The organism is Kiloniella laminariae (genome assembly GCF_027214005.1).
In the GTDB taxonomy this organism is placed as follows: domain Bacteria; phylum Pseudomonadota; class Alphaproteobacteria; order Kiloniellales; family Kiloniellaceae; genus Kiloniella; species Kiloniella laminariae_A.
The window spans coordinates 460,364-518,034 of the sequence record NZ_JAPWGY010000001.1; the positions used below are offsets into that span (position 1 = coordinate 460,364).

The window sequence follows — 57,671 nt, forward strand, 5'->3', positions numbered from 1 at the left end:
TCACAGTGATAGGGATAAAAGCCGCCCCCAAACTGCTTGCCGCCGTGAAAATCATCCGGGCTCTGGCTTGCCTGGAAGTCCTGCCACGCAGATGCGGAGGCATAGGAAAGAGGCAGGCCACCCCCGATATTGATCCGGCGAGAGTAAGGGAAACGTGGCGACAGTTCTGAGAGCAGGGAGATGGCGGTGAAGGCCATCGCTGCGCGTTCTGCGGTGTTATAGCCGGAAAGATGAAAGGACAGGCCCTCCATCCGGATGGTTTCCTGGGGCTGGTTCAGCTGGTCTATCTGATGCCAGAGTTCAGGCAGTTCATCCGTGGAAAAACCAAAACGGCTTTTTTTCTGGTCATCCGGACGCAACCGGATCAGGCATCGCAAAGGCCTGGCAAGTTGGCGGGCAAAGCTGGCTGCTCTTTGCAGCTCATCCAGGGCATCGATTGCGAGCAAACACCCCTGCTGCAGGGCAAGGATGAGCAGGCGGTCGTTCTTGGCGGGCCCGGTAATCCCGATCAAATGCGGGGAAACCCCGCCTTTTAGCGCGGCAACAAGCTCTTCGATACTAGCGGTATCAATACCAATCCCGAGGCGGGCGCATTCCTGGACAAAGCAAGCAGCCTTGTTGGCTTTCTTGGCAAAAAAAATCTGATGTTTCAGAGAAAAACTCTCGAGAAGATTTATATAATCCTGGGCGGTTTCCCGGAATATCCGGGGAAACAACAGATGAACTGGCCCGCCAAATCCGGATTTCAGGCTCTGTAGCAAAGGGGTCTGGCCAAGGAAGTACTCAACCCGGGGATCGACTGTTGGCGGCAGGTTGGTAACCTGCCGCTTTGTCGCCAGTGTATTATCCTGCTGCACAGCTTTGGACAGGGGGGGTGTTGGCTGTGCAACAGAACCGGCCCAGTCAGGGAGGGCAGTCAGTTTTTTTGCGGCTACCATATCGACACCGTGTTGCCGAGTCCGCGGGCGATGGCGGCCTCGTAGAGTGCCCGTCCGACAGCGACATCCGTGATGATCAGGCCGCTGTTATAGGAGAAGACCCGCTGTTCCTCGCTCAGGCGGCCTTTGGCATGTCCGGCCAGAATGGCGGGCAGCTCGGCGTCAACTGCCGGAAAACTTCCATCAGGCAGGGCAAAATCCTGACCCGTGACCTGCATCTGTTCTTCACTGGTGGCTGTACGGTAATCTGCCTGATGGAAAACATCGGCATGCAGGCCGTAACCGACCAGTATCGAAAGCGCTCCCGGTTTGAGCCAGTCAGCCTGTACCTGATCCAGTGAAGCTGGCCCGGAGACGCCGATAATAACATCGGCGTCACGCACCGCTGTTTCGAAATCGGCAGCAACCTCAAGCTGGCGTCCCGGACAGCAGTGGGTAAAGAATTCCCGAGCGGTTTTCAGACCTTCCTGATAACGGCCATGAATAGAAATCTGTTCAAGCTGCGGGCAAGCCTCTGCCAGCATGGGACCAGCATACTGGGCTTGCATGCCGGAACCGACAATCAGGGCCTTGCGGGCGGACTTGCTGATCGAGGCTTTGGCGAGCAGGGCTGAAACCGCAGGCGTCCGGGCCGCGGTAATCCAGGAACAGTCTGCCAGGGCCAGAGGTTGTCCGTTAGTGTCATCAAAAATCAACAGCGTGGTATAGTAGCGCTGCATCTGGCGTTTGGGTCCGCCAAAGTATTTATAGGAAAGTTTCATGCCGACAGTTGCCGGATCAGCTAACGCGCCCATCATGGCATAGTTCATGGCCCGTTCACCCGGGGATTCCATCTCGATTTTTGCCGGGTTGAGCGCAAGCCCTGCACCGAGATCCCGCAAAGCTGTCTCGACGGTGGCAAGCAGGGTTTTGTGATCCAGGGCGACTTTGGCGATGTCTTGCCGCGAGAGAAGTGTGACCCGGTGATCCAGGTCGGATTTCTTGTGCAGGTCTTCTGGAATAAGGACAGTGGTCATGGGGGCTGCTTTCTTTATCTGGCTTTGAATTTTGCGCAGGGTCATGGCTTGAGCAGGGAAGTATGCCTGACCAGCTTTACGGTGATGGAACGGGGAATAGGGCTAGTGGTTCGGTTTCAACATTTGCATCCCTCATCAGCAAGTTCAGGTGCAAATGTTGGAATCATAGAACCACTAGCGACCTCTTTGTTTCTAGTGGAGCTTTTGAATTTGACATTTGAAAACGAACCTCGCCGCGAATGGGATTCAAATGTCAAATTCGCTCCACCAGGCAGCAACAGGCAATAGCTGGATTGCCTTGCCCGACACCTGATCGTCTCTCGTATATCTTGTGTTGCAGGAAGAGGGAGAGAGATCAGGCGTTCAGGGCGTGCAGTTTTGTACCGCTTTGCTCCGCGGGCTTAGTTGGTGATGGTGGCAGGTATCAGCTTGGTTGCTTCTGCACGAACATCAATTTCCGGGAAGGTTTCCGGATAGAGGAAATGCGCCGCTTCGCGCAGAACCATCTGGCGGGCAATAGGTCCATGGGATTCAATCCAGTGATCTTTGACAAAGTGCACGCGGCCATTCTTCACGGCATCCAGTCGAGACCAGATCGGATTGTTCTCGAAAGGACGGTCGGGACCATAGTCATAGACAAAGATAACTTCAGGATTTTGCGCCAGCATGTATTCCAGGCTCATTTCATAAGCGGTGTTATCAGGCACGTGCGGGGTTGGATTGGAACCGGAAATATTCTGCCCGCCGAGAGCTGTGACCAGTGCCGAGGTCATGTGTTCGTTGTAGTAGGCCCAGGGTGATTCTCCACCGCCCCAGATAAAGAGATACTTTGGCCCGGCTCCTTCAGGGATTTTTTCGACGTGAGCGGCGAGATCTGCATGAAACTTCTCGTTGAGGCCCGAGGCTTCTGTGCCTTTGCCCAACAGAGAGCCCATCTGGAGGATGGAGCGATCGCTGTCGCCGAATGTTTCAAGGTTAAAGGCCAGATAAGGAGCTACGGCATTGAACTGCTTGGCGCTGCCTTCGGTATAGCGGCGGATGGCGACGATCAGATCTGGCTCTGAATCTGCCAGAAGTTCCATGTTGGGGCTGGCACGTTGCCCAAGCTTTTTGGCATCAGTGAGATAGTCCAGAAGATAATCTGGATTGCGATCTTCGATCATGTAGGTACTGGCAACAGGCTGCAGTCCCAGTGCAAGAGCGGTGTCTGCGGCAAAATAGGAAATCGCGGCAATTTTTTTCGGTTCCTGTTCAACCGTAACAACGACACCCCGATCATCAATTACCGAGATCGGACCTGCTTCTGCCGGGGCCGTGAACATCAACGACAGGCCCAGGGCCATAGCGCTGAGGGGATGGAGGTTCTTCAGTTTTTGCATGAGCTTTTTTCTTTCTGCTCTGGTTGATTGATCGGAACGGCCCGCAAATTGTCAGGGCTATTGTTATCAGGGGTGATCAGGCGCTGATGGCCAGACTCAGGGGAGGGATACTTTCTGGCTGTTGCCGGATTTCTGTGTAGGTGTCTTGTCCGGCGTCTTGCAGCAGGCCGAGAGGAATGGCGCAGGAAAGGCTGTTTTCCGGAAAGAAATGTCTGGTTGTCTTGTAAGGATAAAGCAGCTTCAGGGCCGCTCTCTGCTGCAGGATTTTTTCGGAAATACTGTAGCGTGTCTTGCGGCTGACCACTGGAATGTCGCGGTAGCTGAGCAGGAGGACAGGTACCCTGGCAAGGCCCAGTTTTCTGGCAACGCACAGGCGATGATGTCCATCCATAACAAACAGGTCATTTTCTTCGACACAGATCGGGCGCGTCCAGACAGCTTCACGCAACAGCTTTTTCTGAAGTGCGGCTACCCTGCGGGGTTTTGTCCTTTCCGTAGGAATCAGCTGTTCTACTGGCAATAAAATCAGTCCCATTTTCACACCCTTATATTAGAAAAAATAAATCAAGGTTGTATTTATGGTTGCTTTATTTATTGCGAATAATTCTCAATGTCAATTGGAAATTATTATCGAATTTAAAAAATCTTGTCTATCCCTAGAAAAGTAAAAATCAAAAATATCACTATTTTACTGTAGGTTAGTGTCCCATTTCCGGGGTGAGGCAAGAAAATTCCGGCTCTGTGTCATCGCTGTGACCCGGCGATTTTGGGGCTGGAAAAGCGAAGAAAGTTGGCGGCGCTCTGATTTTGTTCGAGAGCTTTTGCTCGAATGAATAGAAAGGGAGAAACAGATAAAATATATTCCACTAAAGGTGTTATTTATTGACCTTGAGGCCACAAAACCTGAGGATAGTCGCGGGACGATTACATGATTGGGGAGGGGGAAGTGAAAAAAAACATGCGGATAACCGCGAAGCTGATCACGGGGGTGCTGTTGAGCGTATCGTTGCTGGTAACCAGTGGATGTGCGAACAAACAGCAGACAGGAACCGTTATCGGAGCAGTCGTGGGTGTTGCTGTTGGCTCTCTGGTTGGAAAGGGAGATGGTCAGGGAGTGGGCATGCTTGTTGGCGGCGCCATCGGCGCGCTGGTTGGTAATTCTGTTGGTCAGACGCTGGATGAACTGGACGAGGCAGAAAAAGCCAAGGCGGAACGGGCCTCGCTGGATGCGCTGGAACAGGATGACGGCGAGAAGATCGAGTGGAACAGCGATGATGATGAGGACATAAGTGGTTCGGCGGAACTTATTGGCGGGGGCTATGAAAAGCAGGGCGAGAGTTGTCGGCCGGTCCGCGAGCTTGTGGTTATTGACGGCGTTTCCAGCTCGAAGGTGGTGGAATATTGCCTGAAAGGGAACTCATGGGTCGCCTCGTGATCCGCTTGTGGGCAGCGTTCCTGGTTGTTCTCCTCTCGGCGCCAGCACAGGCGCTGGAATACAGGATCGGCAAGAGCAGTGATTCCACGATTGTTCTGGCCGAGGGGGATTTTGAAGAGGGGGATAGCGAACGGCTTGAACGCCTGCTGAGGAACAGCAAAGACAAGCCACACACAGTCTGGCTGGTCTCTGACGGTGGTATTGCCTTTGAGGGCATGCTGGTCGGAGAAACGATCCGGGCCAACAGGATGGCAACTCATGTGCCGGACAAAGTGGACTGTGCCAGTGCCTGTGTTCTTGCCTTTCTCGGGGGAGTCATCCGGTCAAAATCCCCCAGGGCGCGGATTGGTGTCCATATGGCTTCGGGTATGTTCAACGAAGACTATGTGGCAAAACTTAAGGAGCTTTTGCTCGACCCGGAAATCAAGCTGGATAACCGCATACAGTTGATCATCATGATTTCTGAGCAGAATGCAGCCCGAATCATGGCCGATATGGCAAACTATGTGCAGAAAATGGGCGTTTCTCTGGAATTGCTTTTTCCCAGTACAGAAACAGATCATGTGAAGATACATTGGCTGAGTAATCGTGAACTGAAAGATTATAATGTGATCAACATTGTCAACTGATCAGCCGCGCCCTGCTGAAAGCTTTATCTATTTATGACTTTATTGATGAGACAAAAACGCACCGGGCTGGAAAGGGCTCCAATGGCCCGCCTGTGGTCGCGTAACCAAGATCACTTGCGCGGTACAATTCCATAGAGAAAGCGCTGGACCACCCCTTTGACGATTTTTTCGATTTCAGCTTCGCAGGGGGGCGGAGCTGCGGTGATGAGACAGTTGAGATAGCGGGCGCCAAAGAGGGCAGAAAAAAAGCTCTGTGCCGCTTCTTCTATCGGTTCTTCTACCACGACTTCCCCGGCAGCGAGTCGTTCCCGCAGATAGTTAGCCAGCAGTTCTGATGTGATCTTTGGTCCCTGGGCCATAAAATCCTCGCCATGCCCGGGATTGGTTTCTGCCTGGGCAATGAGGACGCGAAACAGCGGAAGACTGCCATGGTAATGCAACATATGTAAAAAGGTAATGCCGAGCCGGGTCAGGCATTCTTCCAGAGGCAGACTGTGATCCGGTTTGACATCAAGATCATCCCGCTTGATCGTGCAGATGTTCTTCATGATTTCGGCAAAGAGCTCTTCTTTGGAACCGAAATGGCTGTAAACAGTCCGTTTTGACACACCTGCCTCTGCCGCAATCTTGTCCATACTTGCGACTTCAAAGCCTTGATCCATAAAAATTTTCACGGCGGCATCGCGAATGGCGTTCCGCTTTTTCTCGCTTCTTGTCAGACTATGGCAAAGCTTGCCCAGGGCACATGTATCTTTTTTCAAACCCGACTCCAATAAAACTACACCGTGTAGTTTACATGCAATAAAAAATAAGTAAACTGCACCGAGTAGTTTACTTTGGTGCATTACCTTACAGCAAATAGGGTAATAGCGCAAAGTGGCCAAATCCGGAAGTCTTTGTCGGATCTATTTAGCGGCCATCGTGCGTTTCAGAAATTTCCTCTGGCATCAGAAGCAAAAAAAATTGGAGCTGAGGTAATGAGCAGATTTCTGGACCGTTTATCGGTGTCCTACGCCAAGGGAGTAATCCGTTGGCGCTGGCTTGTTCTTCTGATGGCACTACTGGCCACACTGGCCGTGGCTTCAGGAGGACGTTTCCTTTCTTTTACCAGTGATTACCGGGTGTTTTTCGGGGAAGACAATCCCCAGCTGATGGCCTATGAAGGCCTGCAGAACATCTATACCAAGACTGATAATATTCTTTTTGTTCTCAAGCCAAAAGAAGGCACGATCTTTACGCCCGAGTGGCTTGAAGTCGTCAAGGATCTGACCGAAGAATCCTGGCAGGTCCCCTATTCCATCCGGGTCGATTCGATCACGAATTTCCAAAATACCGAAGCGGTTGAAGACGATCTGACCGTAGCGGATCTGGTGGAAGAAACAGGTGGATTAACCAAGGCCGGGCTGGAGCGGATTGAAGAAATTGCCCAGAGCGAACCGGTATTGGCCGGGCGTATTATCTCTGATGACAGCAAGACCACAGGCGTTCAGGTAACCCTGCAGCTGCCAACAGACGATGCGGTTGCCCTGAACGACGCCGTGACCTTCGCCGAGAATATGGCTGTCGAAATCGAGACAGCCAATCCGGATCTGGAAGTGGCGATTACAGGCCTTGCCCCGTTGAGTAATGCTTTCCCCCGGGCATCCATTGCAGACATGAGCACACTGACACCGCTGATGTTCCTGATCATCATTGTCTGTCTGGTGGGTTTTCTGCGTTCCTTCTGGGGGACACTGGGAACACTTCTGGTCACCATTTTCTCGGTCATGGTTGCCATGGGAGCAGCCGGTTTCGCCGGAATAAAACTGACCCCACCCTCAGCCATGGCGCCGACCATCATCCTGACCATCGCCATTGCTGACTGTGTACACATCCTGGTGACAATTTTTCACGAGATGCGACATGGCAAAGACAAACGCGAAGCGATTGTCGAAAGTATGCGCGTGAATATGCAGCCGGTTTTCCTGACCAGTCTGACCACCGTGATCGGCTTTCTCAGCCTCAATTTTTCCGAAGCTCCTCCCTTCCATGATCTGGGCAACATTGCCGCCGTTGGTGTTGTCGCTGCCTGGGTCATTTCCATAGCTTTTCTGCCAGCTTTCATTGCGATTGTCCCGGTTCGGGTCAAGGCTGTGGCTGAAGGCAAGTCCAGCTTTATGGAACGCTTTGGTGACTTTGTTGTTGCACAGCGGACCAAGTTGCTGGTGGGGATGGGCGTCATTGTCATCGGGACTTCCTCGATGATCAGTATGATCAAGCTGGATGACCGCTTTATTGAATATTTTGACACCTCCATGCCTTTCCGGGTTGATAGTGACTTTACCCGTGAAAATCTGACCGGCGTTTACCAGATCGAGTTCTCGATCAGCGGTGATGGCACAGGTGGTGTCTCGAACCCTGTGTATCTGGCGCATCTGGAAGATTTTTCCAACTGGTTGCGGGCACAGCCGGGTGTGGTGCATGTCAACTCCATGACCGACATCATGAAGCGCCTGAACAAGTCCATGCATGGCGATGACGACAGCTTTTACAAGCTGCCGCAAGAACGCGATCTGGCGGCCCAGTATCTGCTGCTCTATGAAATGTCCTTGCCTTACGGTCTGGACCTGAACAGCCAGATCAACATCGACAAGTCAGCCAGCCGCATGACGGTGACCCTGGACAATGTATCGTCCAATGACATGCGCAGTCTGGCCGAGGAAGCCCGTGGCTGGCTTCAGAAAAATGCCCCGGGTTACATGGATGCGGAAGGTACTGGTGCGGCGGTCATGTTCTCTTACATTGCCGACCGGAACATCAAGTCGATGCTGATGGGAACCGCACTTGCCTTTGTGCTGATTTCCCTCTCGATGGTCGTGGCGTTGCGCAACCTCAAACTCGGGCTGTTGAGCCTGATCCCCAATATGGTTCCTGCTGCGATGGCATTTGGAATCTGGGGACTGGTTGTCGGACAGGTCGGTCTGGCGGTTTCCGTGATTGCGGCGACATCTCTGGGCCTGATTGTTGATGCCTCGGTTCATTTCCTGAGCAAGTATGACCGGGCCCGGCGTGAGCGTAATGCGTCGCCAGAAGATGCCGTGCGCTATGGCTTCAAAACCGTCGGAACGGCTCTGTGGGTGACCACGGCGGTTCTGGTGGCTGGTTTCGCCGTCCTCGCGCTTTCCACTTTCAGCGTGAATGCCGACATGGGGCTGCTGACCGCAATCACCATCGCCATTGCGCTGGCTGTCGACTTCCTGTTGTTGCCACCTCTGCTGATGCTGTTTGACCGGGAAAAGGCAACAGCTCCGGCTGCAACGGCGGCTTCGGCAGCTGAATAATACGCGCCCCGCCACCTCTTCGGTCGTGGCGGGGCATTAAGAATATAACGATCAGCGGCTTTTAACAGCGGCGTTATGATCGGGTACAAGTGGAGAAAAATGATGAATAAAATTCTGTTGGCCAGTGTGTTTTCACTGTCTCTTGCTGCTTTCGCAGGAAGCCTGTCTTCAGGTTCTGCGCTGGCCGATAACAGTGATCCTGTTGCCAAAGGCACGGCGGTTGCCGAAGAATGGGATCGCCGTGATCAGGGCTTTGGCGACAGTGAAGCCCTGATGAAGATGGAACTGGAAAACCGCCATGGCGAAAAGTCCCTGCGCGAGATGCGCCAGCAAATCTTTGAAATCCAGGAAGATGGCCAGGGCGATAAAAGCCTGACCGTTTTTGATGAACCCCGCGATGTAAAGGGGACGGCTTTTCTCAGCTTTGCCAAGACCTTTGATCCTGATGATCAATGGCTTTACCTGCCCGCGCTCAAACGGGTGAAACGTATCTCCTCTAAAAACAAATCAGGCCCCTTTGTCGGTTCCGAATTTGCCTACGAGGATCTGACGGCCCAGGAGTTGAAAAAATATACCTACACCTGGTTGCGGGACGAGCCTTGCGGAGATCTGCAGTGCGCGGTGATCGAACAGACCCCGGTTTACGAGGATTCCGGCTATACCCGTATGGTGAGCTGGTACGATCTGTCTGAATACCGTCAGCAGAAAATCGATTACTATGATCGTAAAAACGAATTGCTGAAAACCCTGACCTTTGGGGATTATCGTCAGTATCTCGACAAGTTCTGGCGCTCGCACGACATGTACATGGTCAACCACCAGACCGGTAAAAAGACCCGACTGATTTTTGAAAAAATCGAATTCCAGACAGGTCTGCAGGAAAGTGATCTGACCAAGAACAGCCTTAAACGGGTTAACTGACGGGGATGATCATGCGATTTGCCAACAAGCTGTCGGTGAGCCGAAGTCCCCTCAGGAAAAGCGCTGTCATGATTGGCCTGGTTCCGGTGATCATGGGCGCTTTGGCCTTTCCTGTTCAGGCTCAGGACGAAGAAGCCACAGGTGAGTGGGATTTTTCCGGCTTTGCTGCAATGGATCTTCGGGTGTTCCCTGATTCAGCCCTGCACAGTGGCCAGCGGGACCAGCACCTTAACCCGTCGCTGGTTCTTCAGCCCGAAGTTTCCTATGAATGGAATGACGGGGATGACCGGATTGATTTCATTCCCTTCCTGCGGGTCGACCCACAGGACAGTGAACGGCGCCATGCGGATATACGCGAATTGAAATATCTGCATATTGATGATGGCTGGGATCTGAAAGTCGGGGTCGACAAGGTTTTCTGGGGCGTGACGGAATCCCGTCATCTGGTCGATATTATCAACCAGACCGATGCTGTCGAGGATGTGGATGGTGAAGACAAGCTGGGTCAGCCCATGGTCAATCTTGGACTGCAGAATGAATGGGGAGATGTGAATTTCTTCGTCATGCCCTATTTCCGCGAACGGACTTTCCCCGGGCGCAAGGGGCGACTGCGGGGATCCATTCCGGTTGATACGGACAAGGCTGAATATGAATCTGACATGGAGGAGTTCCATCCGGATCTGGCTTTGCGGTATGCAACAGTTCTCGGTGACTGGGATCTGGGGCTGGCACATTTTTACGGTACGTCCCGTGAACCACGTCTGCTGGCCCGACCAGATGCCAACGGCCAGATTACCCTGATCCCGCGCTATGACATCATCAACCAAAGTTCTGTTGATGTGCAGGCGACCTTTGATGAATGGCTCTGGAAGCTGGAAAGTATCTATCGCCAAGGGCAGGGGGATGACTTCTTTGCTGTTTCCGGCGGGGTGGAATACACCTTCTTTGGGGCGATTGGGGACGCCGGTGATCTGGGGCTTCTTGCGGAATATCACTATGATGGCCGCGACGAAGACGATGCACCTGCGACAGTGTTCAACGACGATATCTTTGTCGGGGCCCGTATCACTCTTAATGATACTGCAGACACGGACTTTCTTGCCGGGGTGGTTTTTGACCGGCTGGATCACGATAAGAGCTTCTCAATCGAGGCCAATCGCCGTCTCGATGATCACTGGACCATCGAGGGGGAGCTGCGTTTGTCAGATGGTATAAGCGAGAGCAGCCCGATTTATGATGCCCGACGCGATGATCATCTACAGGTCCGCCTCAATTATTATTTCTAGGCCATCTGATATTATTTTCAGACTGTTTGGCCCTGAAAACTTGCGCGCTGTGGCTTCTTCGATCCCCCGTTGAAGAAACCCAGTTGCAGCAGGAAGAAAAGGATCACCGGGATTTTTTTTAAATCCGCAGGTGGTCCTTTTCTGTTGGTCCGGCCGGATGTTTGTTGATAAATTTCTGCTCGATTATCCGGGAGACCTTGGAAACGATGGCTGTCTATCTGGCGCTGTTACGGGCTATCAATGTGGGCGGGCATAACAAACTGACCAATGTGGTCATCGAAAAGAAACTCGGGGTCACAGGCAGCGGGCGCAACTGGAACAGCGTAACCAAATTAAGAGAGATGATACAGAAAGAATAGGGCCTCTGCTCTGGGAACTTACGTCGCGAAGAGGTCTTTTTCGATATCGCGGAAGCCTTTGAACTCCAGGGCGTTACCGCTGGGGTCGGTAAAGAACATAGTGCCTTGCTCGCCGGGTTGGCCCTGAAAGCGCACGTAGGGTTCAATGATAAAATTATCGATGATGCCGCGCAGTTTCTCAGCCAGCCTTTCCCAGTCTTCGAAGTTCAGCACCACGCCGCAATGGGGTACGGGTACGCCGTGACCATCAACGGCATTTTTGATCTGGGGGATCTTGCCATCTTTCCCGATGCTCTCGTTCAGGTGGACAACAAACTGGTGCCCGTACATGTTGAAGTCGATCCAGTGATCACTGCTGCGCCCTTCGGCAAAACCCATTTTCCGACCATAGAATTCACGGGCTTCATCAATGTCACGTACGGCAACCGCAATATGAAACGGTGTCAGCATGGAAAACTCTCCTCGGGCAGGGGCTGATTTCATAGACTTGTCAGCGGGATATTCTGTTCAGATGACCTTCTTGAAAACACCTTGCATCACCTGAAGCTTGCCGTCACTCAGGTTTTGCTTGAGGTTGCTGGCGCGCAGTTTCAGGTCCTGACCAATCAGCAGGCGTGGATCAAGTCCCGGAATTTTGCTTTTCTGCGGGTTGCCATCGGCTGAATTAAGATACCAGAGCAGGGTTTCAGCCGTCACATCATTCCAGACTTCGCGCTGGAATCCCATATCGGCAAGGAGGTCGCGGGTCAGCTCGCTATAGGTCAGATGGCTGTATTTCTTTTCACTGGCCCAGGGAACCGGCAACAGGATTTGCGAGGTCTTTCCCGCGGTATCAGGATGCAGGAAAATATCGTGAAACAGCAACATGCCGCCGGGTTTGAGGACGCGGTGGATCTGGGTATAAAAGCCTTCCTTGTCGGCAATATTCATCGAGGTGTGCTGGGTCCAGACGATATCAAAGCTGTCGTCGGGATAAGGCAGGTCCAACGCGCTGCCATAGGTAATGGTGATTTGCCTGTCGAGGCCGGAAAGATGGTTGAGCAACCGGGCGGCCTCACAGAAATCCTTTGTCAGATCAATCCCGTCGACATGACAGGCAAACTGTTCGGCAATATAGCGGGCGGGGCCGCCAATGCCGCAGCCGACATCGAGAATGTGGCTCCCCGGGTTGAGCGGGAGGAATTCGGCCATTTCTCTGGTCGCGACCAGCCCGCGGGTATGCAGGTGATCAAAGGGCGGGAAGTCACTGGCGCTGAAGGGGGGAACAGCATAGTCGGTTGCGAGGATTTCCTCCAGTGAGGGAGCAGTGTCGCCAAGCAAGAGGCTGGCAAGATGCGGCGCGAGGCTATCCTGGTTGCTGTAGCCGGACTCTTTTTTTACTGTCGCGGCTGCTTTGCCTCTTGTTGCTGGTGACTTTTTTTTGTCTTTCACGTTGCCTCTCACATCTTTTGTTTGTTTATTCTTTTGATGTTTTTTCCAGTCAGGCCTTGTTGTCAGAATAGCAGACCTGTGCCCCTGTTGTCTTTGATGGATAGCATATCCGGGGGGGCTGTGGCTGAAAAAAATGAAAAAATTATAATGAATTGCGCCTGTGGAACCGCTACCCTTGATCAACAAGGGAAGGGTGGGCAACGGCTATAATGTTTGATCGAGACAAGTGCCGGGGATCCGGTGAAGAAATGGCCGGGCGGCAAGAGGTGATTCCGACAATGACGCGTGAGCAGCTTCGCAAGGGGGGCAAGCTGGCCCTGTCGCGCACCCTGTCCTTGCTGGAGCAAAATCCGCAAGCAGTGTTGCCGTTGTTGAGTGACTGTTATCATCACCCCATTGCCCAGGTTCTTGGCATCACTGGCCCCCCCGGTGTTGGCAAATCAAGTCTGCTGGCAGAGCTGATTATTCGCTATCGGGCCCAGGGCCGCAGTGTTGGTATTATTGCGGTTGATCCCTCGTCCAAACGTTCTGGCGGGGCCTTTCTGGGGGATAGGGTACGCTTTACCACAGATCCAGATGACCAGGGTGTTTTTATCCGTTCCATGGCCGCCAGAGAGCGGTTGGGCGGGCTGGCGGATCAGACCATCGCTGCGATGATTTTGATGCGGGCAGTGTTCGATATTGTTCTGATCGAGACGGTGGGCGTGGGGCAGTCGGAAACCGATGTGTCGGCGGTAAGTGATACGGTTGTCTTCTGTGTGCAGCCAGGATCAGGAGATTCACTGCAATTCATGAAAGCAGGCATTGCCGAGATACCTCATATCGCGGTGGTGACCAAAGCGGATATGGGCAGGGTGGCCGAGCGGGCACTTGCCGATTTGCGCGGGGCGTTGTCGCTGGCCTGCGAGGAGGAGAGGAATTGGCCCGTGAAGGTTTTGTCCCTTTCCGCCAGCGAAAAACAGGGGATTGATGGCTTTATTTCTGCAGTTGACGCGCATTATCAGTGGCTGTGCGACAACGACAAGCTGGCACAGCAACGACATGAACAGGCGGTACAGTGGTTACGTGAAGCCATCAGAGAGCTTTATGGCCGGGAAGGGCTGAGCTTTGTCGAGCGCAGGTTTGCAACAGATGATTCGGATGCGGGAAGCGGTTTTTTGTCGTTGCAGCATTCTCCCTTCGATGTTCTGGCAGAGCTGCGCCTGAACCTGGGGTTCAACTGGAGATAGACGATCCTGAAACGGTCAAAGTGATTCAATTTTCCGTAAAAAACGGAAACAAAAAAAGAAATAAAGTATGACAACTGGTGATGGCGATACAACGCAGAGCGGCATGAAACACCGGAATGGACCGGTTCATATCTGTCTGGTTTCTGATCAGGCTCTGGCCAATATCAACCCGGCATTGGCACACGAACCCAACAGGGCCCTTTTCCCGGCCCGGCGGGTGATTCTGATCTGTGACCAGGAACATCTGGAACAGGCCCGTTATCAGAAACAGGTGTTGCTTGATCACGATATCACCACGGATATCCATGCGGTTGTCCAGGGATTTGATCCTCTGGATATCGCGGCCCTGATTGGTCAGGTTTCAGCCGTTTTTGACACCCTGAGTCCAGCAGAGAAACTGTCCGTGGCTCTGAACGCTTCCGGCGGATCCAAAGCGCTTTCTCTTGCGGCTGTCTCGGTGTTTATGCGCAATAGTTTACCCGTGTTCCTGGTCGATGCCCGTAATGACCGGCTGGTGTGGCTGAGCGGAGAAGAAAAAGGCACCTTTGATATTCCGGACAAGGCGGATCTTGAAGACGTTTTTGCCAGCAATGGCTTTCGGATCATCGGTCCTGTACCTGTCCGTCACAGCATCAAACCGAAACTGTTGCGGCTTGGAGAGCGGATGGCAAAAAATGTGACTGCCTTTGCCAGGGTGATGGGGCCCTTTAACGGGTACGTGAGCAGGGCTAAAGACGAAGGCGGGGTATATCGGGCCGGACCAGTGTCGCACAAAATGCGGGAAAACGCAGACTTCCACCGCATGGTCGATTATTTCTGTGATACTGGCCTGCTGTCATGGCAGGGGCACCATCTGGTGTTCCGGGGTCTTGAAGCCGCGCGTTTTCTGCGTGGAGGCTGGTTTGAGTTTTATGCCTATGCGGTGATCGACCAGTTGCGCCAGGACTGGGCCAGAGACAACTATCCCGTCCAGATCGGAGACCTGGCCAGCGGGGTCAATATCGAGGCGCCGACGGGATCACGGAACGAGATCGATGTGGCCTTTCTTTGTAACAACCGCCTCTATCTGATTGAGTGCAAAACCGGATACTTTGACGAAGACGCCCATCCCACCGGGCCAGCCAGTACCATGCTTTACAAACTTGACTGGCTGGGGGATATCGGCGCCCCGGTCAGCAAGACCGCCATTTTCAGCTATCGCCCGATCCCCGAACACGACCGCAGCCGTGCCCGCCAGATGAACATTGATGTCATTGCCGGGGGGACGGAAATCCTGCAATTACGCGAATTTCTTGAGCAGTGGATTGAGGTTCCGGCAGAAGCAGGGTAAAGCTGCAGGGAGGCTTCATTTTTATCTGATTTCCAGGGGGTGTTTATGTCGGTTTACTGGATGTTGGGGATTGCCATTGTCTGTGAGGTCATTGCGACCCTGTCGCTCAAGTTAACCGATGGTTTTACCCGCCCATGGCCGACACTGGTGGTCGCGGTGGGGTATATCTGTGCGTTTTATCTTCTGTCCCTGGTGACACGCCAGCTTTCGATCGGGGTGACCTATGCGGTTTGGTCGGGCGCGGGGATCGTTTTGACTGCCGGCTTTGGCATTGTCTTTTTCGGAGAAAAGATGGATCTGGCTGGTGGAGTTGGCATTGCGATGATCATCGGCGGGGTTCTGTTGCTTAATCTGGTATCAAAAGCGTCAGGCCACTAACTGCAGTGGAGCGATCATAAAGCCAGATGATAGCTGAATTCCTCTGTGTTGCTTTTGTCCTGAAGCTGTCTTGTTACTGGCCCTTTGGTGAAGCCGTACTTTTCATACAGACGGTGCGCCTTGGTAAAGCGCGTGTCGGTCCAGAGCATCAGTTCCTGCGCAGATGAAGATTTGGCCCGGTTAATGATATGATCCAGCAGGCGTTTGCCTGCGCCCTGTCCTCGATGGTTGGGGCAGACATAGAGTTTCTTTACCTCGAGCCGCCCGTCAGCTGTGTTCTGATATCCGCCAATGCTTGCCAGCACCGTTGGCTGGTTTGAGGGGGTAAGGGCAAAGATTTCGCCACCAGCTTGATCAAAAGCTGTCGCCAACTGTTTCAGGTCACTTTCTTCTTCCAGATCAAACACCACACCCTGGTCAGTGTATTCTGCGTAACTGCGTTGAACCAGATCGATAGCCGCAGCCGAATCGTTATCAGTTGCCGGGCGCAGGTGATAGGGCAGCTTGTCAGTGGATAAAGTGGCGTTGGGCATCGTGATTGTCATATGGATGGAGGGAAGGAGGTTGATGGGCCAGCTGAATAATTGTCTGGAACATATGCGGGGAAGATCAGGAGGCTATTTCAATCCAGTCGGGAAGATGCGGTTGGAGAACGGCTTCTTCGCAAAGCAGTTCAGACTGATCAAGCACATCAACCCGCAGGGTCGCCAGTCCGATATCTCCGCATAGAGAACGTAATGTGCCAACGGATTTGCCCTGATGGATTATATCGCTGCCGGCTGTCGGAGCTGGCCCGGAAATCTTAACAGGAATAAGCCGTTTCTTGATCAGGGCACGGTACTTGGTCCTTGCGGTCAGTTCCTGGCCGATGAAGCAGCCTTTTTTCCAGTCAATAGCATCAAGTTCATTGAATCCGTTTTCGAGCAGGATCGATTTTTCAACATCAAGATCGCGGCTGCCATCCGGAATGCCCAGGCTGAAGCGCAGTCTGTCATAGTTTTCAAGTGCCCCCTGCGGCAGTTTCAGCTCAAGCAGAAAAGTTTCGAGATGCTGGCGGGGGATGATGGCACGGGCGCCCAGTCCAGCGTGGCGAGGGTCGATAAAGATCTGACCTTTTGTATCAGAAAATTCGATGATCCGGCTCTGTCCCTTGTTGCAGGATAAGCCGAGTTTTTCCGGAATTCCCTCGCCGTAAAGTGCCAGTATGACATAGTCATCGACCAGATTTTGCAGGGTGACTTTCGAGCGCATGCGGTAAAGGCTGAGACGGCGTAAAAGATCTGCGGCGCGGTCCTTCTCGCACTCCAGCAATAATCCTCCTGTTGGGGAGGCGCAGAGGAAAAATTCATGGAGGAATTTCCCCTGTGGCGTCAGGAAAGCGGACCAGACAGCGCGTTCCAGTGATACTCTGCTGACGTCCTGCGTCACCAATCCTTGAAGAAAAGGAACAAGGTCTTCTCCTTCAAGGGCAAGAATGCTGCGGTGTTCAAGAGTGATGATTTCTGGCTGGATATTGTGTTGCACCATGCTGTAGAAGTCCGTCTCGAATTTACTGTGTTGATCACGCGGGTTTCTGTCAGGCAAAGCCGACTGTTCTGCTGTGATATATAAGCTCTTAGAACTGCTGATGAAAGAGGCAGCTTGGCAATAAAGTTTCTGACCCCTATAAACGGAGGCGGAGGACCGTGGTGAGAATATTATTTATTACATCAAACCGCATTGGTGATGCCGTACTCTCGAATGGGGTTTTGCAGTCAATGCTGGAACAGTATCCGGGTGCCCGGGTCACCGTCGTGGCCGGGGGGGCTGCGACTTCTCTATATGAAGCTGTTCCGGGGCTGGAAGAGATCATTTCCCTGAAAAAACAGAAACATCACATCCACTGGCTCAAACTGTGGGGAAAGTGCTTCCGGCGGTATTGGGATGTCGTGGTCGATATGCGTCGCTCTGGTGTCAGTTATTTCCTGCTGGCAGGGCGCCGCTTGATTGTTCCGGCCAAGGACGAGAAGTTACACCGGATTGTCGAGCTGTCGCGCATGCTGGAGAACGAGACGACACCGTCTCCTGTTGTCTGGACCGATCCACTGCACGATGGACGGGCTTTTGAACTTGTTCCTACAGGGTCACCTGTTCTTGCGGTGGGACCTGCCGCCAACTGGTCAGGCAAACAATGGCCAATTGATCGTTTTATTGCGTTGGTCGAGCAACTGACGGGCGATGGCGGGATCTTGCCGGGCGCCCGGTTGGCAATCTTGGCTGCGCCACAGGAGCGTGAGCAGATTTTGTCGCTTTATTCCGTTTTGCCGCAGGAACGCGTGATTGATCTTGTCGGTCAGGACCTGGTGACCGTCGCAGCATGCCTGCGCCGCTGTGACCTGTTCATCGGGAATGATTCTGGTCTGATGCATCTGGCAGCAGCGGCGGGAACGCGTACGCTTGGTTTGTTCGGACCGAGCCCGGAATGGCGATATCATCCCTGGGGGGCTGACTGTGCCTGCGTAAGAACACCTGAAGGTTATAAAGAAATGACCAATCATCCGGAGTTCGATTACAGCCATGGTGTAACGAGCTATATGGAAAGCCTGACACTTGAAACGGTCGTTACGGCAGCCGAGGAACTCTATCGCCGGGGGATGAAATGATGGGTGGACAGGAGACTTTGGATAACAGGAAGATTGTTTTGTCGGCCCTGTTGGTGGTTCATAACGAGGAAAAGCGTATTCGGGATTGTCTGGAAAGGGTGAAGTTCTGTGACGAGATTGTCGTGGTTCTTGACCGTTGTACCGATGGTACGAAGGACATCGTGCTTGAATATACGGATCGCCTTGTAGAAGGCGGTTGGCCGATTGAAGGAGATCGCCGGAACGTCGGGAATGCAGCCTGTCTGGGTGAGTGGGTTCTTGAGATTGATGCTGATGAACATATCCCACCGGAATTGGCACAGGAAATACGGGCGACAGTTGAGCGAGCAGATGCTGATTACTATCTGATCCCGGTTGATAACTATGTTGGCAATCATCTGGTACGTTATGGCTGGGGGGCACAGTTCGGCAAATCTTCCGCATCCTGTCTTTGTCGTAAAGGGGTCAAACGCTGGGGGCTGGATCGTGTACATCCAACGCTGTACTGGAAAGAAGGCGCGCGACGAGGCGAGAAGCTCAAGAAGCGATTGCTTCACTATGTTGATAATAATATTTCCGACATGATCCGGCGTTTTGATTCCTATACGACAGCCCGGGCAAAGGATCTGATTGAAAGTGGAAAAATCGGTACAATGCCGGGAAATGTCCGTCGGATTTTCAGTCGCTTCTGGCGCTGCTATATCCGCCGCAAGGGATATCGTGAAGGCGGGTATGGCTTTTTGATTGCGACATTTGCCGCACTTTACCCGGTTGTTTCTCATATCAAGGCACGATACGAGGCAGAGCAGCTCTTGCCAGAGCACAAGAGAAAATAGTTCTTATTGGTGTGGCGGAAATTTGAAATAAATACTGATGGTTGTATTTTTTGCTCGACAAATCTCTCCTGGTAAGGTTACTCTGTGACTAGCATGTTCTTGAACATGAAGCCAAGACTTATTGCCCCCTTTGCAAAAGGCGCCCCTTGTGGGCGCCTCTTTTTTGTTCGTGTGGTAATCACGTTCGCAGATGCTTATTGCAACACTGTCTGCAGTCGCGGCTGTCTTTAGTCGTTCTGGATGAACAACGGGTATTTCTGCGGCCCAAAAAATGTTTTTCTCACCGACGATGGATCCAGATCCCCGGTTTTTGGTTTTTATCGCTAGTCCAGTTGTGCAGCCGGGAGGGCAGCCGTGACCTCTTCAAGGGTAAGATCCTGCAGGTTATCAGTCTGGATTATCTGGACGTCTGGACCGATTGGCGAGATTTTGTTGGGGTCCGAGGCTGCAGAAAAAAGAACGACAGTGGGACAGCTTGCGGCAGAGATCAGGTGCATGGGGCCGGTGTCATTGCCAATGGCAAACTGTGACTTTCGGGCAATTACAGCAATTTGTTCCAGCGACGTTGCCCCACAGAGATTACGGGCCGCGGGGCAGAGGTCCTTGATCGTGTCGCATTCTGCCTGTTCTGACGTGCCGCCGATGATGACGGGGGTAATGCCCAGATGGGTCAGGTGATGGGCCAGTTCGGCATAGTTTTCAGCAGGCCAGCGTTTTTGCGGGCGATGGGCTGCGCCTCCAGGAACCAGCATGGCATAAGCTCTGGGCAGGTGAAGTTCTTCTATTTCAGCCGTAATAAAAGAAAGATCAGGCAGGTGGATATTCTTGATCCCTGCGACTTCCAGCTGGTTTTTTTCTCTGACAGCAATATGATAGACCCCGTTCTCCGGCTTTTTGTAGTAGTGAGAACAGCCCTTTATCGTACCGACCCACTCAGGTTTTTTCAGAGGAAACAAACGGTAATAAAGATGGCTCCGGTCATTGCGCTGAAGATCATAGACCCGGCTAAAATGCCCTGAGTGTAGATTTTTACGCAATTTGAACAGAGCAGGAATGTCATAAATTCTAGGCCGCGTATCGATCCAGACAGAGTTAAAACAGCTGCTGGCCCGGGCAAGGGCGGCATAAGGGGCTGTGGTCAACAGGGTGATATCGGCTTTGGGGTGATGGGCACGTATGGCCTGGAACGAGCGGATCGAGAGCACGAAGTCACCAAAAGCCGAGAGCTTGATGACCAGAATATGCCTATGGTCATCACTGCCTGCCGGTTGTGGTCCGGGGTCAAAATCCTGGGGAACCATATCCGGGTCTTCCGGTAATTTTTCGGCAATCGGGGCGAGCCTGATTGATTTGGCAGAGGCATTCATCTTTTCCTGGCCTTTCTCTCCCCCGGAACGATCAATGGTCATTACTGCAACTTACCCCTAGTTATCAGACAAAGAGAGTATATATTCCCGCAAGGGTGCTCGGTCTTGCCCAATTTATTCCAAGATTACACTGAAAGCTCATAACGGCAAAATCGGAAAAGGAAAACCTTATTTATCAAGACCCTTGAATTGGCATCTGCCGGGTGAATTGGCATCTGTCGGGGAAATCTGGTCCGGGTTTATATGTTAGTTCCAATGAATCTATGTTGTATCGTTCGCAGATTTGGTGATCGTTATGTGATAATGCAGTTGATGCCGGGGGAGAGGGCATTTTTATCTCTGCCCGGAAGATTTACGCTTTCTCTATAAGGCCCATGTTTTCTTTCCTGAATAATTCCGTTAAACAAAGGGGCAATAAAAAGTCGGATACAGCTGTCGAGATATCTGAAGGGGAATTAAGGCTTTGTTATTCCCTTCTGCCAAGGTGGTATTACCGGGATAGAGCAAAGGAAGCAGGAGTAGAGCAGGTTGCGGATTTTACTGGTTATGGGAGCTGGTGGTGAGGGCGGTGCAGAAACATTTTTCACACAGCTTGCACTGGCGTTGCACCGGGCAGGAGTCGAGACGCAGGCTGTTATCGGTCCAAACGAGCAACGTTTTTCGACTCTTCGCAGCAATGGCATAGAAACGCTTGTACTGCCTTTTCGCCAGATTCTTGATTTCAAGACCAAACCGGGGCTTAAAGCCAGAATAAAGCAATATCATCCTGATGTGGTTTTGACCTTCATGAACCGGGCCAGCAAGCTTTGTCCAAAAGGTGACTTCCTGCACGTTGCCCGTCTCGGGGGCTATTACAAACTCAAGAATTACAAAAACTGCGATCATCTGATTGGCAATACCAAGGATATCGTCCGGTATCTTGATCAGGCCGGCTGGCCTGAGGGACGGGCTCATCATGTGCCCAACTTTGCCTCGGTTGATCGTGATGCCCTTCCTGTGTCGCGGGCTGAACTGGATACACCCGAAGATGTCCCGTTGATCGTTTCACTTGGCAGATTACACGAGAACAAGGCTTTTGACATCCTGTTGCAGGCAGCAAAGCTGGAAAACCGCCCCTATATCTGGATTGCCGGGGAAGGACCTCTCCGGGTTGAGCTGGAACAGATGGCCCGGGATCTTGATGTGGCTCACAGGGTGCGCTTTCTGGGGTGGCGCAATGATCGCGGTGCTTTACTGGCCACTGCAGATTTTTGTGTTTTCCCGTCCCGGTTCGAGCCTTTTGGCTCTGTGATGATCGAGGCCTGGGCAATGAAATGTCCGCTGATTACCACCCGGACGGCGGGTCCACTGGAAATCGCGACAGCCGACAAGGATGCCCTGATGGTTCCGGTCGATGATGCTGAAGCCATGGCGGTGGCAATGACACGGGTGATCGACGAAAAGGGCCTGGCCGAAGGGCTGGTCAAGGCGGGCTGGGACAGCTATGAAAAAGCCTATACCGAAGAAGCCTGCGTCCAGAACTATATTGATCTTTTTACCAGATTACTGGCTGAGCGAGAGCAGGTTTTCAGGTAAGCAAGCTGGTTTTCAGAAATGACTGTTGCCCGTCAGACTGACGGGCGGGATAATAGGGCAGCCTGTTAAGAAAAAGGGACTGTGGTTATGAGCGAGAGTTTTGATCTGGTGATCACGGGGGGACAGGTTGTTACTCCCAATGGCATAGAAGCAATTGATGTCGGGGTCAGAAACGGGCGCATTGCTGCGCTTGGTGATCTTTCCGGGGCGGAGGCAAAAGAACGGTATGACGCCGCGGGGCAACACGTCCTGCCCGGTGCGATTGATACCCAGGTTCATTTCCGTGAACCGGGACTGGAGCACAAGGAAGATCTGGCTTGTGGAACAGCTGCGGCGGCGCTTGGGGGGATCGTTGCAATTTTCGAAATGCCGAACACCCAGCCCAATACACTGGGTGCAGCTGAACTGGCTGACAAACTGGCGCGCTGTGAAAACCGGGCCTGGACCGATCATGCTTTCTTTATCGGGGCGGCGGAAGAAAACGTTGATGAACTGGCCGAACTGGAAAGACTTCCGGGCTGTGCCGGGATCAAGATCTTTATGGGATCCTCCACCGGAAGTTTGCTGGTAGAAAAAGAAGAGTTGCTGCTTCGGGTATTGAAAAACGGCAATCGTCGTTGCCCGATCCATGCCGAAGACGAAGACCGCCTGCGCGAACGTTTTGCGCTGGTCCGTGATGGGGCAGACCCGGTGATGCACCCGGTATGGCGCGATGCTGAAGCGGCGGTTATTGCGACAACCCGGATTTGCCGTCTGGCACGTCAGACCGGCCGCCGCATTCAGGTGTTGCATGTTACCAGTAAGGATGAACTGCCGATCCTTGCGGCGAACAAGGATCTGGTGACGGTCGAAACCACACCGCAGCATCTCACCCTTTCTGCGCCGGACTGTTATGAGCGCCTCGGCACCTTTGCCCAGATGAATCCGCCAATTCGTGATGAAGAACATCGGCTGGGACTGTGGGAAGGCATCCGCAACGGGATCGTTGACGTTCTCGGATCAGATCATGCACCGCACACGATTGAAGAAAAGCAGAAGCCTTATCCAAAATCGCCGTCAGGTATGCCCGGCGTTCAGACTTTGATCCCACTGATGCTTGATCATGTAAACAAGGGCAATCTGTCGCTGGAACGGCTGGTGGATTTGACGTCCTCTGGTCCGGCACGGGTATATAACATTGCGGGTAAGGGACGTATTGCCTGTGGTTTTGATGCTGATTTTACCATCGTTGACATGAACCGCGAAGAAACCATTACCAAGGAATGGTTGGCCTACAAGTGTGGCTGGTCGCCGTTTGATGGTGTGCAGGTCAAGGGCTGGCCGATGGCGACGATCATCCGGGGGACTGTTGTGATGAAAGACGGTGAACTGCTGGGCGATCCCCAGGGCAAGCCGGTCCGCTTTACCGATACGGAACCCTTCCGGGCTTCCTGATCAGGTTGAAAGATATCTCATGACGACGAAGGACCATCATCTTGATGCGATCCTGATGGGCAGGGCTGTCTCCTTTGGTCCAAAGGGACAGCCAAGCGCCATTGCCAAAACCGCCGTTACCGGCCCGGTCGTTGTCGGCAAACTTGGTCTGGCCGGTGATGAACAGGCTGATCCCCGGCATCACGGCGGGCTTGAAAAGGCACTCCATCACTACGCCCTCGATCACTACCCGGTCTGGCAAGCGGAAGTGCCCGATATTTCTGCGGACAGGCTGACAGTAGGCGGCTTTGGCGAGAATATATCAACAACCGGACTGGGTGAGGCAGATGTCTGTATCGGCGATATCTACCGTCTGGGGACTGCCCTGGTTCAGGTGTCACAGGGGCGGCAGCCCTGCTGGAAACTCAATGTCCGTTTTGGCTGGCCAAAGATGGCAGCTGTTGTCCAGTCCTCTGGTCGCACGGGCTGGTATTACCGGGTCCTGGAAGAGGGCAGGGTACAGGCTGGTGACAGCTTGAGCCTGATAGAACGGCCTGCCGCGGAATGGTCGCTGGCAGCTGTGCACAGGGTGCTGTATGTCGATACCCTGAACCGGGAGAGGCTCCAGGCTTTGGCCGGGTGTGAGTTTTTGACCGAGAGCTGGCGCAGCCTGGCGCAAAAACGTCTGATCCGTTGTGAGGTCGAAGACTGGACACCGCGTCTTCAGACCCCTGATTAAAAACAGATTTGTGATTCAAGGCCTGTGAGTAAACAGGTTTTTTTAATCTGGTCTGGCAGGTCAAGAGAAGTGGTGGCTCTTGCGATAGCTGCTTCTCTCTTACAGCGTTTTCTTTGCATGGGATTGTTTCTGCAAGGCCCGTTCAACAAACTCCAACCGGTCCTGACCGTAGAAATTTTCCCCCTCGACAAAATAGGTTGGCGCGCCGATGACGCCGCGAATGATGGCCTCGCGGCAGTTGCGTTCCAGTTCAGCCTGAACCGCCGGGCTGAGAGCTTCACTGATCAAGGATTTGGGGTCGACAAATCCGGCCTGCTGGCACAGATCTTCGATAACAGCCGCATCGGCAATATCCCTGTCGTCGCGCCAGAGGGCCTCGACCACTTTCAGACTGAGCAGATCAATATTGCCAACTTCGCCCCGGTTCACGGCGCGCTGTCCCGCTATGACGATGCCGGAAGGCAGTTCAACCGGGCCGTCGTGATACACGGGCTCCCGCTGCAGGGAAATACCAAGATGCTCAGCCCAGCGCAGGGCATCGTTCATGGCATAGTTGCGCAGCATGGTTGGCCGGGCATCAAAAGGCAGGCCGCCAATGGGCGGCATGATCACAGACAGCAGGATTGGCCGATGGACAATCCGCCACCCGTACTTCTGCGCCAGAGAATTCAGCCGCGCCGCGCCCAGATATGTGAAATTCGAACGCGTGGAGTAGTAGTAATCAATGGTTTTTATGGGAGAGGGCATAGGAAGACCAAGTTTTAAAGGCGGGATATTTGATGCGGGGGGGGCTGGTAATTTCCAGGGCACCCAAGGAGGCAACAACCCTATACCAGCCTGATAATAAAGGTAAGAAGAATGTTATGGGGTGGGGTAAATGTCTTGAAATCACATTGTCTGATTAGATTGTACTTACAATTTATTCCTACACACAGTGATTGTGAATATCGGGGTATGTATGTCTCTAGTTTGCATGAGTCATTGGTATTAAATGATTATTCAATTTATTTATTCGTTTAATTTGTTGGCTTGTGAGAATTAAAGAATATATTCTTGTATTAAAGAATCATACATATATCCATGTGAATTTCGGTCACCGGGGTTGATATTACTTCGCAGTGCTTTAGGCTGACTGCCAATAATAATATCAAAGCTGGTTGCCTTTTCTTGGGAGTGCAATCCTTCAATAGAACATATGGATGGGATCGAGATGACTGATAATCTGACACAGGACACGTCTGCGCTGACTTCTGCTGAAACAGTTTCCGGGGAAGAGAGCAGGGATAATGTTGTTGGACAGGCCACTGTGATTTCAATCGGGGCGCCAAGCCAGGCAGGTCAGACCATTGAGCAGCGTCTGGAAAGCGGTCAGCAGGCAGTTCTTGATTTTGATGCAGCTGCGGCGACCCCTTCGGTTGATGGCGACAACTTTGTTCTGTCTTTTGACAGCAATGGCGATGGCGCTGCCGATAGCCAGCTTGTCTTCCTTGGTCTGGTTTCCCAGGCACAGGGTGCGGATGCACCTGTGCTGGTGATCAACGGTGTTGAAATTGCCGCCAATCAGTTGATTGGTCAGGCTCTGGCGCTGGCAGATGGCGACGGAACGCTGGAAACGGCAGCTGGCGGAACCGGCGCCGGTGCGGGTCCTGCCGGCGGTGGTGGTAGTACCTACAGCGATGATCTCGGCGAAAATATTGACCTGCTGAATGCTCAGGGCGTTATTGATGGGACTGTTGGTTCCTTGATTGGCGTTCCAAGTGGGGCTGACGCACCTGATCCGGCAGAAGGTGTCTTCAGCTTTACCTTTGCCACGACTGTTGTCGATGGCGCCGATGTAAAGGGTGCTTTTGTCGGTGGTTTTGAAGACTGGCAGGCGAACCAGCATCTCGGGGATGAAACTGAATCTCCGATGCAGATTGCCTTTACCTTTGTGCCTGCGGACAACGAGGTGGTTGATTCCATCGACATTACGTCTTTACCCGTTGGTGTTACGCTTTACGTTGGTGGCTTTGCCCCTGAAAATATCGTTTTCAGCAGTGTCCCTGGCTCTGAAGTCGGTACTTTGCCGATCAATATCCTGGGCTCTGATCTGGATGAAGTTTATCTGCAGGGTGATGAACACAGCGACGCAGATATTCCTGTTACGATTACTGCAAACATTTCTGACCCTGACAGCGGCGAAACAGCGTCTGTAACAGCATCAGGAACCGCAATCATTGATGCGGCTGCGGATAAGCCTGATGTTGAGATCGTGGCTAAAGAAGGTACGGTCATTGAAAATGCTTTTTCTGATCTATCTGACTGGACAGTTCTGACCGCAGCAGGAAAGTTGATTAACGTAAATGGCGGTAATGATGCTCTTTTCGCGTTTGGCGGTAATCCCGGCTATGTAAACGTTTCTGATATTGAGAGTTCTTTGGGACTTGATGATGGAACATTTGAAGGTCTGCGCACCGTACAAGCTGACGATGACGAAGGTTTCTTCGACGGCGTTGCCATGTCGGGAACTTTCCAGGTTGCAGCAGGACAAACCCTGACGCTTGATTATGAGTTTCTCGTGAACGAAGTTGGCGACAACTACAATGATGCCCTCTTTATCGTGATCAATGGTAAAGCTTTTAAATTGAGTGAAAACTTGGAGGCACCAAACGGTGCATCGCAAAGTTTTGATGGTGAAAGCTGGGATGAAAGCTCTGGCGCGAAGAGCTTTACGCATACTTTTGATCAAACAGGTGAGGCGACCATAAGCTTTGTTCTCTTTAACGAAGGGGACAGCATCAATGGTATCTGGGACCCGGCCGTGATTCTGGACAATCTTTCCACCGAAGGAAAGATCATCAGTCACGATGAAGAAACGCCCGAACTTACGACTATTCCTGTTTCCTTGACCTTTGATGATTTTGCCGATGGATCAGAAACCCATCAGGTTGAGCTAAAGGGTGTTCCGGCTGACTGGGTTCTGGATCTTGAAGAAACCTTTGGAGAGCACGCTGGTCTGGTCAGTGTCTCAACAGAAACTTCAGGTGGTTTTGTTACCTATACTTTTGATATCACGGACTATGTCGACAGATTGAACGGCATTGATCCGGTGACAGATACCCCGGATGGTGTGGTCGGGAACGGCAGTGTGACCATTGACTTTACCTTTGATCCACTGGATTGGACGTCACAGCGTCTGAATGATGGTTCCGAGAACAAGGATGGTCCCGCTGAAATCACGGTGACAGCAACAGCAAGTGAAACAAACCTGAGTGGCTCGGATCTTACAGAGCTGAACGATATTTCCACAACTGTGGACACTGTAACGGTCGATATCAAAGAAGATGTGCCAGAAGTACAGGACGCAACACTGGTTCATGACGAAAGTCGCTTCGTTCAAAGCGATGCCGATGATGTCCGGTGGACTGGAAGTTCTGTTGCTCTGGCGATTTATAAAAGTGGTCGCGATTTCGATGAAGTTGATTCTGTTTCGGATCTGTTAGGCTTTGCGCAGAATGAAGTTGCGGTCAACTTCTTCTCAGATGGCCCCAACACGGGCGACGCGGCGACTGATTCTACTGTTGATGATAATAATATCGATGGTGAAAGTTTTGAATTCAAAGCCTATGATGGAACGCTGAGCGTCTTGCAAACAACGGCTGGCGAAGCGATCTTCCTGCATACAGATCCTGCGAACCCCAATATTGTCTGGGGGCTGACGGATGATGGTGAAGCGGTCTTTGCGGTTCATCTTGAACAGCCGTCAGCAGGCGAAAGCAGCAGTCTGACAGCGACATTTGTTCAATTCCAGTCAGTTCATAACCCTGACCCGGATTCACACGATGAAGTTACGGCGGCGCTGAATCTGCAAATACGTGCAATTGATGACGAAGGCGATGTCAGTGAATACGCCAATCTGGCCATAACCATTCAGGATGATGGCCCAAGCATTGGCTATATTCGCAATAACAATGATGATTTTAAAGAATCTGATCTGACCCGGGGCGATCACAAAGATACGATCTCTGGCCGCATTTATGCTGATTTCGGTGTTGATGGTGGCAAGTTCACCGGGCTGGAGCTGAAATCCGTAACTGATCCGGACGGGACGGCTGGCGATGCTGTTGCGCCTGGATTTGACGGTAACCTGACATCAAACGGCGTTGCGGTTGTCTTTGGTCCTGCGGTTGTTATCGGTGGCAAGCTGACGCTTATCGGTAAAGCGGGTGACGCCGAAGTCATCAAAGTGACACTGGACGAAGATTCCGGTTCCTTCAAAGCGACCTTGCTTGGCCCGATTGATCACCCGGATCAGAATGGCGGGCAACAGGTTGGATTTCGTGATCAGTTGAAACTGACCTTCACAGCGACAGTAACCGACGGCGATGGCGACACTGCTTCGAAAGACTTCTCCGTACGTGTGAAAGATGATGGTCCGGATGCGGATAGTGAGTACAGAACCCACAAAAGTTCCTGGGTTTCCGAGCACGATATGCTGCACGGTGGTGCTGCTGTTAGTGGTACACTTGATGTTGATTTCGGTGCGGATGGCGGCTCCATCACGGATGTTGAATTTATCCGCTGGTCAGATACGGAAGACAACAATCCCAATGGCACGATACTGACTTCGGGTAGCGAAGCCGTCACTTTTGGTCCGGCTGAACTGATCGGTGGTCAGTTGGTTCTGGTTGGAACAGTATCTGATGGCGCTGGTGGCACAACACCTGTTGTTACCGTGACGATTAATCCGACATCCGGTGCTTATACTGTGGAAGTGTTCAAGGGAATTGATCACCCTGATCTGAGCCTTGAAGACGATGCAAATGACAAGGACCCGCTAAGCCTGCAGTTCAAATATACGATTACAGACACTGACGGTGATACGGATACCGCCGACCTTGTTGTTGTCATCGAAGATGACGAAGCCGATGCGCATGACACCTATGCGTCTGAAGATATCAGTGAAGCAAACCTGCTGGACAACGACGATACAAATGATGTTGTGTCCGGCACGCTTGATATCGATCACAATGCAGATGGTATCGCAGTTGTCGATCTCTGGTTCGAAGGCTGGGAAGACAGTGAAGACGGCAACCCGGATGGGGCCGTTCTGAAATCAGGTGGCAAGGATGTTGATTTTGGGGCTGTTGGTACTGATATCGATGGCAACCTTGTTCTTGTCGGAACAATTGATGGCGGTGCAACTGATATCGTGACACTCAAGGTTAACCCCGGGACTGGCGAATATACTGTGACGCTTCACGGGCCGGTGGACCATCCTGATAAATCAACAGATGGCAGCAATACAACTGACCCTCTTACTCTCGACTTTGGTTTCAAAGTTCGTGATGGCGATGGTGACGAGGATGAAGAAACCCTCAGCATCTATATCGAAGACAGTGAGCCGGTTATCGACAGCAGCCTGAACGCTTTGGTTCAACTGGATGATGATGCCCTGACGGGTGGTCATGCGGGTGGTACAGGGGACGTTGATCCTGATTCTGCAAACCTGAGCGGGACCTTGAACTTCGCTGCAGGTGCAGACGGTGTAGAAAGTGTTCTGTTGACCGGGGCAGCTTTGCCATCCGGTGCCGGTTTCTCCTCCAGTGTGTCCGGCGATGGTACTGTTCTTACGGTCAGTCAGCTTATTAACGGCGTAGCAACAGATGTTTTCCGTGTGAACCTGACAGATAACACGTCAGGTGCCTATACGGTGACACAGCTGGCGGCGGTTGCGCATACTGCAGGTCTGGACGAAAACAATACCCAGTTCACCATCAACTACGAAGTGGTTGATAAGGATGGCGATAGCGCATCCGGATCAATTTCTGTCAATGTTGATGATGACAGCCCGCTTGCTGTTACAGACAACGGCGAAGTTACCGAAGCTGGCACCCTTGATGTTACCGCGGCGAACGGTGTTCTTGCCAATGATGCGCAAGGTGCTGATGGCGCGGTTGTATCCGGTGTTGTTGCGGGTACTGGAACGCCTGTGGCATTGGGTGCTGCGATTGAAACGGCTTACGGTTTCCTGACCCTGAATGCTGACGGGTCTTACACATACGAAGCTAAGTCCGGCACGATCAGCGATGATGTTGTTGATAGCTTTACCTATGAAATCAAGGATGCGGACGGTGATGTTTCCACCACAACCTTGAACATTACGGTTAAAGATGCGGTGCCAACGGTGAACAATGCCAATAATGCACGTATTAAACTGGATGATGACGCCCTTGCGGGTGGTCATGCCGGTGGTGTTGGCGATGTTGATCCTGATAGCGAAAACTTGACCGGTACACTAGATTTCGATGCTGGTGCTGATGGTATCCAAAGTATTGTTATCACTTCGATGGGTACTTCGGGAGGGGCTGTTGGTAAGCTTGGGGTGTATGTAAGTGCTAGCGAAATAACCCTTGCTCAAGATGTAGAACAGGATGGTAGTTACGTCAGCATATTCCGCCTTACATTAAACGACACAACATCAGGTACATACACTGTAACACAGCTTGCTCCATTGCAACATGTCAATGGAGGAGATGAAAACAATGCTCGATTTAGTATAAACTATTATGTAACAGACAATGATGGCGATACAGCAGGGGGTACAATCTTGCTGGATCTGAACGACGACAGTCCGCTTGCAGTTGTTGATAGTGGCGATGTCGATGAGGGGCAAACCCTTACTGTCTTGGCCACTGCTGGTGTTCTTGTGAATGATCATCTTGGGGCTGATGGTGCGGTTGTAACTGGCGTTGTTGCCGGGGATGGCACACCATTGGCATTGGGTGCACCGATTGAAACGGCTTACGGCACTCTGACGCTAAGTGAAGATGGTTCCTATACCTACGCAGCAAAAGCAGATGTGACAGACGTTGATCTGGTTGACAGCTTTACCTATCAAATTACTGATGCGGATGGCGATACCTCGACCGCCCGGCTTGATATCAATGTCACAGCTGTAACGCCGCCACCGCCAGGAACTGATGAAACCTTCACATTTGCAGTGGGTTCTCCGATTGATGGCGGTGATGGTTTCGATACGGTTGTTCTGCCGGGTGCTGGTGCGGCCAATCAATCCATCTGGGTAACACCAGGTGGTGGCGGAAGTACCAGTTTTGATACCGATCTGATCAGGAATATCGAAGTTATCGATCTGACCAATGGCAGCACTGGAAATGAAGACTTTGGTGTCTCTAGCGGGCCAAATCCGTCATTGACCTCGACCGGGATGCTTTCGGTGCAGGATGTGATCGACATGACCGATGGAGACAACACCCTGTTTGTTATCGGGGACGGTGTCAAAGACGGGGTCAATCTGGAAGCTGGACAGGCTGTTGGATCTTCCGGGGATTCCGAGATTGCCTGGACCCAGACAGCAACAGGTATTATTGGCACCGAAGGATCAACTGCTGGCTTGACCTTTAACGAATATAGCGGGACTGGCGCTCTTGGCGAGACCGTCAAGCTTTACGTTGAAGACGATCTGACTGTAACGGTGTTCGGTACTGTCTAGAGGCAACTGGTCCTCAAATCCTGTGAAAAACCATAAAGCCCCGGATCGCAAGGTCCGGGGCTTTATGGTTTAGGCAAGATCAGTGAAGAAAAACAGTTTGCCACAAGAGCTTTTACCGAGGTCTGAGATATGAAAAAGCAGGCTGTATCTTTTTGCCCCCCCTGTGCTGATTGATATCAGCTTTCAGTGTATCGGAAGGGGGAGGAAGACTGGTTGGGAAGAGGAATAGATCTCAAGACAGGGGGTGGAACCTCCCTGTACCATTCCCAAAGATAAAAATAATGTACCTTTGTTGAAATATACAAAGAATTGATTCCTGCAATAAATATCATACATATTGCTGTAGTTTTTGGCGCCGTTATGGTTGTGCGCGGTGAATTTTTGAGTATGGTGGATTCCAGAAAATTATTCGCCGATAGATTGCAGTTGTCTCTGGAGCGCAATCCTCCACTTTCAAAGAAACAGGAATAACATGACTGATCATCTGACACAGGGCACACCTGAACTGACTTCTACTGAAAGCACCTCTGGTAGCGAGGGCCGGGATTATGTTGTTGGTCAAGCAGCCGCTGTTGTGGTTGCGGCGCCGACGGCGGCAGGTCAGACCATTGAGCAGCGTCTGGAAAGCGGTCAGCAGGCGGTTCTTGATTTTGATGCAGCTGCGGCGACCCCTTCGGTTGATGGCGACAACTTCGTTCTGTCTTTTGACAGCAATGGCGATGGCGCTGCCGATAGCCAGCTTGTCTTCCTTGGGCTGGTTTCCCAGGCACAGGGTGCAGATGCACCTGTACTGGTGATCAACGGTATTGAAATTGCCGCCAATCAGCTGATCGGTCAGGCTCTGGCGCTGGCAGATGGCGACGGAACGCTGGAAACGGCAGCTGGTGGAACCGGTGCGGGTAACGGCCCTGCCGGTGGCGGTGGCAGTACCTACAGCGATGATCTCGGCGAAAATATTGACCTGCTGAATGCTCAGGGGGCTCTTGGCGGTACCGAGCTTGGCTTTGGTCTTCTGGCTGATGGAGAAGATATTTCTGACCCGGCTGAAGGGACCTTTGATATTACCTTCCTGTCTGTCCAGACGGAAGTCCCCGGTGATGGTGGTGAAGACGGCGACAACTTTGTTTCCGGCTCTTTCTCTGGCGGTTTCGAAGACTGGCAGCCAAACCAGCACCTGGGGGATGAAAGCCGCGCCCCGATGCAGGTACAGTTTAATTTTACTCCCGCAGACAATGAAACACTTGATTCCGTTGTTATCAACGCGCTGCCGGACGGTGTTACCCTTTACATCGGCGGTTCTGATGCCGCCAATGTTTATGGCGGGACTTTTCCGGTAACAATCCTGCCGGAAGACTACGACGCGATTTTCATTCTGCCGCCTGCTGATTCCGATGCGGATATCACGGTTAACGCAGTCGCCAATATTTCTGATCCGGATTCCGGTGACAGTGCCTCTATCCCTGCCACAGCTGTTGCCGTGGTGGACGCTGCTGCTGACAAACCCGTATTCGGTGATGGTGGGCTGAGCGGTGATGGCTTGGTTGATATGTATCTGCTGCAAGATCTGACAGGATCTTTCCGTGATGATCTTGCGAATGTGAAGTCTGCAATTTCCGGCTTGATCGCTAAGATCAACGGGGATGCATTTACTGCTGATGTTCGTCTGGGAGCGGGCAGCTTTAAAGACAAGCCACTCGATCCTTATGGCGATGATAGCGATTATGTGTTCCAGAATGCCGAGAATGTGACCGATGATCTGGCAGCAGTTCAATCCGCTGTTGATGGTTTTAGTGCAACGGGTGGAAACGACGGACCGGAAGCGCAGATCGAAGCTCTTTTGAATCTGGCGCAGAATGCTGGAGATCTTGGCTTCCGTAGCGGTGCATCAAAGTACGTGGTTCTGACGACTGATAACTCTTTCCACAAAGCGGGGGATGCATCGGGTCTTGGTGCCAACGATGGCGACGGCGATCTGACGGCCGATCTGGATGAAGATTATCCTTCTCTGGCACAGTTGAAAGCGGCTCTTGCTGATTCGGGCATCGTTCCGATTTTCATGGCGACATCCAGCTATGTTGCCGAATATCAGGCATTGGTGGATTTTCTGGGCGTTGGTGAAGTGCATGAACTGACATCAGACAGTTCTAACCTGCTGGCCAATATTTTGAGCGCCGGTGGCGCAGGTTCTGATAGCAATGTTTATGACGAACAGGCTGAAGTTACTGTTCCGGTTAACGTTACCTTTGGTGATTACACCGATGGTTCTGAAGTTCACACGATTGTCTTGAGCGGTATTCCGTCTGACTGGATCCCGACGTTTGCTTATGCCTATACGGTTGATGGACTCGCTGCAGGGCAGAACCCGGGTGATATCGGTCTGAATACGACTTACAGCATTACAATCGATGTGACTGATCTGGATGATGTCGGTGGTCTGGTTGATATCGACCTTACCTTCAACCCGCAGGACTGGACTTCTTCACGTTGGAGCGATGGTTCTTCTCATGATGATGGGGATGCAACGATTGGCCTGAAGGCGATTGCTGAAGAAACCAATCTTTCCGGGGATGAGCTGACAGATCTGAACAATCGTGCTGAAACCGAAGGCAGCCACACGATCAGAGTGGTTGAGGACATTCCTGAAGTTCAGGGCGTGACCTTCACCCATGACGAAACCAGGGGTGTCGATGCCGGATCTGGTGACGTAGCACCTTTGAATGCAGCAGTGGCTGCCGCTTTGATCGCCAGCACTGTTGGGGTTCACGGTTCCGTTATCGGTCAGGCCGAAGCTGAAGTTTCCTACGATTTCAAAACGGATGGCCCGGGTACACCCACTGATGCGTCTGATGTTGGTACCGAGAAACTGCAGTTTGAAGATTATAACAGCGTTGAAGTAACTGGCATGACTGCTGGCGGAGATGCTGATCCAAGTGCGATCTTCCTGAGCCGCGATGATGCCAACCCGAACATTGTCTGGGGTCTGGATGATGAAGGTAATGCCGTCTTCTCTGTTCATCTGGAGCAGCCAACGGCTTCTTCCGGTACCGCGACAATGACCTTTGTCCAGTATCAGCAGATCAATCACACAACAGATGGTGACAACTCTGCCGGTGAACATGACGATGCGCTTTCACTGGTGCTGAGCTATGTGGCTATTGATGGAGAAGGTGACGTCAGTACTCCGGCAACAGCGACGATCACCATCGAAGATGATGGTCCTGCCTTTACTGCCAACGACGCACAGGAAGTTGATCTGAGCGAAGTGGCAATGCCACCGGTAGGCGGGATCTACAGCCTGGTTGGTGTGACCGAGCCTGTAACTGTCGAGCTGGCAAAAATTGCGCATGCTGACTCTGCCGGGTACAACAGCTCTTACGGTTATTTCTTTGTCGATACTGCCGGGGAACCGATTTCCGGCACAGTTCTGTGGGACAACGTCAAGCATGAAGACGGCCTGACCGACAGCTTCACCATTGATCCTTCGGCTTTGCCTGCCGGTGCGGTTGGTTTTGGTTTCTTCCTGATCCCGAACGGAGATTCCCGTAACGGCGGTCTGGGCGATGATACCGATGTGACCTTCAAACAGGTTGATGGCAAGTGGACTGCTTTTGTTGGTGACACAGCGCTTAAAGGCAGCGGTGCCCCTGCATTCTTCAGCAAGCCGGACCTGAACCCTGATGGGGGACAGGATCACGAGGTTGATAACAACCTGCCGGGCAATTCCAACTGGGAAGACCTGTTGATCCCCGCAGGGGATGGTGACTTCAACGATGTGAACATCAATGTCGTGGTCAAAGGCGCACCTTGTGCCCATGTTTCCGGCGCTTTGAGTTTCGATGTCGGAACTGATCTGGCGGGAGCCTCGCTCAAGCTGGTTGACGAAGTCAGTGATGTGACCTCTGCCGGTGAAGCTGTAACCGCAACACTCAGTGCAGATGGCTCGCAGATTGTCGGCATGACGGCTGCTGGCGAAGTGGTTTATGTGGTGACGCTGAAAGATGTGGATCTGGCGAACGGATCTGCCAAGTACGACTTTGTCCAGTTCCGCCAGATTGATCATGCGGGTGCTGAAGATGCTGTCTTGCCAGTGAAGTTTTCTGTCACGCTGACCGATGGCGATGCCGATACGACGACAACCAATATCGTGATCAACCTGACCGACAGTGGGCCGACAGCGGCAACTGCACGGGTTATCTTTGACGAAACAGAGGGCAATCAGGGTAATCAGGAACGCAATCTGACCGCTGATGATCGCGCTGCTGGCATGATCTCCAAAGCAACCCAGGCTCTGGCGTTTGATTTTGGCAAAGATCATGTGAATGGCAAAGTCGCCCTGACCGACAAGGATGGCAATGCCTTTGATGGTGCTGTATCTGACCTGACCGATACCCTGAGTGGGGAAAAGATCTATCTCTATAGCGAAGGTGACCAGGTTGTCGGTCGCGTTGGTACTGGCGGAGCCGCCGATGCCAATGGAGAAATTGCCTTTAAAGCGTCACTGGACCAGATGGGCACACATGATGCTGCCGATTTTGTCATCGAGCAGTTCCGGGCCTTCAAGCATACGAACACCAACAGCCATAACGAGCAGACATCTCTGGATGATATCCACTATGTCGTGACCGATGGGGATGGTGATAAAACCACTGCACAGAAAATCACCATCAACATCAAGGATGATGGTCCGAGCATTGATTCTGTTTACAATAACGACGATGACCTTGAAGAATCTGACCTGACCTGGGGCGATCACAAAGATGCTGTCTACGGCAAGATCAATGCCAATTTTGGTGTTGATGGGGGCAAGTTCACCGGACTGGAACTGAAATCAGTGACCGATCCTGATGGAACGGCTGGCGACGCTGTTGCGCCCGGCTTTGACGGCAACCTGACGTCAAACGGCGTTGCGGTAATGTTCGGTCCTGCAGTGGTTATCGGTGGCAAGCTGACGCTTGTTGGTCAAGCTGGGGATGCTGAAGTTATCAAGGTTGAGCTGAACGAAGCTTCTGGTTCCTTCAAAGTAACCCTGCTTGGCCCGATTGATCATCCTGACCAGAATGGTGGACAGCAGGTTGGTTCAGCGGATCAGTTGAGACTTAACTTTACTGCCACGGTTACCGACGGCGATGGCGATACCGCCTCGAAAGATTTCTCTGTCCGGATCAAGGATGATGGCCCGGATGCGGATGACACCCGGAATGGAGATCACCTGCATGAGAACACTGTCCAGCACGCTGGAAGTGACAAGATTACCGGTTATCTCCGGGGCGATTTCGGGGGTGATGGGGCGGGTTCCGCTGTAATTACCAGCCTGGCCTTTGTCGAAGCAAATGACCTGCCCGGCGATCCCCATGTTGCCTTTACCTCTGGTGGCGAGCCTGTTCGCTTTATCGGACCGGTTGATGATGGCAACGGAAATATGGTCCTTAAAGGCGTTATTGGTCCGAATGGATCAGAAACATCTGTGATCACCCTGACAGTCAACACCACAACCCGGTATTACGAAATCGTGTTGCATGAGGCTGTGGATCACCCCAACGATCACAGAACGGGTTATTCTGACGAACTTGAGCCGCATTTCAACTTCGTCCTGACGGATGCTGACGGCGACACAAGTTCAGCGCAGCTTTATTTCCACATTACCGATGATGGTGTTGTTGCGAGAGATGATGCCAATACTGCAGACGCGGTTCAGGAAGATCTGGACACCACTGCGGTTGGTAATGTGCTGACGAACGATGACCAAGGTGCAGACGGCGCTGTCGTCACTACGACAGCGGCAATGGTTGGAACCTACGGTACAGTTACCATTGATGCCAACGGGGACTATACCTATGTGCTGAACAACGGAGCAGCGAATGTTCAGGCACTGGCCGCAGGTGAAGTTGTCTATGACAGCTTTACATACCGGATGGAAGACGCCGATGGCGATCATGATACCGCAACGCTGAAAATCAAAATCACCGGTAACAACGATGCGCCGGTGGCCGTTGCTGATGGTGTTGATGTTGTATACGGGGGTGTGGATGTTCTGACAAAGGCTGATCCTTCTGATGCTGAAACCTTTGATTTCGGTGTTCAAAACGCCGGAAAATCGGTCAAGGTCTTCTTCGAGGCAACAACAGGCGGTTCTTGGGATCCCGTTGGTCACAATCAGGATACCTTTACTGTCAAGATCAACGGTGTTGAGGTTCTTGTGACCCATGATCGTGGCACAAAGAGTTATAGCTTTGATGCGACGATCGACAATGAAGGGAAAGTGACCGTTGATTTCTCGGCTACCATTACTGGTGATGACGAGAGCCTGACCGTTAACGGCCTGAATGTGACAGTTCCGAGTATCTTTACAGATGAAAACGCGTCAGTCGTTATCGACGTGCTCGCAAACGACACCGATGTTGACCACGGTGACAGCCCTGCAACCTTCTCTTTGGATGCAGCAAGCTTTGCTTCTGGTGTTCCGGCGGTTCCAACTGCGACAGCAACGATCTCTGGAAACAAGCTGGTCTTTAATCCCGGTACGGATTTTGACTATCTTGCTGACGGTGAGACAGCCACAGTGGTTATCGACTACACCATGAGTGACGACAGTGGTGCGGCATCAAGTTCCACAGCGACCATTATTGTTACAGGCACCAACGATGCGCCGGTTGCCGTGGATGATATCGTTTTGACCAATGTCACGAGTGGCGCGGTTGTCATTCCAGATTGGGCATTGCTCAAAAATGACACGGACGTTGATAGCGAGCTACAGGTTGGTGGCGTATCAAACCCTGTGGATGGCACAGTCTCACATACAGCTGGTGCTGCTTCCTTCACACTGGACAGCGGAACCGACCTGTCGTCGCTCGGTTTTGCCACCAGTGGCTCTGTTCGGACAATTAATGAAGTGTCTGGAGACGGTTTCAAATATAATTGGTTCTTCGGCGATTGGGTTTCCGGAACAGAAAAAAATTCCGATTTTACTCAGGCGAGGCAGCTGTGGCGAGGAAGCTGGGTTCGTGATGATACCACAGCAGCCGATGTTGTTGTTCATAAGATTATGTTTGAAGGAAGCCTCGATTCCGCCAGGGATTATGATTACAGGTTCGGACCGAATTACGATAATACAAAAAAGGATCGGGATGCTTTCCGTGTGACATTACTTGCGGGAGAGGTTCTGTCTCTCGGTGCGATCACAGCCGAGGGAAATCCTGACTTCAAACTCTATTCTGCATCAAATTCTCTGCTTGATTCAGATTTCAAGACAGGGAGCTATACGAACACGACTGGTACCTCAGTAGAAGTTTATGTCAGAGTTGAAGACAATGCTTCTATCGGCAGAGATACTGGCCGATCGGATGATTATTCTGTTGAATTGAAAATCGACAGTACCGCTATTGTCTCCCCGTCTGTCACCGAAGGCAGTTTCGATTACACAGCAGTGGATGGACATACATCGGATGGTGCCACTGTTTCTGTTGAAGTACAGGATAGCTCAACCATAACCGGTACTGCCGCAGATGAGATCCTGATTGGCGGTAACGGGGCGGATACACTGATCGGTAACGGCGGTGACGATACGCTGCTTGGTAACGGCGGCGATGACATCCTGCTCGGCGGTGCCGGGGATGACATTCTCGTCGGTGGTACCGGGGCTGACCGCTTTGTTTTCAAAGCGGATACGCTGGGTGATACAGACACCATCAAGGATTTCAACACTGCTGATGGTGACGTTCTGGATCTCGGCGAGTTGCTAAGTGGCTTTAGTGCCGGTGTCGATAACGACGCTACCGCGACGGCGCTACAAGATTATCTCTCCATCGCAAATGATGGTGCGCATACGATTATCACTGTTGATGCCGATGGCAGCGGTGCTGGTACGGATGTAACGACCATTCGCCTTGAAAACATTGATCTTCTCGGTGGTGGTCTGGATCAGCATGATGCGATCAAGGCTCTGTTGGACAGCGGTAATCTTGATGTTGTCTAATCGAAAGTAAAGCAGGGCTGGTCCCAGTCCTGGTTAAATAGAAAAAGCCCCGGATCATAAGGTCCGGGGCTTTTTGCATGTAATTGGGGGGAGGCTGGTAAAAATCCTGGCGGGGTTCAGGAAACAGGCGCATCTTTACTGAGGGTATAGCGCAGGGGATTGGAGAAAGAATACTTGCTGCCCTCCATCTTCAGGCTCCCGCTACGCAAAGCCTCTCTGAGCTTGCTGTTGACGGGTCTGATCTTGACAAGGCCTATGAAGAGATACGCGACCATAGCTAACCCGCAGAGGATCTGGAGCAGGATCATATTGAGGGATACCCCGACCAGACCGATGCCCAGCGCCCCGAACAGTCCCCAGGTCAGGGCCGTATTGTATTGATAGACGATATGTGCATCGGTTTCCTCAATGACCTTGTAGGCTTCAATCATGATACTGGTTTATCCTTTATCTGGCGATGGCTGTTAGGCTGGTATCTGACTGCTTTTCCCGACCTTGTAATTGAGCCACAGGCCTTCGATGCAGGGGAGGACGCCGATAATAATGGCAACGACCTGGGCGTAGAAAATGGTGCGATAGGCGCTGACTTCATCCTGCCCCAGCATCTTGGCGATCTGATAGACAATCTCGAGAATCTCGAGGCCGAACTCGGTGCCGAACATAATCACCAGCGCAGGCAGCAGGGCCATGACCGGGTTGCCACGACATTGGCACATGACCACACCGACGATCACGGTGGTAACCAGTCCCATACCGGCAGAGGATATCATTTTGGAAGTGTAGAAGAAGGAAGCATCGACCGCGAGATCCGGATAGGTGATATAGCCAGTGGTGCCAACCAGAAGCAGGAGTATCCCGGTTATCAGAAGATGGGGCATCAGATGCGGCCAGCGGACGAAGATCCCGCCGCCCAGTGCCACCGCGGCAATCTGGGCCGCCGCGCCCAGCGAGGCGCGATCCTGGATCAGGTTGGACGAGCAGAGATGGCGCACCAGATAGGCGGCGTCATAAAATCCGGTTGAGGGAACTTCCAGTAAAAACAGGCCGATCAGGAGGAACAAGGCGGTCGGTGGCAGGGAGTGGACCTGAAAGGTTTTGCCACTGGTTTCCAGCTGTCGTGCAGAAGCTTTTGATTTGCGGAACAGGATCAGGCCGAGCAGGGCGATGATAAAAAATCCGCTCATCAGGGCAAGGCTGACCGGGGCGGTGACCCCGGCGAGGGAGTTGGAAATGGTCCAGGCCTCAAAAGCGGCAATCCCGGCGATGATCATGGCGATGGTCGAGAACGCGGGTCGCGGGATCGGCGGGGGAGCTGAAGTTGCTGCTTTTGTTGTTGCATTTCGGGAGGGGAGCGGGCTGGTTTTATCTCCGTGGGGCAGCACCTTGCGGGTCAGCAGCAGATAAAAGACCGGGAAGGCGGAAAAGATCAGGAAATAGTTTCCGGTGCCGATATCCATGGCGACATATTTGACCAGCTGCGGCGTAATCAGAAAGGCCACGGGTTGGGCCGAGGTCCAGACGGTGGTCAGCAGCACACGCTCGCGTTCGTTCTCGACCTCGTTGATCGCCAGCTGGGCAATCGGGGCGAAGAAGGAGATGCAAAATCCGCTGATGGCAAAAGTGAGGATAACGACCAGTTCACGGACAAAGAGGGCTGGCCCCATCACCAGTGTCAGGCCGAGGGCAAGATAACAGGCCGCTGCGGTCAGGGCGCAGGCCGTTGCGATTTTCTGGGCGCGATCCCGGCTCAGAAGGAAAGGGGCCAGTGCCAAAGCCATAACAGAACTGCCGATCAGCAGTTCCACCAGGATCTGGGTCTTGTCGACCGAGATGTTCAGAAAGCTGGCAAATTCACCTTCGGAGACAAAAACTGTCGAGGTGACTACGGATTTCAGGGCGTTGCCGAGAAAGACAAAACAGAGAACGGCAAGGCTGACAACGCCTAAGATACGGGGCATCCAGAGCATCTCCGGGTAAAGGGGCCAAGGGGTCGATAATATCAGCTAGAAACCAATCCAGCGAGCTTTGAGGGACAAGGCGCCATGACTATGACCATGACCAATGTCATGGCAGGATTATCTGTTTGCGGCTGTCCCTCTAACTTCACTCAATCTGGCTAACTTCACTCAATCTGGAAGCCTGCTCAGGGTTTCAGGTGTTTCTCCATATGATCGGCGGCCCGGATCGCCAGCGCGGCAATGGTCAGTGACGGGGCATTGACCGGCATGGTGATGTGGGTGCTGGAGCCGATGATATAGAGGTTCTTGTGATCGTGGGACACCAGATCGGCGTTGACCACCGAGGTCTTGGGATCGTTGCCCATCTTGGTCGTTCCACCAATGATGGCGTTGGACAGATAGGGTTCGTTATGCTTGACCTCGGTCGCGCCCATGATCTTGAAAACTTCCAGATTGATATCCAGTCCGACCTTCAGGCCGTTTTTGGTGTAATCATCCATCCTGAAGGTGATCTTGGGTTTGGGAATGCCTGCGGTATCCTTTTCATCGGCCAGTTCAACCCGGTTGCTGGCATCGGGCAACACCTCGGCAGAGGAGTTCAGGCGCAGATGACGCGAGACCTGGGCATTGATGGCCTCGGACAGAGCCGGACCAACCACGCCTTTGGCAATCAGATCCTTGGCCAGGCTTGTTGCATCGCTGTTGCCGGACCAGCCACTGTTCATAAAGGAGGTACCAATAGCGGCTTCCTTGCTGCGGAAATCGCCGTCGCGGCGTTCGATCAGACCGGAGGTCTGCTGTGGGCCACGGTAGGGGAAGACCGGGTCAGGGGTCAGGCCCTGGGTGTCCTGGTTGGCCTGGGTCAGCAGATAGCGCCCGACAGCATCCGAGGAGTTGGCCACGCCTTTGGGGGCGTTTTCCTGTTTTGAATTGAGCAGCAGGCGCGGGTTCTCGATGGCGTGGGCGCAGAGGGCAAAGACCTTGCCGCCGACCCAGAAGGTGCTGCCATCTGGTTTCTGGACCTTGACGCGTGAAATCTTGCCGTCCTTGTCAACTTCCATAAAGGTGACCAGGGCGTTGACCTCGACCCTTGCGCCTTCGTCTTCGGCCTTTTGCGCATCAACCGAGGCATCGTATTTGGCCCCGATCGGACAGATCGGCACGCAGGTGTTGTTGCCACAACAGATCGGGCGTTTGTCAAAGATTTCTGAATTGCGGGCGTGCGAGAATATCCCGGAATGCAGGCCCATTTTCTCCAGCGCCTTGGTGACCTGTTTGTCCATATAGGTTGCGGGGATCGGCGGCATCTCATAGGGAACGCCGTAGCGCGGTGCACCCCAGACATCGTTGGGATCGCCTGCGACACCCCAGCGTTTTTCGGCGGTGACGTAGTAGGGCAGCAGCATATCGTAATCAATCGGCCAGTCCTCGGCCACGCCATAGAGGCTTTTCATGCGAAAATCCTGCGGGCGCAGACGATCAGCAAAGCCGGTCCAGTGCCAGGTTGTGCCGCCAAAAATGCGCAGGTACGCGCCGATAAACTTGTTTTCCTCGGCGGTGTCCTTGTCCTGGACGTAAAAATCAGCATAACCGCCATCGGTCGGGTGCGGCGCACTGGGGATCGAAGGATAGGGCGCCTGTGGTCCCTTGGTCGTGCTTTCGTAAAAAATCTTGAGAAAATCACCGCGCGGGCGTTTGTCGCCAGCTTCGAGGATCAGAACGTCAATGCCCTTTTCGCGCAGGGAGCGGGCGAGGTGCGCCCCGGCCATTCCGGCACCGATGATGACCACATCCGCATTCATTTTGTTGTCTTCAGCCATCAGCTGTTCCCCCGGTTGTTACGCAGATCAGGGGCAAATGCCCAGTGGCCAAAGGCGGGGCCGCCGCAGATGCCGGGGGCCTTGGCAAAGGCAAGCGAAGACCAGGCCAGAGACCAGGGGTAATAGGGAACAGAGGTTACCGCGGTGCCACTGGCATCCGTCCGGGTGACTTCTCCGGTATAGAGCACGGTGGCGATCAGCTTGATCTGTTCCCGGATCGCGTCCGTTGTGTTGGCAAGGACTTCGTTGATCGAACGTCCGTCGACTTCGGAGATAAAGCGGTTCATGGCATTCTGCCCATAGGTGGCGAGGAATTCCTTTTCCACGGAACGGACCATGTGGTCGGCAATATCCACGACCCCGCCGATCTGGCGGACGGCTTCACCAAAAACCCGGCTGCCTGACCCCAGACTGAGAGCCTGGGCAGGGCTGCCCAGACCACCGGCGAGGGGGATCAGGGCGGCAGAGGTCAGCAGGCTGCGTCTGCTTATGTTCATCGTTTTATCTCTCCTGTTCGGGCCTTTTCTAACCTGTCCCGGGCTGTTTGGTGAGGCTTTTGGCCGAAACTGCTTTCGGCCAGCCTTCTGTCCCAGCTGCCAGGCTTTCCCGGTTCTCTGCTACTGGCTTACAATCACCGCACCACGGGATCTGTCAGAGCTTGGGTCCTTGTCCATCATCGCCTTGTGCAGGTCGGCAATGGTCAGCCAGACCGGGGGATATTTGTAGCGGGCAACATCCAGTACCAGAGCGCGGTCGGTTTCCACATCATAGGCGGCAACCGGGGAAATATGCCCGCCACCTTCCTGACCGATGGGCTGACGCGAATAGTTGGCGACAAAGCGCCTGTTCGGATCTGCCAGAACATCGGTGATCGTCTGGCGCAGCCATTCTTCGGTAAATTCATCCGCGTGGTGGAATTCGGCCTTTACCCCGAGGTTCTGGAAGAAAGTCGCCAGCTGGGGCAGGACCAGTCCGTCATGTTCGACCTGTGGATAGGGTTTTACCGCCTGATTTTCAGGGGTGAAAATCGAGGTCTGGGTAAAAAGCCTCCAGGGGTAGAGCTGGGGCGGTTGCGGGCGTTCCACATCCAGCGAGTTCATCACCCCGGCGATGGTTGCCGGGCCACAGAAGGTCAGAATATGCTCGCTTTCCAGAAAAGAGGCGAGCTTGAGATAGTCCATGGTGATATCAGCATCATGAAACAGCTGTTCACCTTCGGGAGAGGTCAGATAGATTTTCTCGGCAGCCTGGGCCGGAGCAAAAGAAAGCAGGCTTGCTGCCACCAGGGTTGTTGCCAAAGCAGTCGTGAGCAAAAATTTTCGCATTATTATTCTCCAAAGCCTTATTGTTGTGCCCCAAACCATTGGGAGAGCGCCACGATCTGTTCGTCGCTCAGGTTTTTGACCATTTCCTGCATCACCAGAGCCTGTCCGCCTGTCCGTTCGCCGGATTTGTAATGGCGCAGGGCATTGGCAAGATAGATCGGCTGTTGCCCGGCAATGATCGGCACATCGGCCAGTTCCGGCCTGCCGTCCTCGCCATGACAGGAAAGACATTGTGACCCGAAAGCCGGGATAGGAGTATTTTGGGGATCGTCCGCCACAGCGACAGAAGGGGCGACTGAACCGGCGAGAACAGCGGCCACCATGCTTGTGGCAAGAGACAGATTAAGTTGTTTCATCATGTAGCATTTTCCCATTTGCAGGCTTATGGCTCGATATTCACGTTGATCATCATGCCGGTATCCTCGTGCGGGAGGATGTGGCAATGCATGACATAGCGGCCATCAAAGTCGAGGAAGCGGGTACGAAACACAACTGTTCCGGCAGCGGGTACCGCGATGGTATCCATCCAGGGTTTGTCCGGGTCGGCAACACCGTTGACCGACATGACCTGGAAGGGGTTGACGTGAATGTGGATCGGATGCGGGAAGGGGGTCTTGTTGATCAGGGTCCATTCCTCGACCGCGCCAAGTCTGGAGACAACATCATCCCGCTTTGGATCAAAAGGTTCATCGTTGATGGTAAAGAGCGTGTCGTGGAAATAGCCCTTTACATCCTCGACCCCCAGCACGATTTTCCGCCGATGGGTGATCTCGGCATCGGTAATGTCGACCAGGATGGGATTGTCCGGCAGCGGTCCTTTGGGAATCTCCCGGCCAAAAGGTGTTCCCGGTGGAACGCGGGAATCATTGGCCGGAATGACAAAGATATTGGCCAGATGCACCGGAGGCAGGGACTGCTTGCCCTGGTCAAAGAAAGGACGGCGCAGCAGATAGGCGCCCGGTGTCGCCCCCTTGACCAGCACATCAACCCGGTTGCCGGGAGAAAGATGGACTTCCTCGACCAGACGGGCTTCGGGCAGGGGATTGCCGTCCCGGCCGATTTCATAGATTTCAAGACCGTCGATCTTGAAGGGGAAGAACTGGGCATCGCCCGCGTGGAGAATGCGCCAGCGCTGGACCTCGCCCTCGCGGATATAGATCCGGGGCTTGTATTCGCCGTTGACCAGAAAATCGCGTTCGGCATCCAGTGGCCAGATCGGGTCTTCGGAATCAAGAATGCCGTCAACACCGGGGATCGGCGCCTGAATGACCAGAACCCGCTCGACCGCTTCCTTGATTTCCGGCACGTCATCCAGCGCCCCGGCAATGATCGCCATGCCAGCGGCCCCTTGCGCGACCTGGGCGGAAACAGACCCGTGGCGATGCGGATGATACCAGTAACTGCCGGCTGGATGGTCTCTGGGGACCTGGACGACATAGTTGAATTTTTCGCCCGGTTCGATGTTCAGATAGACGTTGTCACTGTTGCCCTTGGGGCTGACATGAAAGCCGTGGTAATGCAGGTTGGTGGTGTTGAAATGGTTGGGTATGTTGACTTCGGTCGGCTGGTCCGGCCGGTTTTCCGGCAGGCGGTTTTCAAAGGCCAGTTCCAGTGTGTCCCCGGCATTGATGCGCAGGGTCGGGCCGGGCAGGCTGTTGTTGAAATTCCGCAGGATTGTCGGCCCGCTGGGCAGGATGACTTTGTTAAAGCCCATGTAGATGTTCGTGCGAAGCTGGCCGTTTATCGAGCTGATTTCGGGCGGATTGAACAGGTCATCGCTGATGCCGAGTGGAGATCGGGCAGTCAGTGTTGCTGCTTCCTGGGCTTGTGCACTGGTCCCCCCGGCAAAACGGTGCAAGAGAGCTCCGCTGGCGGAAAGGGCTGCGGCGCCCTTTAGAAAGGTACGTCTTTTTATCTTTGTCATTTGTTCCCCCTGACGCGCTTATTTTGGGATAAGAGTCCTAAATTATGGTTAAGAACTGCAGGGTCTTATTTTGCTTTGATTTTTCTGCAGAGGACCAGAGGCATTACAAGATTCTTTTACAGCCAATTATTGCTTTTTTCCAGTAATAAATATCCATGATTGAATCTTGATTTTTCCTATCCTTATGAATTAAAATGATATTTATGGTTAACTGACCTGTTTTTCGCTTTGGGAAGCTTTGAAGGAAATCAGGCAGAGAATCTTTGTATCCTGAAGCGAAAAGAGGTTCTGGCGCAGGACCTCGCGCGAGGGAAAAAGGGCGAGAATTTCACTTGTCATTTCAGGTGGATTGAGCCTAAAGAAGGGGCGGAAACAATTCGCCCCGTTACAGCCTGGGCTGTCGATGCAGGCAGGATGCTTTGTTCTCTTTCCCTGATCAGCCTCGGGACAGAATGAAAGCACCCCTGATTAAACTGTCAGACCCCCCAGTGCCGAAACGCCATGAACACGGCTCCGGATTGTTTTTCCCACTGAACTTTCTTTATTTTTGCTTCTGCCTGTTCCCCTCGTCCCTGCGATGTTTCGCGGACTGTCAAAAGGTTAACGGTTATGTTGATGACGCGTCCCTGTGTTCAGGAAAAGCTTTTGACGCCAGCTGAATGCCAGCGGCTGATCGAGCTGTTTGAAGCCTCTTCCGATGTGGCTGCGGCCCGTCTGGCGGGCGGGGTCAAAAGTTCGATCCGCAAATGCCATTATCTCTGGCTGGATGATACGGACAAGACCAGCTGGGTGTTTCTGAAGCTGGCGGGTCTGGTGAGCGAGGTCAACCGCAACTGGTTCCAGTTTGATCTGGAAGACCTGCGCGAGGGGCTGCAGCTGATCCGCTATGATGCGCCGCTGGATGAACAGAGCCCGCCGGGGCGTTATGGCGCGCATATGGATATCGGCACCACCGGGTCAACCACAACCCGCAAGCTGTCGATCTCGGTCCAGCTTTCGGATGGTCAGGCCTATGAAGGCGGGGCGCTGAAGGTTGATGACGAGGGCAAGGGCTGGACAGCCCCGCGGGATCAGGGAACAGCGGTGGTTTTTTCCAGCTTTCTCCAGCACGAGGTCTGCCCGGTGACGGCGGGAACACGCTATGCGCTGGTTGCCTGGGTGCACGGCCCGGCCTTTCGTTAGGAAAACCCCGTTCGGCGGGGCGCGGCTGTCTGGCGGTTTTGTCGTAATTTAATTAAAAATTAGATTCTTTGTATATACTTGTGTCTTTAGTTTTAGCCTCTGATTTCTCTGGGGATGGCGAAAGATGAACGAGGAACTGAGACTCTGGGCCGGGGCGTCGATCCGGACGGTGCTCCAGGGGCAGTCGATTATCGACTCTCCCCGTCTTCAGGTACAATCACCGGAAGAGGCCGAGGCCTTTCTGGAATGTTATGGTTTCGATTATAACCAGGATGAAGACCGCCGCGAGATCGAAGCAATCCGTCAGGAAGCCATCGGCTTTATCGAAGAGGTCCTGCTGGAAGAGGGCGAGGAAATGCCCCCCGAAGTCCGCAATCAGGAAAACCTGCTCAAGCTGCTGCTCTGGGTGTCCTCGCCCGAGGCAACCCCCCGCTCGCGCTGGAGCTGTGTGGTCCTGCGGGTCATGCATACCTTTGCCCACTGCGGCTCCTATTTCAACGAACGCTATCACGACCAGATCAAGGAACAGATCTTTGGCCGTTTTGAACAGCACATCCGCCAGACATCGAACGGGACTTTTCTGGGGGATATCGAGCTGGTGGTCTATGAAAGCCGCTCGTCCAAATCCCGCCGTTCCGCGGTGCTCAAGCTGTTGCACAAGGCGGAAAACGTCGCGGCGGATATCTTTGACTGGCTGGGCATCCGCATTGTTACCCGCGACCCGCTCGATGCCCTGCGCGTGCTCTGTTACCTGCGCCAGAACAATATTGTCATGTTCGCCAACATCAAGCCCTCGCGCTCACGCAACAGCCTGATCGATGTGGAGTGGATGGAAGAACGCTGGAAAGATGTCGAGGATTTTTCCCAGCTTACGGCCGATCTGGAAAAGATCAAATCCCCGGATGACGCCAAACGCCTGACCGATAACAGCTTCAGTGGCTCCAGCTACAAGGCGCTGCAGTTCACCTGTCGCCAGCGCATCAAACTGCAGGAAGGCGAAGGCAAGCAGATCCGCTTCTATTTCCCCTTCGAGATCCAGATCCTCGACGAAGCCAGTTATCTGTCCAACCACAGCGGTGCGGCTTCTCACGCCCAGTACAAACAAAGACAGGTCCAGGCTGTGCGCCGCCGGGTACTGGGATCGCTGTGCAAAAAGCGCCCGCACGAAATCGCCCCGGGATCACCCGGACCCGCCGAAAAAGACCCCGATGACAAAGACCGGGACGACGAAATCCAGCCCGCCCACCTGCGCATTTCCATTCAGGGGTGAGGGATACCAAGGTATGGATTTAAGTCGGCCTTGCTGTCAGCCGACGACAGTCTCGATGTACAATTCTGGGTGATGCGGATCTTGTCCGGGATGCGGAAGCAGAAAACATCTGAAGTTACGAAGATTCAGGATTCTGCCTTCCTCTGCGCTTTCCGCTGGGTCTTCACCTTCCCCTTACCCTCTCCGGGCAGGCCGAAGGGTGTAAGGGGAGGGTGTGGTCGGCCCTGTTACGTTTTTGCGGCTAGGTGGCTGCCTGCTGGTCGAGCCAGGTTAAAATCGTCCGGGTTGTTTCTTCCGGCATTTCCTGCTGGATCCAGTGACCGCAATCCAGACTGACCACCTCGACATTGGGGACAAAATCGGCCAGTTTTTCAGATCTGGCGACGGCATCCCGCTCGCCATAGATCATGAGGGCCGGCTGTTGGATGATCGGGTTCACGCCCGCCAACAAGTGCCAGTTTCGATCAAGGTTTCTGTACCAGTTGATGCTGGCTGTGAAGCCTGATGCTTCGAAGGCAGAGACAAAAACGGCCAGTTCGCTGTCGCTCATTACCGGCTCGCCGAGCGGGGTTTCTGCTCTGGCGAGATTGATCATTGCCATTCCTGGTTCGGGTTCTCGGGCGGGCAGGTTCTTGCGGTACAGGTTGCGCAGGAACCGGGAGGTGTTTTCTGCCAAAACGGCGTCTGCGACGCCGGGCTGTCGGTTGAAGTGGACAAAATAGAAGTCGCCGCCAAACAGAACTTCCATCGTCTCGATCCAGGGTTTTTCCCAGCGCTCCTGATAGGGCAGGCTGAGGTTGATCACTCTCTTTACGCGGTCCGGATGCAGCAACGTCAGCCCCCAAACGACCATCGCCCCCCAATCATGACCGATAAAGGTGGCATCTTTGTAGCCGTAGTGATCAAGAAGTCCGACAAGATCACCTGACAAGTGTTCGATGTCATAGTCTGTGACCTCATCCGGACGGGACGAGTTGCCATAACCCCGCTGGTTCGGGACGATGACATGATACCCCGCCGCGACAAGGGCGGGCAGCTGATGGCGCCAGGAAAAGGCATGCTCTGGCCAGCCGTGACAGAGCACAACAGGGTTTCCGGCATTTTCCTGACCTGCCTCAAAGACTTCCAGTTCCACGCCGTTGACGGCAACAAGTGTGGATTCGGGGAAGTCGCCAGAATTAAACTCCGAGTTAAACCCGGAACTAAACCCGGAACTAAACTTTTCGGGTCCGTTTGTCTTATTCGGCTGGTCAGGCGAGGCCTGCTGTTTCGAAAGCTTCTCTCTCCCGTCACGGGGGAGTGTGGATGTAGGGTGCAATTTCAAATCTCCTTGCTGCTGGGTTCAGCTCTTGACTAAAACCTAATGGTGACAAATATTGACACCATTAAAGGATAGCCTTGCGAAATGAATGTCCGCCTTCGCCATGACGCCATCGTGCGCAGCCTTCGCCGCAACGGGACTTCGACCATCGCTGACCTGGCGGCGGAGGTTGGGGCCTCCAGACGCACGGTGTTGCGGGATATCAGCGCGTTGCGCGATGAGGGCTTTGTCATTCATTCTGAACCCGGTCGCGGGGGCGGCCTGCAGCTTGATCCGCAATCGGTTCAGACCACCGCGCGGCTCTCGGTTGCCGAGGTCTTTGCCCTTCTGATCAGCGTCGCGTCGATGCGTGCGGCGGGCAGTTTGCCCTTTTCGGATCTCGCGGATGCCGGGCTTGCCAAAATCGAGAAAGCCCTGCCGCCGGACAAGGTCCGCGACTTGCGCCGGTTTCTCGATTGTCTGTACGTCGGGCAACTTTCACCGCTGGTCGATATTTCGGATATGAGCGCAATGGACCCCGCGCTGCTGCCCGCATTCGAGACCGCTTTTCTGCAACGGCGACAGCTGCGTTTCCAGTACCGTGACGCCAAGGGGGCCGTCACCCGCCGCATGGTCGAACCACAAGCAATGCTGATCTTGCCACCGCTTTGGTATCTGGTGGCCTGGGACCCTGCGCGCGAAGACTTCCGCCATTTCCGGATGGACCGGATCAGCAGGCCGGAATATGTCCAGGATGCCCCTTTCCGGCGACGACACGTCCCCTTCAAGGATGAGGTCACCCCCATTCGCGACTTGCCGCGCTGAGTTGTGTCAGAGTGCAGATACTCAGGACTTTTTGCGGTTCAGACCTGCCCTTTGTGAAGCCGTTGTTTTTGTCTGATTTGCGGCGAAAGCAGGGGTTTGTCAGCCAAATGGCCTGTTACATCTAATAACAGTGATTGACCATATTTCCTTATGGCCTCAAGTTGGAATCCAGCAAATAGATACAATCATAAAAGATATTGACGTCTCGACGTTAGAAGCGTGGCACGTCTTACCGAATATAGGCGTAATAATGAAATGCGGAATCTGGTATTGGCTGGGTTTCTGAGAGTACTTCTTGCAGTTGGTGAGTTGTATGTGTGGTTTTTTTTTGATTGTACACAGGTGAATTGGATTGTATTTGAAATTTTTATTTTTTAATTTCCAGTATTTAATCGATTTTATTCGTTCTGTTGAGGGTATTTGTTTAATCATCAAGAGCTAAGGCCATAGCAACAGGCCCTTTTATCTGCATTTCTATTTCCACTAACACCTTCTTTCCCTCTTCTAGTTCAGTTAAGCCATAAGAATTAAGAGTTCTTCTTGGAATTAAGATATCCCTACTGCCGTCATGAGGTTTTAAAAAACCATATCCTTTATTTGAGTCATAGAAAATTACGGTGGCAGTTTTTAAGTTTTCTTCATCTTCATTTGTCGCTTCTTCACTGATGTTGACTCCATCTACCTGTTCGATATCTATAACTTGGAGGCCACGATCAGATTGCGATAAACCACAAACAATCTTTTGATTGGTAGTAAGGGTATTTAAACCAAAGTGTTCAAGTACGGTAAGACTTAAAAAAGCATCCTGATGTTTCTGATCGATTTTAACGAAACCATACCCTTCTTTAGGGTTGAACCATTTTACGGTTCCGTTAACTCCTGACTCCCGACGTTCAGCTTGGAGTTCATCAACAAGAGAGCGCTGGTTCTTATAATTTTCATTACTAGCAGGAATTTTAATGAAAATTGCATCTTGTTTAATACAATATTCTTTGAAATTCACTCGTATTTCTTCAATATGCTTTTTTTCCTCATTAAACTTCTTGAGTGTACTGGCAAGCTCGTGATTTCTAATTCCAGTAGTTAAAGCCATTTGAGAAAAATAAGTCTTATCGTGTAAGGCTAATTCGATATGCATTTCTCCGCTATTAGTAATGCTAACGAGATGGCCGTTTGTTGCGATATTATCTGTTGGATCATAAGGTTCTACAAGCCGTGTATCTAAGAGCATTTGAATGCTTGAGCGGGTTAGATGAGAAGATACCCCCATTGCGACGAAGTATTGCTCAATCTCACCGCAGCTTAAAAAACTCTCAAGGGGATTGTGAACACTCCTTTGTTTATCCAATAAGAGAATTAAAATACGTAATCTTAATAAAGGTGATCCAATGTTTTTAGGGTTGATTGAGAACAAATTCGATACAAATTCGCTTTGCTCTTGCCTGAAAAAACGATATTGGCCATTAACAAGTGCTAGTGAGAGGTTTTTAGTTGTAATACGCAGGACATCATTTGAGATATAATTTTTAATAAGATCATCTATTCCAATAAATGGTGATGTCATTAAGCGCTTAGAAAGTTGTAGAGATCGCCTTATATCGAAATTTGCGAGATAACCTATTCTTCTAGCTAGAAACTCATTATTTAAAAATACTTCCTCTAAGGAAGATGCAAAGGCTTTCAGGTTTTCGAGTTTGACTGTTATTCCGTTTGGTAAAGTGTAGTGACCTTTAGTCTGATCCGCATCATCAGCCTCAGCAGCAATGTATTTTATTCGCTTTTCGAGTACTTCCTTTGTCGAAGGTACTGGTAGGAAAAATGATTTTGCTTGATATGATTGTAGCGGCCCTGATTTAGATAATTGCCAAACTGTTTGGTCTGTTATTGGTACAATTAGGAAACAAGTTTTTACTCGCTCATATATAGCATTGGTATACTGGAACACGGCCTGTTGAATCTGCCCAGAAAATTGATCGGTGTTATCGAATACGATACAAGGGAGCATGTGTCTGGAACGAACCACATTATTTAATTGGCACATACTATATTCATGTGGGTTTGTGTCCATGAGGTCCTGCAAATATTCTCCGAACTTGATTTTAAAAGCTGAAAGGTCTTTTTCATAAAGGTGTTTATGCGCTCCCACGCTCCATCGTTGGTAAGTAGAATGGAATATGCCCTGAAGCTCTTCGTAGGTGGGGGCATTGTCGGCATATAATTGTGTTTCAATTTTCTGTACTAGAGAGCGGTCTAACCAATTAATTAGATTGTTTTGATCACCACCGAATTCGGCCAAGTCGAGCTTGAGAAATAGGCATTTTTCTCTCACTGTTTTTTCTAGAGACATTTCGAAAAAACGATCCACGAATGTGGATTTACCAGATCCTTTGTTCCCGATTAGCAGAACTTTTTCGCCACGATTGGTTCGGGTGGCTTTTTCTATTTCCGTGGCAAGTTGGCTTCCTGCTGAGGTTTGCATTGGTTGAATTTGTGACAAGACTTCAGAAGTTATCCGAGCAAGAACCTTTTCCGCATGTTGGCTTTCTTTGCTCTCAACAAAACAACGTTTGAGCAATTCTTTATCATTGTCACCTGATATTGTTGAAAAAAAAGAGTCAAAAACATCTTCCAAATCTCTTGCGTGTTCTGATTTTTGAATTACAGCTGAAGCAGTTGCACCATACGCAAAATGCAACTCTTCTACTGGAGATAAAGTGAAACCTTCTTTTTCATTAAGAATTGCGTGATAAACTCGGTTAACTAGGTGTTCACGACCAAGAAATTCATAAAAAGTTTGGAAGTTTTCACTGATAACGTCTAATGAATTAAAGACAGCAGCCTTGCCTTCAGATGGTTTCTTTCCATCAGTTCGAGTAGCCCTAAAAAATATCCATGTAGTACCATTTGTGACTACTGAAAAATCTATTCCTTCGTCGATGCAATATTTTGTGGCCTGCTTTATGCCAGGCTTTGCATTCTTAAGACCAGGACCGTCTAGTTTTAAAAAGCTTAATGTAGATGATTGTGAGGATGTAAGTTCTTCAGACGTTCGCTTCGCTTCGACAATAGCACGAGTCTTTCCTGAGCTATGAATTAAGTAATCAGAATAACCATTCCTATTGGGCTTTTCGGTCTGAATTTCTTTGAAATCCCAGCCAAGAACTTCAGTCAAAACTCTGTTGATCAATCGAAAGCGAACATCTTCTTCAGTTACCGTCGAACTTGCGGTTTCACTAAACTCTAGTTTTATAGTTTCAAAATGTTCAGATGCTTGATCTAAGTTCATAGAGTAGGTCCTTGGGTAGACACTGATTATGCTTCTAAATTCAGCTTGTCATAAGTCCCCTCGACTTAATAATTTGCATTATTCTCAGTGTACAAAAAGCAATGCATTTCTATGGGTTTTCCGAAACAGAGCTTTCGGGCGAAAGCAAAAGAGGTTTCGCAGTATGGTACACTTCTACCTACAGCTGAAGATCCGCTGGGATAGCGTAGATGTTACAACTTTAAGTATACTTATTTTGTTTTGTAAATAATTTTCTGCTTGTGGAGCGTTCCATTTCTCCCTCTTGCCATCACTCTCGCGAAAAGATAATTTTAACGGGTATGAAACAGGCGCTGAGCGCGGCAGGCTGGCAAGCCGTTCTTGCCGTTAGGATCTTCCTGCGCCACTTCAGCGAGCTGGGACCAGTGGCGCCAGAACGCCATCCTTACCGGTCAGGTCCGGGCCATTTTGCCGGGCGGAAGGTGCTTTTTCAAAATCAAATGTTTCAGACGTGCGCCAGTCCTGTTTTTACCTGTTTGCGGAAATCACATAGAACTTCTGACAGTCTCATCGGAAGATTAGCAATTGCGGTTCATCGTCTGTTTAATATACTCTTTAAGAAGGTAGAGTTTCATAATTTCAGCAATAATTTGAAAAGCATCCTATGAAAATAAGTAACGAAGAATACGTCGAGAAGAAGAGGCAGCGCGCAGCAGAAGTGGCTCGTGGCATGATTGATGGCTCAGTGCATTACCTAGAAGGTGCAATTGAATTATCAGCGCTCAGATTCGAAGTTGGTCTTTCTGAAGATGATAAGGACTTTTTAGCTTTTACCATTGTTTCTTCTGAAGTCGATAATCTTCCTATAGGTGCTCCTAGGCAATATTGGTCTCAAGAAGCACTAGATCGACATGAACCTGAAGTCCAAAAATCTATTATATGGGCAAAAAAAGTATCTTTTACCGAGTGTAAATCAATTGTTCGCCGGTTTAATCCTTAACAATTAAATGTAGCCACTTGGGGCGGTTCCAATCGCTTAGTGCCATAAGTGGACCTCTAGAACCAGCCAGGACTTATTTGCCAAATTAAAGCCTTACTGGCTTGATGTATAATTAAGAAGAAACATAGTTAAAGGCCATAGAACCAGCAAAGAGTACGTGATTAAGTTTGCATTACGTACTTTAACTTTAAGCTCGTTTGACGATCGTTCAGGCAACAGTTTTTTCGATACAAAGTATTCGGACCACCAAGATACAAAAAAGAAGGGAACCATAAGAACCATCCCTGCTGCTGGTATCATCCAATCAAGATCTTTCCCGTGTGGTATAAGCCATGGTGCCTGCCAGGTTACTGACAGGATTTTTCCTAACGTAGTATCAATTCTGTAAGCCGAACTACCGCCAGTTAGCAGTTGAAGCAAAACCAGAACAAACCATGTAAGAGGGATGCCTACTATGGTTGAGATTAAATTAGAGATACTCACGGTTTTTGCAGATCGAAATATGGGCAGGGCCATACTTTTTGAAAGGTAGAGCGCTTCGATGAGGATGATCGGTAACAAGGAAATTGCAAATGCAGGTATTGCCAAAATCAACATGGGGATACCAGCATTCGCATAAGCGTGACCCGGCACAATAAGCAGCAACAGTATTACCAAAATATTTTTGTAATTTAGATGACGCATCTATTTTCTCATGAATTTTTGCAAAGAATTAGCCCGCTCTTTGTTCTCTATATATTGTGAAACACTCAATGTCCGCTTTGGGTCGAGAGCGGGCGACTGCCATTTTCACGCTGTTCTATTTCTACTGGTAACGAGAATTTCTGTTAAAGCGCCATTGAACCACAACCTTAGATAAAACTTTTTCAATTTGTAAATTCTTTTCGATCTTGGTTCATTAAAGCCCCTTCCTCTCGCCCGAACGCACTCTCCCTCTTGCCAGCGCTCTGGCGAAAAGATAATTTTAACGGGTATGAAACGGATGCTGAGCGCGGCAGGCTGGCAAGCCGTTCTTGCAGTTGGGATCTTCTTGCGCCACTTCAGCGAGCTGTGACCCGTGGTGCCTGAACGTCATTCTTATCGGTCAGGTCCGGGCCATTTTGTCGGACGGGAAGAGCTTTCTCAAAATCAAATGTTTCAGACATGCGCCAGTCCTGTTTTTACCTGTTTGCGGAAATCACACAGAACTTCTGACAGTCTCATCGGAAGGTGAACAATTGCAGTTTATGGTCTGTTTTGGCGTAAACCCCAAATCCAAGTCCCCAGCGCCAGGTCTATAGCGGGTAACAATCTTCTGGGGTCTCATGAATTCTTCAGGAATTATCTTTGTGCGATATCGACGCGAGTAAAAGGAGAGCCTGCTGCGCAATCGCGTTCTTCTCGGAATCGCTTTGTGAAATGATGCCGTAAATTGAAAGGCCGCTATCGATCACAGATAACAGGTTTGCAAGTGCGTCTATATCTCGATCAGGCGGCAATTGACCATATTCTTTGGCAGCACAGAGGTTTTTGTGAAACAGGTTCTTTGCTTCCAAAAAAACCTCGTGGGCGGCAGAAAAGGCTTCATTTGTTACAACATTCTGCTCAACAATTGTTTTGACCATAAAACAGCCGCTGTATTCGTCCCCAAAGCTCATTTCCTCGAAGTATGTTCTGATATTGTCAAGACCATGGGGCTTTGCATCCAGGGTTTTGCGATAGGTTTCCTGCGCCCATTTCAGATACAAATCCAGAGCCGCCCGGAAAAGCCCTTCCTTGCCGCCAAACTCGGCATACAAGCCGAAACGGTTCAGCCCGGTAACTTTCACGAGCTCTGAGAGATGAGTCCCCTCGTAACCCTTTGCCCAGAATAGCTCCATAGCCTTCTCCAGGACCAGATCCCGATCGTAGCTTTTGTGTCTGCCCATCTAATAATTCTCACCATTGCGCCGCGGGTAGGTAATTTCTCTCGCCCTTCGTTCAGAAAATATCGCCCAGCAAATAATCCAGCATATAACATGGTATGGGGTGTCAAGCCATGGCTGTCATAAATTGCGACAAGCCAGGTATCTGAGGGCGTATGTTCTGAATCTGATGGTTTCATCGCCTGTAGTAACCAGTCCTGTTTTTTTCGAAGAACACCCGCCTTTTCGGCTC

The 57,671-nt window shown here is 51.8% G+C and carries 43 protein-coding genes (1 of these 43 cut by a window edge); 21 read left to right on the plus strand and 22 right to left on the minus strand.

Annotation, left to right across the window (positions count from 1 at the left end; genetic code table 11):
• The 4 genes from O4H49_RS02055 to O4H49_RS02070 form a co-directional block, all read right to left on the minus strand.
• Positions 1 to 938, minus strand: the 5' portion of a protein-coding gene (locus O4H49_RS02055) for an alanine racemase (RefSeq protein ID WP_269421744.1). The gene continues 598 nt to the left of window position 1, outside the view; only the first 938 of its 1,536 coding nucleotides appear in the window; the start codon lies at positions 936 to 938; its stop codon lies beyond the left edge, outside the window.
• Complete coding sequence (locus O4H49_RS02060) at positions 932 to 1,954, minus strand: hypothetical protein (protein ID WP_269421745.1); 1,023 nt, start codon at positions 1,952 to 1,954, stop codon at positions 932 to 934. Before O4H49_RS02060 ends, O4H49_RS02055 begins: the two co-directional genes overlap by 7 nt.
• Positions 1,955 to 2,355: 401 nt before the next feature.
• A complete protein-coding gene (locus tag O4H49_RS02065; RefSeq protein WP_269421746.1) occupies positions 2,356 to 3,333 on the minus strand; it encodes an ABC transporter substrate-binding protein in 978 nt (325 codons plus the stop codon).
• Positions 3,334 to 3,409: 76 nt separating this feature from the next.
• Positions 3,410 to 3,868, minus strand: a complete 459-nt coding sequence (locus O4H49_RS02070; protein ID WP_269421747.1) for a hypothetical protein — start codon at positions 3,866 to 3,868, stop codon at positions 3,410 to 3,412.
• Positions 3,869 to 4,279: 411 nt separating this feature from the next.
• On the opposite strand from O4H49_RS02070, the gene O4H49_RS02075 reads away from it, so the two are divergent.
• Both O4H49_RS02075 and O4H49_RS02080 read left to right on the plus strand, forming a co-directional pair.
• The gene (locus O4H49_RS02075; RefSeq protein ID WP_269421748.1) at positions 4,280 to 4,768 is read left to right on the plus strand and encodes a glycine zipper domain-containing protein; all 489 of its coding nucleotides are present in this window, start codon (positions 4,280 to 4,282) and stop codon (positions 4,766 to 4,768) included.
• Positions 4,753 to 5,397 carry a hypothetical protein gene (locus tag O4H49_RS02080; protein WP_269421749.1) on the plus strand — a complete coding sequence of 215 codons (645 nt, stop codon included), beginning with the start codon at positions 4,753 to 4,755 and terminating at the stop codon, positions 5,395 to 5,397. Before O4H49_RS02075 ends, O4H49_RS02080 begins: the two co-directional genes overlap by 16 nt.
• A 110-nt stretch (positions 5,398 to 5,507) precedes the next feature.
• Here the strand turns inward: O4H49_RS02080 and O4H49_RS02085 are convergent, their stop codons facing one another.
• The gene (locus tag O4H49_RS02085; RefSeq protein WP_269421750.1) at positions 5,508 to 6,158 is read right to left on the minus strand and encodes a TetR/AcrR family transcriptional regulator; all 651 of its coding nucleotides are present in this window, start codon (positions 6,156 to 6,158) and stop codon (positions 5,508 to 5,510) included.
• Between the two features lie 216 nt (positions 6,159 to 6,374).
• On the opposite strand from O4H49_RS02085, the gene O4H49_RS02090 reads away from it, so the two are divergent.
• From O4H49_RS02090 to O4H49_RS02105, 4 genes are all read left to right on the plus strand, one after another.
• Positions 6,375 to 8,717, plus strand: coding sequence for an efflux RND transporter permease subunit (locus O4H49_RS02090; RefSeq protein ID WP_269421751.1), 2,343 nt, complete (start codon positions 6,375 to 6,377; stop codon positions 8,715 to 8,717).
• 99 nt (positions 8,718 to 8,816) lie between these two features.
• Positions 8,817 to 9,638 (plus strand): outer membrane lipoprotein-sorting protein, encoded by an 822-nt coding sequence (locus tag O4H49_RS02095; protein ID WP_269421752.1) that lies wholly within the window; start codon positions 8,817 to 8,819, stop codon positions 9,636 to 9,638.
• Between the two features lie 11 nt (positions 9,639 to 9,649).
• Positions 9,650 to 10,924, plus strand: a complete 1,275-nt coding sequence (locus O4H49_RS02100; protein WP_269421753.1) for a hypothetical protein — start codon at positions 9,650 to 9,652, stop codon at positions 10,922 to 10,924.
• Between the two features lie 206 nt (positions 10,925 to 11,130).
• The gene (locus tag O4H49_RS02105) at positions 11,131 to 11,283 is read left to right on the plus strand and encodes a DUF1697 domain-containing protein (protein WP_269421754.1); all 153 of its coding nucleotides are present in this window, start codon (positions 11,131 to 11,133) and stop codon (positions 11,281 to 11,283) included.
• An 18-nt stretch (positions 11,284 to 11,301) separates the two neighbouring features.
• Here the strand turns inward: O4H49_RS02105 and O4H49_RS02110 are convergent, their stop codons facing one another.
• Together O4H49_RS02110 and O4H49_RS02115 are read right to left on the minus strand one after the other, a co-directional pair.
• Positions 11,302 to 11,733 carry a VOC family protein gene (locus O4H49_RS02110; protein WP_269421755.1) on the minus strand — a complete coding sequence of 144 codons (432 nt, stop codon included), beginning with the start codon at positions 11,731 to 11,733 and terminating at the stop codon, positions 11,302 to 11,304.
• A gap of 57 nt (positions 11,734 to 11,790) precedes the next feature.
• Positions 11,791 to 12,714, minus strand: a complete 924-nt coding sequence (locus O4H49_RS02115; RefSeq protein ID WP_269421756.1) for a class I SAM-dependent methyltransferase — start codon at positions 12,712 to 12,714, stop codon at positions 11,791 to 11,793.
• Between the two features lie 209 nt (positions 12,715 to 12,923).
• Here O4H49_RS02115 and O4H49_RS02120 point away from each other — a divergent pair, with 209 nt between their 5' ends.
• From O4H49_RS02120 to O4H49_RS02130, 3 genes are all read left to right on the plus strand, one after another.
• Positions 12,924 to 13,943, plus strand: a complete 1,020-nt coding sequence (locus O4H49_RS02120) for a methylmalonyl Co-A mutase-associated GTPase MeaB (RefSeq protein ID WP_331283732.1) — start codon at positions 12,924 to 12,926, stop codon at positions 13,941 to 13,943.
• A gap of 67 nt (positions 13,944 to 14,010) precedes the next feature.
• Positions 14,011 to 15,273 (plus strand): Card1-like endonuclease domain-containing protein, encoded by a 1,263-nt coding sequence (locus tag O4H49_RS02125; protein WP_269421757.1) that lies wholly within the window; start codon positions 14,011 to 14,013, stop codon positions 15,271 to 15,273.
• A gap of 45 nt (positions 15,274 to 15,318) precedes the next feature.
• Positions 15,319 to 15,651, plus strand: coding sequence for a DMT family transporter (locus O4H49_RS02130; protein WP_269421758.1), 333 nt, complete (start codon positions 15,319 to 15,321; stop codon positions 15,649 to 15,651).
• A gap of 14 nt (positions 15,652 to 15,665) precedes the next feature.
• Here the strand turns inward: O4H49_RS02130 and O4H49_RS02135 are convergent, their stop codons facing one another.
• Both O4H49_RS02135 and O4H49_RS02140 read right to left on the minus strand, forming a co-directional pair.
• Positions 15,666 to 16,184 carry a GNAT family N-acetyltransferase gene (locus O4H49_RS02135; protein ID WP_269421759.1) on the minus strand — a complete coding sequence of 173 codons (519 nt, stop codon included), beginning with the start codon at positions 16,182 to 16,184 and terminating at the stop codon, positions 15,666 to 15,668.
• Between the two features lie 76 nt (positions 16,185 to 16,260).
• Entirely contained in the window at positions 16,261 to 17,235 is a 975-nt protein-coding gene (locus O4H49_RS02140; protein WP_269421760.1) for a YgfZ/GcvT domain-containing protein, read from the minus strand.
• Positions 17,236 to 17,339: 104 nt separating this feature from the next.
• On the opposite strand from O4H49_RS02140, the gene O4H49_RS02145 reads away from it, so the two are divergent.
• Positions 17,340 to 18,293 (plus strand): glycosyltransferase family 9 protein, encoded by a 954-nt coding sequence (locus tag O4H49_RS02145; RefSeq protein WP_269421761.1) that lies wholly within the window; start codon positions 17,340 to 17,342, stop codon positions 18,291 to 18,293.
• Entirely contained in the window at positions 18,290 to 19,108 is an 819-nt protein-coding gene (locus O4H49_RS02150; RefSeq protein WP_269421762.1) for a glycosyltransferase family 2 protein, read from the plus strand. The genes O4H49_RS02145 and O4H49_RS02150 overlap by 4 nt, the downstream gene beginning before the upstream one ends.
• Positions 19,109 to 19,431: 323 nt before the next feature.
• Here O4H49_RS02150 and O4H49_RS02155 read toward each other — a convergent pair whose 3' ends face one another.
• Positions 19,432 to 20,517, minus strand: coding sequence for a glycosyltransferase family 9 protein (locus O4H49_RS02155; RefSeq protein WP_269421763.1), 1,086 nt, complete (start codon positions 20,515 to 20,517; stop codon positions 19,432 to 19,434).
• A gap of 486 nt (positions 20,518 to 21,003) precedes the next feature.
• Between O4H49_RS02155 and O4H49_RS02160 the strand changes: the two genes are divergently transcribed.
• From O4H49_RS02160 to O4H49_RS02170, 3 genes are all read left to right on the plus strand, one after another.
• Positions 21,004 to 22,050 (plus strand): glycosyltransferase, encoded by a 1,047-nt coding sequence (locus O4H49_RS02160; RefSeq protein WP_269421764.1) that lies wholly within the window; start codon positions 21,004 to 21,006, stop codon positions 22,048 to 22,050.
• Between the two features lie 87 nt (positions 22,051 to 22,137).
• Positions 22,138 to 23,484 carry a dihydroorotase gene (locus tag O4H49_RS02165; RefSeq protein WP_269421765.1) on the plus strand — a complete coding sequence of 449 codons (1,347 nt, stop codon included), beginning with the start codon at positions 22,138 to 22,140 and terminating at the stop codon, positions 23,482 to 23,484.
• Between the two features lie 19 nt (positions 23,485 to 23,503).
• Positions 23,504 to 24,202, plus strand: coding sequence for an MOSC domain-containing protein (locus O4H49_RS02170; RefSeq protein ID WP_269421766.1), 699 nt, complete (start codon positions 23,504 to 23,506; stop codon positions 24,200 to 24,202).
• Between the two features lie 99 nt (positions 24,203 to 24,301).
• Here the strand turns inward: O4H49_RS02170 and O4H49_RS02175 are convergent, their stop codons facing one another.
• On the minus strand, positions 24,302 to 24,949 hold the full coding sequence (locus tag O4H49_RS02175) for a 2-hydroxychromene-2-carboxylate isomerase (RefSeq protein WP_269421767.1): 648 nt from the start codon (positions 24,947 to 24,949) through the stop codon (positions 24,302 to 24,304).
• Between the two features lie 463 nt (positions 24,950 to 25,412).
• On the opposite strand from O4H49_RS02175, the gene O4H49_RS02180 reads away from it, so the two are divergent.
• Both O4H49_RS02180 and O4H49_RS02185 read left to right on the plus strand, forming a co-directional pair.
• On the plus strand, positions 25,413 to 31,694 hold the full coding sequence (locus O4H49_RS02180; protein WP_269421768.1) for a DUF5801 repeats-in-toxin domain-containing protein: 6,282 nt from the start codon (positions 25,413 to 25,415) through the stop codon (positions 31,692 to 31,694).
• A gap of 472 nt (positions 31,695 to 32,166) precedes the next feature.
• Positions 32,167 to 39,666 carry a DUF5801 repeats-in-toxin domain-containing protein gene (locus O4H49_RS02185; RefSeq protein ID WP_269421769.1) on the plus strand — a complete coding sequence of 2,500 codons (7,500 nt, stop codon included), beginning with the start codon at positions 32,167 to 32,169 and terminating at the stop codon, positions 39,664 to 39,666.
• 116 nt (positions 39,667 to 39,782) lie between these two features.
• Here the strand turns inward: O4H49_RS02185 and O4H49_RS02190 are convergent, their stop codons facing one another.
• The 7 genes from O4H49_RS02190 to O4H49_RS02220 form a co-directional block, all read right to left on the minus strand.
• Positions 39,783 to 40,097, minus strand: coding sequence for a hypothetical protein (locus tag O4H49_RS02190; RefSeq protein ID WP_269421770.1), 315 nt, complete (start codon positions 40,095 to 40,097; stop codon positions 39,783 to 39,785).
• Between the two features lie 33 nt (positions 40,098 to 40,130).
• Complete coding sequence (locus O4H49_RS02195; protein ID WP_269421771.1) at positions 40,131 to 41,624, minus strand: hypothetical protein; 1,494 nt, start codon at positions 41,622 to 41,624, stop codon at positions 40,131 to 40,133.
• A 185-nt stretch (positions 41,625 to 41,809) separates the two neighbouring features.
• Positions 41,810 to 43,444, minus strand: a complete 1,635-nt coding sequence (locus tag O4H49_RS02200) for a GMC oxidoreductase (protein WP_269421772.1) — start codon at positions 43,442 to 43,444, stop codon at positions 41,810 to 41,812.
• Complete coding sequence (locus O4H49_RS02205; RefSeq protein ID WP_269421773.1) at positions 43,444 to 43,941, minus strand: hypothetical protein; 498 nt, start codon at positions 43,939 to 43,941, stop codon at positions 43,444 to 43,446. The genes O4H49_RS02200 and O4H49_RS02205 overlap by 1 nt, the downstream gene beginning before the upstream one ends.
• Before the next feature lie 120 nt (positions 43,942 to 44,061).
• The gene (locus tag O4H49_RS02210) at positions 44,062 to 44,769 is read right to left on the minus strand and encodes a phytochelatin synthase family protein (RefSeq protein ID WP_269421774.1); all 708 of its coding nucleotides are present in this window, start codon (positions 44,767 to 44,769) and stop codon (positions 44,062 to 44,064) included.
• Between the two features lie 17 nt (positions 44,770 to 44,786).
• Entirely contained in the window at positions 44,787 to 45,128 is a 342-nt protein-coding gene (locus O4H49_RS02215) for a c-type cytochrome (protein WP_269421775.1), read from the minus strand.
• Between the two features lie 23 nt (positions 45,129 to 45,151).
• Positions 45,152 to 46,693: a multicopper oxidase family protein gene (locus tag O4H49_RS02220; RefSeq protein ID WP_269421776.1), complete on the minus strand. Its 1,542-nt coding sequence runs from the start codon at positions 46,691 to 46,693 to the stop codon at positions 45,152 to 45,154.
• A gap of 615 nt (positions 46,694 to 47,308) precedes the next feature.
• On the opposite strand from O4H49_RS02220, the gene O4H49_RS02225 reads away from it, so the two are divergent.
• Both O4H49_RS02225 and O4H49_RS02230 read left to right on the plus strand, forming a co-directional pair.
• Positions 47,309 to 47,875 carry a 2OG-Fe(II) oxygenase gene (locus O4H49_RS02225; protein WP_269421777.1) on the plus strand — a complete coding sequence of 189 codons (567 nt, stop codon included), beginning with the start codon at positions 47,309 to 47,311 and terminating at the stop codon, positions 47,873 to 47,875.
• Positions 47,876 to 47,999: 124 nt separating this feature from the next.
• A complete protein-coding gene (locus tag O4H49_RS02230) occupies positions 48,000 to 49,145 on the plus strand; it encodes a TIGR04552 family protein (RefSeq protein WP_269421778.1) in 1,146 nt (381 codons plus the stop codon).
• A 241-nt stretch (positions 49,146 to 49,386) separates the two neighbouring features.
• Here the strand turns inward: O4H49_RS02230 and O4H49_RS02235 are convergent, their stop codons facing one another.
• On the minus strand, positions 49,387 to 50,463 hold the full coding sequence (locus tag O4H49_RS02235) for an alpha/beta fold hydrolase (RefSeq protein ID WP_269421779.1): 1,077 nt from the start codon (positions 50,461 to 50,463) through the stop codon (positions 49,387 to 49,389).
• A gap of 87 nt (positions 50,464 to 50,550) precedes the next feature.
• On the opposite strand from O4H49_RS02235, the gene O4H49_RS02240 reads away from it, so the two are divergent.
• A complete protein-coding gene (locus O4H49_RS02240) occupies positions 50,551 to 51,270 on the plus strand; it encodes a helix-turn-helix transcriptional regulator (RefSeq protein ID WP_269421780.1) in 720 nt (239 codons plus the stop codon).
• A 424-nt stretch (positions 51,271 to 51,694) separates the two neighbouring features.
• On the opposite strand, the gene O4H49_RS02245 is transcribed toward O4H49_RS02240, so the two are convergent.
• A complete protein-coding gene (locus tag O4H49_RS02245) occupies positions 51,695 to 54,556 on the minus strand; it encodes a cold shock domain-containing protein (protein ID WP_269421781.1) in 2,862 nt (953 codons plus the stop codon).
• 320 nt (positions 54,557 to 54,876) lie between these two features.
• On the opposite strand from O4H49_RS02245, the gene O4H49_RS02250 reads away from it, so the two are divergent.
• Positions 54,877 to 55,203 carry a hypothetical protein gene (locus tag O4H49_RS02250; protein WP_269421782.1) on the plus strand — a complete coding sequence of 109 codons (327 nt, stop codon included), beginning with the start codon at positions 54,877 to 54,879 and terminating at the stop codon, positions 55,201 to 55,203.
• Entirely contained in the window at positions 55,200 to 55,535 is a 336-nt protein-coding gene (locus O4H49_RS02255) for a DUF2489 domain-containing protein (protein WP_269421783.1), read from the plus strand. Before O4H49_RS02250 ends, O4H49_RS02255 begins: the two co-directional genes overlap by 4 nt.
• 93 nt (positions 55,536 to 55,628) lie before the next feature.
• Here the strand turns inward: O4H49_RS02255 and O4H49_RS02260 are convergent, their stop codons facing one another.
• Together O4H49_RS02260 and O4H49_RS02265 are read right to left on the minus strand one after the other, a co-directional pair.
• Complete coding sequence (locus O4H49_RS02260) at positions 55,629 to 56,219, minus strand: hypothetical protein (RefSeq protein ID WP_269421784.1); 591 nt, start codon at positions 56,217 to 56,219, stop codon at positions 55,629 to 55,631.
• Between the two features lie 629 nt (positions 56,220 to 56,848).
• On the minus strand, positions 56,849 to 57,442 hold the full coding sequence (locus O4H49_RS02265) for a TetR/AcrR family transcriptional regulator (RefSeq protein WP_269421785.1): 594 nt from the start codon (positions 57,440 to 57,442) through the stop codon (positions 56,849 to 56,851).
• Positions 57,443 to 57,671: the final 229 nt, after the last annotated feature.

Excerpts from the sequence above, each read along its gene's own strand:
- O4H49_RS02060 (WP_269421745.1), bottom strand. The coding sequence starts at position 1,954 with ATGACCACTGTCCTTATTCCAGAAGACCTGCACAAGAAATCCGACCTG.
- O4H49_RS02065 (WP_269421746.1), bottom strand. The coding sequence starts at position 3,333 with ATGCAAAAACTGAAGAACCTCCATCCCCTCAGCGCTATGGCCCTGGGC.
- O4H49_RS02070 (WP_269421747.1), bottom strand. The coding sequence starts at position 3,868 with ATGGGACTGATTTTATTGCCAGTAGAACAGCTGATTCCTACGGAAAGG.
- O4H49_RS02080 (WP_269421749.1), top strand. The coding sequence starts at position 4,753 with ATGGGTCGCCTCGTGATCCGCTTGTGGGCAGCGTTCCTGGTTGTTCTC.
- O4H49_RS02090 (WP_269421751.1), top strand. The coding sequence starts at position 6,375 with ATGAGCAGATTTCTGGACCGTTTATCGGTGTCCTACGCCAAGGGAGTA.
- O4H49_RS02095 (WP_269421752.1), top strand. The coding sequence starts at position 8,817 with ATGATGAATAAAATTCTGTTGGCCAGTGTGTTTTCACTGTCTCTTGCT.
- O4H49_RS02100 (WP_269421753.1), top strand. The coding sequence starts at position 9,650 with ATGCGATTTGCCAACAAGCTGTCGGTGAGCCGAAGTCCCCTCAGGAAA.
- O4H49_RS02105 (WP_269421754.1), top strand. The coding sequence starts at position 11,131 with ATGGCTGTCTATCTGGCGCTGTTACGGGCTATCAATGTGGGCGGGCAT.
- O4H49_RS02110 (WP_269421755.1), bottom strand. The coding sequence starts at position 11,733 with ATGCTGACACCGTTTCATATTGCGGTTGCCGTACGTGACATTGATGAA.
- O4H49_RS02120 (WP_331283732.1), top strand. The coding sequence starts at position 12,924 with ATGTTTGATCGAGACAAGTGCCGGGGATCCGGTGAAGAAATGGCCGGG.
- O4H49_RS02125 (WP_269421757.1), top strand. The coding sequence starts at position 14,011 with ATGACAACTGGTGATGGCGATACAACGCAGAGCGGCATGAAACACCGG.
- O4H49_RS02130 (WP_269421758.1), top strand. The coding sequence starts at position 15,319 with ATGTCGGTTTACTGGATGTTGGGGATTGCCATTGTCTGTGAGGTCATT.
- O4H49_RS02135 (WP_269421759.1), bottom strand. The coding sequence starts at position 16,184 with ATGCCCAACGCCACTTTATCCACTGACAAGCTGCCCTATCACCTGCGC.
- O4H49_RS02150 (WP_269421762.1), top strand. The coding sequence starts at position 18,290 with ATGATGGGTGGACAGGAGACTTTGGATAACAGGAAGATTGTTTTGTCG.
- O4H49_RS02155 (WP_269421763.1), bottom strand. The coding sequence starts at position 20,517 with ATGACCATTGATCGTTCCGGGGGAGAGAAAGGCCAGGAAAAGATGAAT.
- O4H49_RS02165 (WP_269421765.1), top strand. The coding sequence starts at position 22,138 with ATGAGCGAGAGTTTTGATCTGGTGATCACGGGGGGACAGGTTGTTACT.
- O4H49_RS02170 (WP_269421766.1), top strand. The coding sequence starts at position 23,504 with ATGACGACGAAGGACCATCATCTTGATGCGATCCTGATGGGCAGGGCT.
- O4H49_RS02175 (WP_269421767.1), bottom strand. The coding sequence starts at position 24,949 with ATGCCCTCTCCCATAAAAACCATTGATTACTACTACTCCACGCGTTCG.
- O4H49_RS02180 (WP_269421768.1), top strand. The coding sequence starts at position 25,413 with ATGACTGATAATCTGACACAGGACACGTCTGCGCTGACTTCTGCTGAA.
- O4H49_RS02185 (WP_269421769.1), top strand. The coding sequence starts at position 32,167 with ATGACTGATCATCTGACACAGGGCACACCTGAACTGACTTCTACTGAA.
- O4H49_RS02190 (WP_269421770.1), bottom strand. The coding sequence starts at position 40,097 with ATGATTGAAGCCTACAAGGTCATTGAGGAAACCGATGCACATATCGTC.
- O4H49_RS02195 (WP_269421771.1), bottom strand. The coding sequence starts at position 41,624 with ATGCCCCGTATCTTAGGCGTTGTCAGCCTTGCCGTTCTCTGTTTTGTC.
- O4H49_RS02200 (WP_269421772.1), bottom strand. The coding sequence starts at position 43,444 with ATGGCTGAAGACAACAAAATGAATGCGGATGTGGTCATCATCGGTGCC.
- O4H49_RS02205 (WP_269421773.1), bottom strand. The coding sequence starts at position 43,941 with ATGAACATAAGCAGACGCAGCCTGCTGACCTCTGCCGCCCTGATCCCC.
- O4H49_RS02210 (WP_269421774.1), bottom strand. The coding sequence starts at position 44,769 with ATGCGAAAATTTTTGCTCACGACTGCTTTGGCAACAACCCTGGTGGCA.
- O4H49_RS02215 (WP_269421775.1), bottom strand. The coding sequence starts at position 45,128 with ATGATGAAACAACTTAATCTGTCTCTTGCCACAAGCATGGTGGCCGCT.
- O4H49_RS02220 (WP_269421776.1), bottom strand. The coding sequence starts at position 46,693 with ATGACAAAGATAAAAAGACGTACCTTTCTAAAGGGCGCCGCAGCCCTT.
- O4H49_RS02225 (WP_269421777.1), top strand. The coding sequence starts at position 47,309 with ATGACGCGTCCCTGTGTTCAGGAAAAGCTTTTGACGCCAGCTGAATGC.
- O4H49_RS02230 (WP_269421778.1), top strand. The coding sequence starts at position 48,000 with ATGAACGAGGAACTGAGACTCTGGGCCGGGGCGTCGATCCGGACGGTG.
- O4H49_RS02240 (WP_269421780.1), top strand. The coding sequence starts at position 50,551 with ATGAATGTCCGCCTTCGCCATGACGCCATCGTGCGCAGCCTTCGCCGC.
- O4H49_RS02245 (WP_269421781.1), bottom strand. The coding sequence starts at position 54,556 with ATGAACTTAGATCAAGCATCTGAACATTTTGAAACTATAAAACTAGAG.
- O4H49_RS02250 (WP_269421782.1), top strand. The coding sequence starts at position 54,877 with ATGAAACAGGCGCTGAGCGCGGCAGGCTGGCAAGCCGTTCTTGCCGTT.
- O4H49_RS02255 (WP_269421783.1), top strand. The coding sequence starts at position 55,200 with ATGAAAATAAGTAACGAAGAATACGTCGAGAAGAAGAGGCAGCGCGCA.
- O4H49_RS02260 (WP_269421784.1), bottom strand. The coding sequence starts at position 56,219 with ATGCGTCATCTAAATTACAAAAATATTTTGGTAATACTGTTGCTGCTT.
- O4H49_RS02265 (WP_269421785.1), bottom strand. The coding sequence starts at position 57,442 with ATGGGCAGACACAAAAGCTACGATCGGGATCTGGTCCTGGAGAAGGCT.